The sequence below is a fragment of the Achromobacter sp. FW305-C-13 genome (assembly GCF_058783475.1).
The window spans coordinates 793,620-849,503 of sequence record NZ_JBYSYN010000003.1; the positions used below are offsets into that span (position 1 = coordinate 793,620).

The 55,884-nt window shown below is 64.9% G+C and carries 54 protein-coding genes and 2 tRNA genes (2 of these 56 running past the window's edge); 41 read left to right on the plus strand and 15 right to left on the minus strand.

Annotation, left to right across the window (positions count from 1 at the left end; translation table 11 throughout):
- From rfaE1 to cysM, 4 genes are all read left to right on the plus strand, one after another.
- Positions 1-739, plus strand: the 3' portion of a protein-coding gene (gene rfaE1, locus AC3WMU_RS22525) for a D-glycero-beta-D-manno-heptose-7-phosphate kinase (RefSeq protein ID WP_006225141.1). It extends 203 nt beyond the left edge of the window; 739 of the gene's 942 nt are visible here — the last part of the coding sequence; its start codon lies beyond the left edge, outside the window; it ends in the stop codon at positions 737-739.
- On the plus strand, positions 736-1,725 hold the full coding sequence (rfaD, locus tag AC3WMU_RS22530) for an ADP-glyceromanno-heptose 6-epimerase (RefSeq protein WP_006225140.1): 990 nt from the start codon (positions 736-738) through the stop codon (positions 1,723-1,725). Before rfaE1 ends, rfaD begins: the two co-directional genes overlap by 4 nt.
- A 193-nt stretch (positions 1,726-1,918) precedes the next feature.
- On the plus strand, positions 1,919-2,482 hold the full coding sequence (locus AC3WMU_RS22535) for a ComEA family DNA-binding protein (RefSeq protein WP_492283000.1): 564 nt from the start codon (positions 1,919-1,921) through the stop codon (positions 2,480-2,482).
- A gap of 81 nt (positions 2,483-2,563) precedes the next feature.
- Complete coding sequence (gene cysM / locus AC3WMU_RS22540; protein WP_006225138.1) at positions 2,564-3,472, plus strand: cysteine synthase CysM; 909 nt, start codon at positions 2,564-2,566, stop codon at positions 3,470-3,472.
- An 84-nt stretch (positions 3,473-3,556) separates the two neighbouring features.
- Here the strand turns inward: cysM and mltB are convergent, their stop codons facing one another.
- Positions 3,557-4,711 carry a lytic murein transglycosylase B gene (gene mltB, locus AC3WMU_RS22545; RefSeq protein WP_088590172.1) on the minus strand — a complete coding sequence of 385 codons (1,155 nt, stop codon included), beginning with the start codon at positions 4,709-4,711 and terminating at the stop codon, positions 3,557-3,559.
- A 10-nt stretch (positions 4,712-4,721) separates the two neighbouring features.
- Here mltB and AC3WMU_RS22550 point away from each other — a divergent pair, with 10 nt between their 5' ends.
- The 17 genes from AC3WMU_RS22550 (at position 4,722) to AC3WMU_RS22630 (ending at position 25,020) form a co-directional block, all read left to right on the plus strand.
- On the plus strand, positions 4,722-5,645 hold the full coding sequence (locus tag AC3WMU_RS22550) for a histone deacetylase family protein (protein ID WP_492283049.1): 924 nt from the start codon (positions 4,722-4,724) through the stop codon (positions 5,643-5,645).
- Positions 5,646-5,715: 70 nt separating this feature from the next.
- A complete protein-coding gene (locus tag AC3WMU_RS22555) occupies positions 5,716-6,465 on the plus strand; it encodes an electron transfer flavoprotein subunit beta/FixA family protein (protein WP_006225135.1) in 750 nt (249 codons plus the stop codon).
- 2 nt (positions 6,466-6,467) lie between these two features.
- Positions 6,468-7,397, plus strand: coding sequence for an electron transfer flavoprotein subunit alpha/FixB family protein (locus tag AC3WMU_RS22560; RefSeq protein ID WP_492283001.1), 930 nt, complete (start codon positions 6,468-6,470; stop codon positions 7,395-7,397).
- A gap of 195 nt (positions 7,398-7,592) precedes the next feature.
- Entirely contained in the window at positions 7,593-9,284 is a 1,692-nt protein-coding gene (aspT, locus tag AC3WMU_RS22565) for an aspartate-alanine antiporter (protein ID WP_006225133.1), read from the plus strand.
- A 113-nt stretch (positions 9,285-9,397) separates the two neighbouring features.
- Positions 9,398-11,224 (plus strand): bifunctional aspartate transaminase/aspartate 4-decarboxylase, encoded by a 1,827-nt coding sequence (locus AC3WMU_RS22570; RefSeq protein WP_454676360.1) that lies wholly within the window; start codon positions 9,398-9,400, stop codon positions 11,222-11,224.
- Positions 11,225-11,246: 22 nt separating this feature from the next.
- Positions 11,247-12,947, plus strand: coding sequence for an aspartate-alanine antiporter (aspT, locus tag AC3WMU_RS22575; RefSeq protein WP_006225131.1), 1,701 nt, complete (start codon positions 11,247-11,249; stop codon positions 12,945-12,947).
- Positions 12,948-13,080: 133 nt separating this feature from the next.
- Entirely contained in the window at positions 13,081-14,907 is a 1,827-nt protein-coding gene (locus AC3WMU_RS22580; protein ID WP_492283002.1) for an acyl-CoA dehydrogenase family protein, read from the plus strand.
- A gap of 150 nt (positions 14,908-15,057) precedes the next feature.
- Positions 15,058-15,699, plus strand: coding sequence for a peroxiredoxin (locus tag AC3WMU_RS22585; protein ID WP_006225129.1), 642 nt, complete (start codon positions 15,058-15,060; stop codon positions 15,697-15,699).
- Between the two features lie 211 nt (positions 15,700-15,910).
- Positions 15,911-16,939: a sulfate ABC transporter substrate-binding protein gene (locus AC3WMU_RS22590; RefSeq protein WP_006225128.1), complete on the plus strand. Its 1,029-nt coding sequence runs from the start codon at positions 15,911-15,913 to the stop codon at positions 16,937-16,939.
- 24 nt (positions 16,940-16,963) lie between these two features.
- Positions 16,964-17,854, plus strand: a complete 891-nt coding sequence (gene cysT, locus AC3WMU_RS22595) for a sulfate ABC transporter permease subunit CysT (protein ID WP_035213273.1) — start codon at positions 16,964-16,966, stop codon at positions 17,852-17,854.
- Positions 17,851-18,753: a sulfate ABC transporter permease subunit CysW gene (cysW, locus tag AC3WMU_RS22600; RefSeq protein WP_006225126.1), complete on the plus strand. Its 903-nt coding sequence runs from the start codon at positions 17,851-17,853 to the stop codon at positions 18,751-18,753. The genes cysT and cysW overlap by 4 nt, the downstream gene beginning before the upstream one ends.
- A gap of 26 nt (positions 18,754-18,779) precedes the next feature.
- Positions 18,780-19,844 carry a sulfate/molybdate ABC transporter ATP-binding protein gene (locus AC3WMU_RS22605; RefSeq protein ID WP_492283003.1) on the plus strand — a complete coding sequence of 355 codons (1,065 nt, stop codon included), beginning with the start codon at positions 18,780-18,782 and terminating at the stop codon, positions 19,842-19,844.
- A complete protein-coding gene (locus AC3WMU_RS22610; protein ID WP_006225124.1) occupies positions 19,841-20,599 on the plus strand; it encodes a phosphoadenylyl-sulfate reductase in 759 nt (252 codons plus the stop codon). Before AC3WMU_RS22605 ends, AC3WMU_RS22610 begins: the two co-directional genes overlap by 4 nt.
- 40 nt (positions 20,600-20,639) lie before the next feature.
- Complete coding sequence (gene cysD, locus AC3WMU_RS22615) at positions 20,640-21,548, plus strand: sulfate adenylyltransferase subunit CysD (RefSeq protein WP_492283004.1); 909 nt, start codon at positions 20,640-20,642, stop codon at positions 21,546-21,548.
- Between the two features lie 42 nt (positions 21,549-21,590).
- Positions 21,591-22,889: a sulfate adenylyltransferase subunit 1 gene (locus tag AC3WMU_RS22620; RefSeq protein WP_006225122.1), complete on the plus strand. Its 1,299-nt coding sequence runs from the start codon at positions 21,591-21,593 to the stop codon at positions 22,887-22,889.
- Between the two features lie 212 nt (positions 22,890-23,101).
- The gene (locus AC3WMU_RS22625; RefSeq protein ID WP_454676363.1) at positions 23,102-24,493 is read left to right on the plus strand and encodes a PA0069 family radical SAM protein; all 1,392 of its coding nucleotides are present in this window, start codon (positions 23,102-23,104) and stop codon (positions 24,491-24,493) included.
- A 59-nt stretch (positions 24,494-24,552) separates the two neighbouring features.
- Positions 24,553-25,020, plus strand: coding sequence for a hypothetical protein (locus AC3WMU_RS22630; protein WP_280025393.1), 468 nt, complete (start codon positions 24,553-24,555; stop codon positions 25,018-25,020).
- 34 nt (positions 25,021-25,054) lie between these two features.
- Here AC3WMU_RS22630 and AC3WMU_RS22635 read toward each other — a convergent pair whose 3' ends face one another.
- Positions 25,055-25,927: an EamA family transporter gene (locus AC3WMU_RS22635; protein WP_006225119.1), complete on the minus strand. Its 873-nt coding sequence runs from the start codon at positions 25,925-25,927 to the stop codon at positions 25,055-25,057.
- 304 nt (positions 25,928-26,231) lie between these two features.
- Here AC3WMU_RS22635 and rplS point away from each other — a divergent pair, with 304 nt between their 5' ends.
- Positions 26,232-26,612 carry a 50S ribosomal protein L19 gene (rplS, locus tag AC3WMU_RS22640; RefSeq protein WP_006218237.1) on the plus strand — a complete coding sequence of 127 codons (381 nt, stop codon included), beginning with the start codon at positions 26,232-26,234 and terminating at the stop codon, positions 26,610-26,612.
- A gap of 123 nt (positions 26,613-26,735) precedes the next feature.
- A complete protein-coding gene (locus AC3WMU_RS22645; protein ID WP_035213221.1) occupies positions 26,736-27,467 on the plus strand; it encodes a CoA pyrophosphatase in 732 nt (243 codons plus the stop codon).
- 90 nt (positions 27,468-27,557) lie between these two features.
- On the opposite strand, the gene rsgA is transcribed toward AC3WMU_RS22645, so the two are convergent.
- Complete coding sequence (rsgA, locus tag AC3WMU_RS22650; RefSeq protein WP_492283005.1) at positions 27,558-28,523, minus strand: ribosome small subunit-dependent GTPase A; 966 nt, start codon at positions 28,521-28,523, stop codon at positions 27,558-27,560.
- On the minus strand, positions 28,520-29,770 hold the full coding sequence (locus AC3WMU_RS22655) for a M48 family metallopeptidase (RefSeq protein WP_280025389.1): 1,251 nt from the start codon (positions 29,768-29,770) through the stop codon (positions 28,520-28,522). The genes rsgA and AC3WMU_RS22655 overlap by 4 nt, the downstream gene beginning before the upstream one ends.
- Positions 29,771-29,831: 61 nt before the next feature.
- Between AC3WMU_RS22655 and orn the strand changes: the two genes are divergently transcribed.
- A complete protein-coding gene (orn, locus tag AC3WMU_RS22660) occupies positions 29,832-30,377 on the plus strand; it encodes an oligoribonuclease (protein ID WP_006225115.1) in 546 nt (181 codons plus the stop codon).
- Positions 30,378-30,433: 56 nt separating this feature from the next.
- Positions 30,434-31,057: an NAD(P)H-hydrate epimerase gene (locus AC3WMU_RS22665; RefSeq protein WP_492283006.1), complete on the plus strand. Its 624-nt coding sequence runs from the start codon at positions 30,434-30,436 to the stop codon at positions 31,055-31,057.
- A 7-nt stretch (positions 31,058-31,064) separates the two neighbouring features.
- Here AC3WMU_RS22665 and paaX read toward each other — a convergent pair whose 3' ends face one another.
- A complete protein-coding gene (gene paaX, locus AC3WMU_RS22670) occupies positions 31,065-31,994 on the minus strand; it encodes a phenylacetic acid degradation operon negative regulatory protein PaaX (RefSeq protein ID WP_006225113.1) in 930 nt (309 codons plus the stop codon).
- 172 nt (positions 31,995-32,166) lie between these two features.
- Between paaX and paaA the strand changes: the two genes are divergently transcribed.
- From paaA to paaK, 9 genes are all read left to right on the plus strand, one after another.
- On the plus strand, positions 32,167-33,156 hold the full coding sequence (paaA, locus tag AC3WMU_RS22675) for a 1,2-phenylacetyl-CoA epoxidase subunit PaaA (protein WP_006225112.1): 990 nt from the start codon (positions 32,167-32,169) through the stop codon (positions 33,154-33,156).
- Positions 33,157-33,333: 177 nt separating this feature from the next.
- Positions 33,334-33,618, plus strand: coding sequence for a 1,2-phenylacetyl-CoA epoxidase subunit PaaB (gene paaB / locus AC3WMU_RS22680; RefSeq protein WP_006225111.1), 285 nt, complete (start codon positions 33,334-33,336; stop codon positions 33,616-33,618).
- 15 nt (positions 33,619-33,633) lie between these two features.
- Positions 33,634-34,398: a 1,2-phenylacetyl-CoA epoxidase subunit PaaC gene (gene paaC, locus AC3WMU_RS22685; protein WP_006225110.1), complete on the plus strand. Its 765-nt coding sequence runs from the start codon at positions 33,634-33,636 to the stop codon at positions 34,396-34,398.
- On the plus strand, positions 34,395-34,901 hold the full coding sequence (gene paaD / locus AC3WMU_RS22690; RefSeq protein WP_006225109.1) for a 1,2-phenylacetyl-CoA epoxidase subunit PaaD: 507 nt from the start codon (positions 34,395-34,397) through the stop codon (positions 34,899-34,901). The genes paaC and paaD overlap by 4 nt, the downstream gene beginning before the upstream one ends.
- 13 nt (positions 34,902-34,914) lie before the next feature.
- Positions 34,915-36,003 carry a 1,2-phenylacetyl-CoA epoxidase subunit PaaE gene (paaE, locus tag AC3WMU_RS22695; RefSeq protein ID WP_006225108.1) on the plus strand — a complete coding sequence of 363 codons (1,089 nt, stop codon included), beginning with the start codon at positions 34,915-34,917 and terminating at the stop codon, positions 36,001-36,003.
- A gap of 46 nt (positions 36,004-36,049) precedes the next feature.
- Positions 36,050-37,714 (plus strand): phenylacetic acid degradation protein PaaN, encoded by a 1,665-nt coding sequence (gene paaN, locus AC3WMU_RS22700; protein ID WP_492283007.1) that lies wholly within the window; start codon positions 36,050-36,052, stop codon positions 37,712-37,714.
- Positions 37,715-37,848: 134 nt separating this feature from the next.
- Positions 37,849-38,637, plus strand: a complete 789-nt coding sequence (gene paaG / locus AC3WMU_RS22705; protein ID WP_492283008.1) for a 2-(1,2-epoxy-1,2-dihydrophenyl)acetyl-CoA isomerase PaaG — start codon at positions 37,849-37,851, stop codon at positions 38,635-38,637.
- Positions 38,637-39,107: a hydroxyphenylacetyl-CoA thioesterase PaaI gene (gene paaI / locus AC3WMU_RS22710; protein ID WP_006225105.1), complete on the plus strand. Its 471-nt coding sequence runs from the start codon at positions 38,637-38,639 to the stop codon at positions 39,105-39,107. Before paaG ends, paaI begins: the two co-directional genes overlap by 1 nt.
- Before the next feature lie 105 nt (positions 39,108-39,212).
- On the plus strand, positions 39,213-40,532 hold the full coding sequence (gene paaK, locus AC3WMU_RS22715) for a phenylacetate--CoA ligase PaaK (protein WP_280025375.1): 1,320 nt from the start codon (positions 39,213-39,215) through the stop codon (positions 40,530-40,532).
- Positions 40,533-40,595: 63 nt separating this feature from the next.
- Here paaK and AC3WMU_RS22720 read toward each other — a convergent pair whose 3' ends face one another.
- From AC3WMU_RS22720 to radC, 6 genes are all read right to left on the minus strand, one after another.
- Positions 40,596-41,999: an MATE family efflux transporter gene (locus tag AC3WMU_RS22720; protein ID WP_492283009.1), complete on the minus strand. Its 1,404-nt coding sequence runs from the start codon at positions 41,997-41,999 to the stop codon at positions 40,596-40,598.
- Positions 41,996-43,726 carry an ArnT family glycosyltransferase gene (locus AC3WMU_RS22725; RefSeq protein WP_006225102.1) on the minus strand — a complete coding sequence of 577 codons (1,731 nt, stop codon included), beginning with the start codon at positions 43,724-43,726 and terminating at the stop codon, positions 41,996-41,998. Before AC3WMU_RS22725 ends, AC3WMU_RS22720 begins: the two co-directional genes overlap by 4 nt.
- A gap of 124 nt (positions 43,727-43,850) precedes the next feature.
- Positions 43,851-44,117, minus strand: a complete 267-nt coding sequence (locus AC3WMU_RS22730) for a type B 50S ribosomal protein L31 (RefSeq protein WP_006225101.1) — start codon at positions 44,115-44,117, stop codon at positions 43,851-43,853.
- 214 nt (positions 44,118-44,331) lie between these two features.
- Positions 44,332-45,180: a tryptophan 2,3-dioxygenase gene (kynA, locus tag AC3WMU_RS22735; protein WP_006225100.1), complete on the minus strand. Its 849-nt coding sequence runs from the start codon at positions 45,178-45,180 to the stop codon at positions 44,332-44,334.
- A 153-nt stretch (positions 45,181-45,333) separates the two neighbouring features.
- Complete coding sequence (kynB, locus tag AC3WMU_RS22740) at positions 45,334-45,960, minus strand: arylformamidase (RefSeq protein ID WP_006225099.1); 627 nt, start codon at positions 45,958-45,960, stop codon at positions 45,334-45,336.
- A gap of 93 nt (positions 45,961-46,053) precedes the next feature.
- Complete coding sequence (radC, locus tag AC3WMU_RS22745) at positions 46,054-46,731, minus strand: RadC family protein (protein WP_006225098.1); 678 nt, start codon at positions 46,729-46,731, stop codon at positions 46,054-46,056.
- Between the two features lie 49 nt (positions 46,732-46,780).
- Here radC and AC3WMU_RS22750 point away from each other — a divergent pair, with 49 nt between their 5' ends.
- The 3 genes from AC3WMU_RS22750 to maiA all read left to right on the plus strand — a co-directional run bounded on the left by AC3WMU_RS22750 (position 46,781) and on the right by maiA (position 48,953).
- A complete protein-coding gene (locus AC3WMU_RS22750; RefSeq protein WP_492283010.1) occupies positions 46,781-47,257 on the plus strand; it encodes an FKBP-type peptidyl-prolyl cis-trans isomerase in 477 nt (158 codons plus the stop codon).
- Positions 47,257-48,234, plus strand: a complete 978-nt coding sequence (gene ispH, locus AC3WMU_RS22755) for a 4-hydroxy-3-methylbut-2-enyl diphosphate reductase (RefSeq protein WP_006225096.1) — start codon at positions 47,257-47,259, stop codon at positions 48,232-48,234. Before AC3WMU_RS22750 ends, ispH begins: the two co-directional genes overlap by 1 nt.
- A 74-nt stretch (positions 48,235-48,308) precedes the next feature.
- On the plus strand, positions 48,309-48,953 hold the full coding sequence (gene maiA, locus AC3WMU_RS22760; protein WP_006225095.1) for a maleylacetoacetate isomerase: 645 nt from the start codon (positions 48,309-48,311) through the stop codon (positions 48,951-48,953).
- Positions 48,954-48,968: 15 nt separating this feature from the next.
- On the opposite strand, the gene AC3WMU_RS22765 is transcribed toward maiA, so the two are convergent.
- The 4 genes from AC3WMU_RS22765 to AC3WMU_RS22780 all read right to left on the minus strand — a co-directional run bounded on the left by AC3WMU_RS22765 (position 48,969) and on the right by AC3WMU_RS22780 (position 52,698).
- Positions 48,969-50,411, minus strand: coding sequence for a DegQ family serine endoprotease (locus AC3WMU_RS22765; RefSeq protein ID WP_492283011.1), 1,443 nt, complete (start codon positions 50,409-50,411; stop codon positions 48,969-48,971).
- Positions 50,412-50,489: 78 nt separating this feature from the next.
- Positions 50,490-51,824, minus strand: a complete 1,335-nt coding sequence (locus AC3WMU_RS22770; protein ID WP_492283012.1) for an ATP-binding protein — start codon at positions 51,822-51,824, stop codon at positions 50,490-50,492.
- Positions 51,821-52,480, minus strand: a complete 660-nt coding sequence (locus AC3WMU_RS22775; RefSeq protein ID WP_088590205.1) for a response regulator — start codon at positions 52,478-52,480, stop codon at positions 51,821-51,823. Before AC3WMU_RS22775 ends, AC3WMU_RS22770 begins: the two co-directional genes overlap by 4 nt.
- Before the next feature lie 142 nt (positions 52,481-52,622).
- Positions 52,623-52,698 (minus strand) — tRNA-Thr (locus AC3WMU_RS22780).
- A 233-nt stretch (positions 52,699-52,931) separates the two neighbouring features.
- Between AC3WMU_RS22780 and AC3WMU_RS22785 the strand changes: the two genes are divergently transcribed.
- The 4 genes from AC3WMU_RS22785 to AC3WMU_RS22800 all read left to right on the plus strand — a co-directional run.
- Positions 52,932-53,007: transfer RNA gene (locus AC3WMU_RS22785), tRNA-Asn, on the plus strand.
- A 288-nt stretch (positions 53,008-53,295) separates the two neighbouring features.
- Positions 53,296-54,534, plus strand: coding sequence for a zinc metallochaperone GTPase ZigA (gene zigA / locus AC3WMU_RS22790; protein WP_492283013.1), 1,239 nt, complete (start codon positions 53,296-53,298; stop codon positions 54,532-54,534).
- A gap of 20 nt (positions 54,535-54,554) precedes the next feature.
- Positions 54,555-55,556 carry a CobW family GTP-binding protein gene (locus tag AC3WMU_RS22795; RefSeq protein ID WP_280025359.1) on the plus strand — a complete coding sequence of 334 codons (1,002 nt, stop codon included), beginning with the start codon at positions 54,555-54,557 and terminating at the stop codon, positions 55,554-55,556.
- Between the two features lie 117 nt (positions 55,557-55,673).
- A protein-coding gene (locus AC3WMU_RS22800; protein WP_492283014.1) for a LysR family transcriptional regulator crosses the window boundary here: on the plus strand, positions 55,674-55,884 show its start. The gene runs 725 nt beyond the window's last position; 211 of the gene's 936 nt are visible here — the first part of the coding sequence; its start codon is at positions 55,674-55,676; its stop codon lies off the right edge, out of view.

Consider the following 55,884-nt stretch of genomic DNA (forward strand, 5'->3'; position numbering starts at 1 on the left):
GACGCTGGTGGGCGTGCTGGGTGCGGACGAGGCTGGCGACAGCATCCGCCGCCTGTCGGCCGAAGCCGGCATCCATGCCGACCTGATCGCCGACCCCTCCCTGCACACCACGCTGAAAATGCGCGTGCTGGGCCGCCAGCAGCAGCTGCTGCGCGTGGATTTCGAACAGCATCCCGAGCAGGCCGCGCTGGACAGCGTGGATGCCGCGTTGGCCCGCCATCTGGCCAACCACGACATCGTGGTGCTGTCGGACTATGCCAAGGGCGTGCTGACCCGCGTCGAATCGCTGCTGGCCATGGCGCGCCATGCGGGCATCCCGGTGCTGGTGGACCCCAAGGGCGACGACTACGCGCGTTATCGCGGCGCCACGCTGGTCACGCCGAACCGCTCGGAAATGCAGCAGGCCGTGGGACGCTGGAATTCCGAGGCCGAATTGACCGATCGGGCGCAACGCTTGCGCGCCGACCTGGACCTGGAAGCCTTGCTTGTGACGCGTTCCGAGCAGGGCATGACGTTGTTTACCGATACGGGGCGCGACCACATCGATGCGCAGGCGCACGAAGTGTTCGATGTGTCCGGCGCAGGCGATACCGTGCTGGCCACGCTGGCGGTGTCGCGCGCTATCGGCTTGCCGTGGGCCGAGGCCATGGGCTGGGCCAACAAGGCCGGCGGCATCGCCGTGGGCAAGCTGGGCACCTCCGTCGTCACCGCAGCCGAATTGGCAGGAGAATCCTCATGATCGTCGTAACCGGAGCCGCAGGCTTCATTGGCAGCAATCTGGTGCGCGGGCTGAACCGCCGCGGCATCCAGGACATCATCGCGGTGGACGATCTGACCGAAGGCGACAAGTTCGTCAACCTGGTCGATTGCCAGATCGCCGAGTACATGGACAAGGACGATTTCCGCCGCCGGGTCGCCGACGGCAGCCTGCCCGCGGTGCGCGCCGTGCTGCATCAGGGCGCGTGCTCGGACACGACCGAGCGCAATGGCCGCTACATGATGGACAACAACTACCGCGTCACGCTGGAGCTGTTCGAATTCTGCCAGGCGCGGCGCATTCCGTTCCTGTATGCCTCGTCGGCCGCAGTGTATGGTGGGTCGTCGATCTACGTCGAGCATCCCGATAACGAAGGCCCGCTGAACGTCTACGGCTATTCCAAGCTGCTGTTCGACCAGGTCCTGCGCAAGCGCATGGACAGCCTGACGGCACAGGTCGTGGGGCTGCGCTACTTCAACGTCTACGGACCGCACGAACAGCACAAGGGCCGCATGGCCTCGGTGGCGTTTCACAACATGAACCAGTTCCTGGAGCATGGCCATGTGCGCCTGTTTGCGGGCTGGGACGGTTATGTGGATGGCGGGCAGAGCCGCGACTTCATTTCGGTCGAAGACGTGGTGGCCGTGAACCTGCACTTCCTGGACCATCCGCAACAGTCGGGCATCTTCAATTGCGGCACGGGCCGGGCGCAGCCGTTCAACGACGTGGCGGCGGCGGTGGTCAATACCCTGCGCGCCGAGCGTGGCGAGGCCGAATTGACGCTGGCTCAGCTGGTGGAGCTGGATCTCATCCGCTACATTCCGTTCCCGGATGACTTGAAGGGGCGCTATCAGAGCTATACGCAGGCGGATGTCACGCAACTGCGCACCGCCGGGTTCTACGCGCCCATGCGCGACGTGCAGACCGGTGTGGCCGAGTACGTGCGCTATTGGCGCGCGCGCCGTTAAGCGCGGACATCGCCTGGCATTGCGCTGCGTTGCCAGGCCTTGAAGAGAAACCACCGGTCCGGTGGTTTTTTTTCGCCCGTGTATTTGCCGAGGTGGATGTTTTCGTTCACCGTGCCGCCCGCAGCCAGGCGTGATCGTCATGATTCAAGGGTGGCGCGACAGCCGTCGCGTCCCGTCCGTTCTGGAGACCTTCATGAAACCATTGTTCGAATCCAATGCTGCCCAATTGGGCGCTTGCCCGGCGGGGGGGGCAACGCTTCGGCCGAGCGCCGCGCGGGGCGGCCCGCGCAGGCTGCGACAGGTGCTGGGCGCGTTGTTGGTGACGGCAGGGCTGGGCGTGGCGGCGCCGCCGGCTAATGCGCTGGACGTCAATCAGGCCAGCGCCCAGCAACTGGAAGGCATTCGGGGCATCGGCCCGCGCACCGCCGAGATCATCGTGGGCGAGCGCGAGCGCGGAGGCAGATTCGACTCGTTCGAAGATCTGGCCGAGCGCGTGCGCGGCATCGGGCTGAAAAAGGCGCAGGCGCTGGAATCCGCCGGCTTGCAGGTGGGGCCGGGCGGGGCAGCCTCCGCAGGCGCAGGGGCGGTCGCGCGTGCTTCCTCGGGGGCCAACAACGCCAAGCCTGCCGACGCCAAGCCTGATATTGCCAAACCTGCCGCGAAGACGGCGGCCGTCCAGTCAGCCAAGCCGGCCAAACCGGCCGCAACCGGTGCCAAGCCGGCCGCGTTGAAGGCGCAGGCGTCGTCCCGGCCCTGACCGGCGCTGCCCAGCGGGAACCCCTGGCGGGAGCGCGGCTTTTGGCCGCGTCCGCCGCCGGGCGGAGTTATGATCGTCCGCATGACTACCTCCTACCCCACTATCGAGCAGACCGTCGGCAACACGCCGCTGGTGCGATTGCAGCGCATTCCCGGTGCCGCGGGTGACGCGCGTGGCAACGTCATCCTGGCCAAGCTGGAAGGCAACAACCCCGCCGGTTCCGTGAAGGACCGCCCGGCCTTGTCCATGATCAAGCACGCGGAAGCGCGCGGCGACATCAAGCCGGGCGATACCCTCATCGAAGCCACCAGCGGCAACACCGGCATCGCGCTGGCCATGGCGGCGGCGATGAAGGGCTACCGCATGATCCTGATCATGCCGGACAACCTGTCGGTGGAGCGTCGGGCCGCCATGGCAGCCTATGGCGCCGAACTGATCCTGACGCCGGCCGACAAAGGCGGCATGGAATACGCCCGCGACCTGGCCACCGAGATGCAGGCGGACGGCAGGGGCGTGGTGCTGGACCAGTTCGCCAACCCCGACAACCCGCGCGCGCACGTTGAGACCACCGGCCCCGAACTCTGGGACCAGACCGAGGGCCGCATCACGCACTTCGTCAGCGCCATGGGCACGACGGGCACCATCATGGGCGTGTCGACCTATCTGAAATCGCGCAATCCAGCGGTGCAGGTGGTGGGTGCGCAGCCGGCCGAAGGCTCGCAGATTCCGGGCATCCGGAAATGGCCCGAGGCCTATCTGCCGAAGATTTTCGACCGCAGCCGCGTGGACGCCTACGAATCCATCGAGCAATCGGAAGCCGAAGTCATGGCGCGCCGACTGGCTGCGGAAGAGGGCATCTTCGGCGGTATTTCGTCCGCCGGCGCCCTGGTTGCCGCCTTGCGTGTGGCCGAGCGCGTCAATGACGCGACCATCGTCTTCATCGTGTGCGATCGCGGCGACCGTTATCTGTCCACCGGCGTTTTCAACTGATTTCCCGAAGATGCGGGGGCAAAGCCTCCCCACGATGAGAAGCGCCCCGTTCAACGGGGCGTTTTTCTGTCTGCGGACGCCCGACTAGCGCGCGACGCGGGCTTCGATCTCGCTGGCCAGATCTGCCACCGACGTCGCGTAAAAATAGCTACGGTTGTATTTCGTCAGCGCGAAAAAGTTGGGCGTGCCGACCCGGTACTGCGCGGTGCCCCGGGCTTCTTCGACCAGGTCGACGACGCCCAGGGGCTGGCTGCCCCAGCCCGTCGTCGACGCGCCCGGTTGCAGGCGCGCGCCGGCGGCGCTGAGCGTGGCCCAGCTCTGCTTGGGCTCCAGCCCGCCATCGACCAGCGCGGTGGGATCCGCGGGCAGGGCCACCGGGGCGAACACGGGCAGGCCGCGTTGCCAGCCGTGTTGCGCCAGGAAGCTGCCCACCGACATGATGGCGTCCTGGGTATTGTTGGTCAGGTCGATATGGCCGTTGTCGTCGCCGTCGACCGCGTAATGCATGATGCTGGTGGGCATGAATTGCGGCATGCCGATGGCGCCGGCGTACGAGCCTTGCGTCTCCAGGTCCAGCTTGTCTTTCATGACCAGCGTCAGGAAGTCTGCCAGTTGGCCCCGGAACATCGTGGCGCGCTCGGGCTTGTTAGGGTCGGGATAGTCGAAGGCCAGCGTGGCCAGCGCGTCCAGCACCCGGAAATTACCCATATTGCGGCCATACAGTGTTTCGACGCCGATGATCGACGCGATGATGGGCGCCGGCACGCCGAAGCGCTGCGAGGCCTGGTTGAGCAGGTCGCGGTTCTCGTTGTAGAAGTCCACGCCCCAGCCGATGCGCTTGGGTTCGACGAAGCGCGAACGGTACGTCAGCCAACTGCGCCAGATCTTCTTGCCCGGCGGGGCCGGCGCGATCAGGCGCGACACCGTGGCGTTGTAGCGCGAGCTCTCCAGCGCCTTGACCATGGGGTTCAGCGGCAGTTGGCGTTCGGCGGCAAGTTCTTCCACGAAGCTGCGCACTTCCGGACGCAGGGCGCCGGTGGCGGTCAGAGTGGCCGGGGCGTCGTCCGGGAGTTCGGAGCCTGGTGTCGGCGTACTAGGCCCGATGCGGATGGCGGTGTTGGCAGTGGCGGCCGCGGGTTGCGCGGCGAGTGAATTTGGAGCGGTGGGAGCGGTGGTGGAGCAGCCCGCCAGCAGGGCGGAGAGCGTTCCGAGTTGCAGTAATCGCCGACAGATGAACATAATCTTCCTTATGGAGACCATGTATCTTACTCACCCGGCATGCCGCTTGCATGAAATGGGCAGTTGGCATCCCGAAAGCCCGCAGAGGCTGGATGCCATTTCCGACCAATTGTTGGCAAGCGGATTGATGCCTTATCTGGATGACCGGCAGGCGCCTCAAGCATCGCGCCATGACCTGCTGCGCGTGCACACTGTCCAGTATCTGGACAGTTTGCGCGAACATACGCCGGACCAAGGGTATTACCCGATAGATCCCGACACGCTGATGAATCCCCACACCTACGAGGCCGCCCTGCATGCGGCCGGCGCAGGGGTGGCGGCCGTGGATGCGGTGATGGGCGGCGAGGCCCGCACGGCCTTCTGCGCGGTGCGTCCTCCCGGTCACCATGCCTGCCGATCGCAGGCGATGGGATTCTGCTTCTTGAACAACGTGGCCATTGCGGCGCGTCATGCGCTGGAGTTCCACGGCCTGTCGCGCGTGGCCATCGTGGACTTCGACGTCCACCACGGCAATGGCACCGAAGACGTCTTCGCCGGGGACGAGCGCGTGCTGATGTGCAGCTTTTTCCAGCATCCGTTCTTCCCCAACAGCGGCACGGAGCACCCGGCCCCCAACATGCTGAATGTGCCTGTGGCCGCCTACACCACGGGCGCCGCGGTCAAGGCCATCGTCACCGACACCTGGCTGCCCAGGCTTGAGGCCCACCGTCCGGAACTGATCCTGGTGTCGGCGGGCTTCGATGCCCACCGCGAGGACGACATGGGCCAGATGGGTCTGGTCGAGGCCGACTACGCCTGGATCACCGAGCAGCTCGTGGAGGTGGCTGAACGCCACTGCCAGGGGCGGATCGTCAGCACGCTGGAGGGCGGTTACAACTTGTCCGCCTTGGGCCGCAGTGTAGTTGCGCATATACGAGCGCTGGCGAAGCTGTAGAATCAGGAAAAAATTGTGCAATGCGATCCCGGCGCATGCCGGGTCATTATTTCCATTTGGAGGCAGCGGGATGAAGGTGTTGGTACCTGTCAAGCGCGTCGTTGACTACAACGTCAAGGTGCGCGTCAAGTCGGATCAGACTGGCGTGGATATCGCCAATGTGAAGATGTCCATGAACCCCTTTGACGAAATCGCCGTCGAAGAAGCGACCCGCCTGAAGGAAAAGGGTGCCGTCGCTGAAGTCGTGGCGGTTTCTTGCGGCGTTGCGCAATGCCAGGAGACGCTGCGCACCGCCATGGCCATCGGCGCCGACCGCGGCGTGCTGGTCCAGACCGATGCCGAGCTGCAGCCGCTGGCCGTCGCCAAGCTGTTGAAGGCGCTGGTCGACAAGGAACAGCCGCAACTGGTGATCCTGGGCAAGCAAGCCATCGACGACGACGCCAACCAGACCGGCCAGATGCTGGCCGCGCTGCTGGACTGGCCGCAAGCCACGTTCGCCAGCAAGGTCGAACTAGCCGACGGCCGCGTCACGGTCACCCGTGAAGTGGACGGCGGCCTGGAAACGCTGACGCTGAAGCTGCCGGCGATCGTCACCACCGACTTGCGCCTGAACGAGCCGCGTTATGTCACGCTGCCGAACATCATGAAGGCCAAGAAGAAGCAGTTGGACACCGTCACGCCGCAAGACCTGGGTGTTGATCCCGCGCCGCGCCTGAAGACGCTGAAGGTCAGCGAGCCGCCCGCCCGCAAGGCCGGCATCAAGGTGGCCGACGTTGCTGCCCTGGTGGACAAACTCAAGAACGAAGCGAAGGTGGTCTGAACATGACGACGCTGGTTATTGCCGAACACGATAACGCCCAGTTGAAGGGCGCAACCCTGAACGCCGTCGCCGCCGCCGCCAAGATCGGAGGCGACGTGCACGTGCTGGTCGCCGGCGCCAACGCGCGCGCCGTGGCCGACCAGGCCGCTGCCGCCGCAGGCGTGGCCAAGGTCCTGCTGGCCGACGCACCGCAATTGGCCGATGGCCTGGCGGAAAACGTCGCCGCGCAGGTGCTGGCCGTGGCTTCGAACTACAGCCATATCCTGTTCCCGGCCACCGCCTCGGGCAAGAACGTGGCGCCGCGCGTCGCGGCCAAGCTCGATGTGGCGCAGATCTCGGACATCATCGGCGTGGAATCCGCCGATACGTTCCAGCGCCCGATCTACGCGGGTAACGCCATTGCTACCGTGCAATCGGCAGACGCCGTGAAGGTCATCACCGTGCGCACGACGGGCTTTGACGCCGTCGCCGTGCAAGGGGGCTCGGCCGCCGTGGAAGAGATCGCCGCCGTGGCCGATTCGGGCCTGTCCTCGTTCGTGGGCCGCGAAGTCGCCAAGAGCGACCGTCCTGAACTGGCCGGCGCGCGCGTGGTCGTGTCGGGCGGCCGCGGTCTGGGCAGCGCCGAGAACTTCAAGATCCTGGATCCGCTGGCCGACAAGCTGGGCGCCGCACTGGGCGCTTCGCGTGCCGCGGTCGACGCCGGCTACGCGCCGAACGACTGGCAAGTTGGCCAGACGGGCAAGATCGTTGCGCCGCAGCTGTACGTGGCAGTGGGTATCTCGGGTGCCATCCAGCATTTGGCCGGCATGAAGGATTCCAAGGTCATCGTCGCCATTAATAAAGATCCCGAAGCGCCGATTTTCGGCGTGGCCGATTATGGCCTGGTGGGTGATTTGTTCCAGGTCGTGCCTGAACTGACTGGCGCGCTGTAAACCGCCTGTCTCTGCATTATGAAAGGCCCGCGGATGTCATATCCGCGGGCTTTTTTTCGCCTTCGATAATCTGCGTCCGATTGTCATGGGTGGTTTATTTCTTTTGATTTTCTGAAAGATTCTGATAATGTGTTCCGCGCGCAGCAGGATTGTTCGCGCACGTGCTCGACCTGTACAGAACGAAGGAGATTCGGGATGGAATGGTTCTTTGACACATTGCGGAAGTACCCAGAATTAGCGATCTTCCTGACCTTGGGCTTGGGGTATTGGATCGGGGCCAAGAAGATCTTCGGTTTTAATCTAGGCGCAGTAACGGGTACTTTGCTGGTGGGCGTACTGGTCGGTCAACTCGACATCACCATCGCCCCGATTCTGAAGCAGGTGTTCTTCCTGCTCTTCCTCTTCGGTCTTGGCTACGGTGTCGGACCGCAATTCTTCCGCGGCATGAAAAGCGATGGCCTCCCCCAGGTCATCTTCGCGGTCATCATTTGCGTGATTTGCTTGCTGGTCACTTGGGCCACCGCCGTGGGCTTCGGCTTTGATGCCGGCACGGGCGCTGGCCTGCTGTCAGGGGCGCAGACCATTTCGGCGGTGATGGGCGTGGCTACCGACACGATCAACGGCCTGAGCGTGGATGCGGCGACCAAGAAGCAATGGATCGACAGCATTCCGGTTGCCTATGCCGTCTGCTACATCTTCGGCACCGTGGGCAGCGCCTGGCTGCTGGCCTCGCTGGGCCCGAAGCTGATGGGCGTGGACATCGTGAAGGAGTGCAAGGAATACGAGGCCAAGATGTCTGGCGGCTCCGATTCCATGGAACTCTCCGGCTACCGCAAGTTCACGGCCCGGGCGTATCGCCTGGATCACACCGAGCACGTGGGCAAGACGGTCGGTGAACTCGAGTCGCGATTCGTCGAAGCGCGCGTCTTCGTCGAACGCATCCGGCGCGGCGATCAGATCCTGGACAACGACTCGACCACCGTCCTGCAAGCCGGCGACGTGTTGGGCGTGACGGGGCGGCACGACGCGCTGGTCTTGCAGGCTGCGGGCATCATCGGCACCGAGGTTGAAGACCGCGACTTGCTGAACCTGCCGGCCGAGATCGTCGAAGTCGTGCTGACCAACAAGAACCTGGCCGGCAAGACGGTCAAGGAAATCTCCGAACTGGAGTCGGTGCGGCAACTGGGCCGCGGCGTGTTCCTGCGCAAAGTCGTGCGCGGCGGGCATGAGATGCCGGTCAACTGGGGCCTGAAGCTGGACCGCGGCGATCGTCTCTTCATCCTGGGCGCCAAGCGCGACGTGGAGCGCGTGATCGGCAAGGTGGGCTATGTGGACCGCGCCACCGAGCAGACCGACATGGTGTTCGTGGGCTTCGGCATTTTGCTGGGCGGCCTGTTCGGCACGCTGGTGCTGACCGTTGGCGGCATCCCCATCACGTTGTCGACCTCGGGCGGCGCGTTGATCTCAGGCCTGATCTTCGGCTATCTGCGTTCGGTGCACCCGACTTTCGGCCGCGTGCCCGAACCGGTGCACTGGTTCCTGACATCCGTCGGGTTGACCGCCTTTGTGGCGGTGGTCGGCATCACGTCGGGGCCAGGCTTCGTGCAGGGCTTCCAGCAGCTTGGAGCCAAACTCTTCGTGGCCGGCATCATCGCGACGAGTGTGCCGATGATCCTGGGCGTGTACATCGCCCGCTATGTCTTCAAATTCCATCCCGCCATCGTGCTGGGCGTCTGCGCTGGCGCCCGCACCACGACGGCCGCGATCGGCCAGATCACCGAAACGGCGAAAAGCCAGGTGCCCGCCCTGGGCTATACGGTGCCTTACGCAATCGGCAATACCCTGCTCATCATCTGGGGGATTGTCATTGTCTTGCTCATGACCTAGTGGGACGCCCGCCGAGCCGCATGGCTTGCGGGCAGCATATCGGGGCGGCGGGCGTGCCCGCCCGCACCGCCCCGGCAAGCGCTTGTCAAAACGCAAATCAGGAGTACTGAATAATGGCTTCCACCACGCCTCTCACCGTCAGCCTGGCCTCGGCCCTGAAAACGACGCGGTCGCGCCAGCGCGACCTTGAGCAGCTGTCGCCCTTCGAACTGAAGGATTATCTGATCACGCTGGCCAAGGAAAACCAGCAGACCGCCGCCTTGACCATGTTGAACGCCGGCCGCGGCAACCCGAACTGGATCGCCACCGAGCCGCGTGATGCTTTCTTCCTGCTTGGCCAATTCGCCATGAAGGAAGCGCGCCGCGTGCGCGACGATGCCATCCTGGCGGGCATGCCGGCCAAGAAGGGCTGCGCCGACCGCCTGCGCAAATTCCTGTCCAAGCACAAGGGCGAAGACGGCTACGACTTCCTAGTGGGCGTGCTTGAGTACGGCGTGAAGATCAAGGGTTTCGATCCCGACGAGTGGATCCATGAACTGACCGACAGCATCATCGGCGACAACTATCCCGTGCCGCCGCGCGCGCTGGTGCATATCGAACAGATCGTGCACGACTACCTGATCAAGGAAATGTGCGATGGCCGCCCGCCCAAGGGCAAGTTCGACCTGTTCCCGGTCGAAGGCGGCACGGCCGCCATGTGCTACATCTTCGATTCGCTGATGCAGAACGGCCTGCTCAAGCAGGGCGACACCATCGCGCTATTCCTGCCGACGTTCACTCCCTATATCGAGATCGCGCACCTGGAGCGTTTCCAGTTCAAGATCGTGGCCATCAACGCCAGCAGCGTGCGCGCCGACGGCACGCACGACTGGCACTATCCGGCCTCTGAAATCGCCAAGCTTGAGAACCCGAAGATCAAGCTGGCCGTGACGGTGAACCCGAGCAATCCGCCGTCGGTCGCGTTCAGCCCGGTCGAGATGAAGCAGATCGTGCGCCTGATCCGCAAGAACCCGGACCTGGTGCTGGTGACCGACGACGTCTACGGCACCTTCGTGCCGAATTTCCGTTCGCTGATGGCCGAGGTGCCGCACAACACCATCTGCGTGTATTCCTTCTCGAAGAACTTCGGTTGCACGGGCTGGCGCCTGGGCGTGATCGCGACCCACGAGAAGAACACGATGGACCGCCGCATCGCCGAACTGCCCGCGTCGTGGAAGCAGCGCCTGAACAAGCGCTATGGCGCGATGACGATGGAGCCCGAAAAGCTCAAGTTCATCGACCGCATGGTGGCCGACAGCCGCAACGTGGCGCTGAATCACACCGCGGGCCTGTCGCTGCCGCAGCAAGTGCAGATGGGCTTCTTCGCCCTGTCGCATCTGCTGGACCTGAAGGACGCCTACAAACATCTGACGATGGAGATCGTGCGCGGCCGCCGTGATGCGCTGTGGCGCGGGCTGGGTGCGCCGCTGCCGCCTGAAGATCCGATGCGCGGCTGGTATTACGTGGAGCTGGACTTCATGGTCTGGGCCAAGAATACCTATGGCGATGCCTTCTGCAAGTACATGACGACCAACTACGAGCCGGTGGACTTCCTGTTCCGCCTCGCCGAGAAGTCGGGCGTGGTGCTGATGGACGGCGGCGGCTTCGGTGGTCCGCCGTGGTCCATCCGGATCTCGCTGGCCAACCTGGACGACGGCGACTACGCGAAGATCGGCAAGCACATGGTCGATGCGGCCACCGAGTACGTCGAAGCGTGGAAGGCCGGCGAGCTGGTGCGTTCGGGCCCGACGGCAGGCAAGGGCCAGACGGTGAAGGCGGGCGCGGCCAAGCGCGTGGCCAAGAAGGCTGCCAAGAAGGGAGCCAAGACGGCGGTGAAGAAGGCGGTCAAGCAAGCGGATACCGCCGCCCGCTCGGCCAAGAAGGCCACGGCTCGGAAGTAGGCAAACAGGGCGACATGACCTTATGACGTGCTCAGTCGGGTTTTTCAATAGCGTCCCCATCGCGGTGTTGTTCGTTACGGTGGGTTTGGGATACCTGATCGGCAAGCTGAAGGTCGGGCCGATCCAGCTGGGCGGGGTGTGCGGGACACTCATCGTCGCCCTGCTGATCGGCCAGACGGGCTGCCAGATGCGCGGCGACCTGAAAGAGGTCGCGTTCGCCCTGTTCATCTTTGCCATGGGCTACTCCGGCGGCCCGCAGTTCTTCGCCAACCTGAATCGGTCCAGCCTGCGCTACATCGTGCTGCCGATCATCGAAGCGCTGCTGGTGCTGACCATCGTGCTGTCGGCCGTGCCGCTGTTCGGGCTGGACGCCGGCACGGCGGCGGGCCTGGCGGCCGGGGCCGCCACGGAGTCGGCCGTGGTGGGCACGGCGGCCGAGGCCCTCAAGCATCTGGGGCTGCCGGATGCCGAGGTGCAGCGCATGGAGGCCAATATCGCCACGGCCTACACGCTGACCTATCTGGTGGGCCTGATCAGCATTGTGTTCTTCACCAGCCAGGTGGCGCCCGCCCTGTTGCGCATCAATTTGCGCGAGGCCTCCAAGGCCCTGGAAGAGAAGCTGGGCGTGGCGTCCGGTGACGACGATGACATCAACCTGCCCACCTTGCCGCGTCTGGTGGGGCGCGCCCATGTGGTCAAAGACGCCGACGGCATGAGCGTGGCGGACGTCGAGGCGCAGCTGGGCGGACGGACGGTGATCAGCCGCATCCTGCGCAACGGCGAAGCCGTGGACGCGACGCCGGAAGACACGTTGGCTACCGGCGACATCGTGGTCGTGCTGGGCCTGCGCCGTTTCGCGCTGCGCGCGGGGTCGGTGGTCGGGCCTGAGATCCAGTTACCCGAGGCCCATGCGGACGACCTGCAACTGAGCGAGCTGGCCGTCATCGTCAACAAAAAGACGATCAACGGGCACACGGTGGGCGAATTGGCCAAACGGCCCGGCGCCCGCCGCGCGCGCGGTGTCTTCGTTCAATCCATCATGCGTTCCGGCCATGTGCTGCCGTTGACCCCGGCCACGGTCGTGCAATACGGCGACCTGGTGACCTTGGTCGGCACGCAGCCGGAACTGGCGGAAGCCGGCGCGGCCCTGGGCAATGAACTGCGCCGCAGCGGCGTGACCGATCTGGTGTTTCTGGCGTTCGGCATTCTTGCGGGCTTGATGATCGGCGCCTTGAGCGCGCGCCTGTGGGGGATCCCGGTGTCGCTGGGCAGTGGGGGCGGTGCGCTGGTCAGCGGCCTGGTCTGCGGCTGGATCAACGCCAAGCGGCCCGCCATCGGCCATATGCCCGACCATGCCGTGCAGTTGCTGAAGGACCTGGGCCTGGCGGTTTTCGTGGCGTGCGTGGGCCTGTCGGCCGGCCCCGAAGCGATATCGCTGATCCGCGAGCATGGCGCCGTGCTGCCCCTGATCGGCCTGCTGGTGTCGCTGGGGCCTGCCTGCCTGTCGCTGTGGGTGGGGCACAAGATCCTGAAGATCGAGGGGCCGTTGCTGGTGGGGGCCATTGCGGGGCAGCACGTCAGCACGCCCGCGATCAGCGCCATCCTGGGGTCTAGCGGCAGCTCGGTGCCGCTGCTGGGTTACACCGTGACCTACGCCATCGCCAATGTGCTGCTGCCGGTACTGGGGCCGATCATCGTGTCATTGGCGTACCATCTGAGTTAGCGCCCGTCCGGCCACCCGCCGGACGACGCGGCGCCTGTCACACCCCGACGCGCGCAATCAGACGCGCGTACCAAGAAACGCATCTGGCAGCCAGGCGCTTTGCGCCTTGCTGCCCCTTGCACACGGAGACACCATGCCTTACGTAACCCCGCTGCAGGACTTTCGCTTCGCCTTGAAAGAATTGGCCGGACTGGACGATATCCTGAAGCTGCCGGGATTCGGCGACGTCACGCCCGACTTGGTGGACGCCATCCTGGAAGAGAACGGACGCTTCGTAGAGCAGGCGGTGGCTCCCTTGAATGTGCCCGGCGACACGCAGCCCCCCGTCTGGAAGGACGGACAGGTAACGACGACGCCCGGCTATGCCCAGGGTTTCAAGGACTATGCGGCAGGTGGCTGGCAGGGCTTGCAGCACCCGCAAGCCTGGGGCGGGCAGGGCCTGCCCAAGCTGGTCGCGGCCGCGCCCGGCGAGAACATCCAGGCAGCCAGCCTGGCGTTTTCCTTGTGCCCCATGCTGACCGATGGCGTGATCGAGGCGGTGTTGACCGTGGGGTCGGAGGCGCAGCGCAAGCAATATGTGCCCAACCTGATCAGCGGCAAGTGGACAGGCACCATGAACCTGACCGAGCCGCAGGCCGGTTCGGACCTGGCCCAGGTCACCACGCGCGCGGTGCGCCAGGACGACGGCAGCTTCCGCCTGTCGGGCCAGAAGATCTTCATCACCTACGGCGAGCACGACCTGGCCGAGAACATCATCCACCTGGTGCTGGCCCGCACGCCGGACGCGCCGGCGGGCGTGAAGGGCATATCGCTGTTCATCGTGCCGAAGTTCCTGGTCGAGGCCGACGGCAGCCTGGGCAAGCGCAACGACGTCTGGTGCGCCTCGCTGGAGCACAAGCTGGGCATCCACGGCAGCCCCACGGCGGTGTTGCTGTACGGCGCGGGCAAGGGCGAGGTGGGCGAGGGCGCCGTGGGCTACCAGGTCGGCGAATTGAACCGTGGCCTGGAATACATGTTCATCATGATGAACGCGGCGCGCTATTCCGTGGGGCAGCAGGGCATCGGCCTGTCCGAACGCGCCTACCAGCACGCGCTGGCGTATGCGCGCGAACGGGTGCAGGGGCGTGCGGTGGAAGGGTCGGCCGGGCCGGTGGCCATTGTGCGGCACCCCGACGTGCAGCGCATGCTGCTGACCATGAAAGCGCTGACCGAAGCGGCTCGCGCGGTGTCGTACGTGACGGCGGCGGCGCACGACAAGGGCACGCATCACCCCGATCCCGAACAGCGGTCGCGCAACCGGGCGTTCTACGAATATATGGTGCCCATCGTGAAGGGCTACTCGACCGAGACCGCAGTCGAAGTCGCCTCCCTGGGCATCCAGGTGCATGGCGGCATGGGTTTCATCGAGGAGACCGGGGCGGCGCAGTACTACCGCGACGCCCGTATCCTGCCGATCTATGAAGGCACCACCGCGATCCAGGCCAACGATCTGGTCAGCCGCAAGACGCAGCGCGACGGCGGCGCCACCGCATATGCCGCCATCGCCGCGATGCGCGAAACTTTGCGTGCCGTCGAGGCGGAGTCCACCCGCGCGGCAGCGCCGGAACGCGACGCCCTGCGGCTGTTGCGTGACAACCTGGACGGCGCGATCCAGGCGTACGAGGCCGGTGTGGGCTTCATCCTGGAGCAATCGGCCGCCAACATCCGGGCGGTCTACTCCAGCAGCGTCCCGTACCTGATGCTGGCCGGCGTGGTGCATGGCGGCTGGCAGATGGCGCGCGCGGTGCTGGCATGCCGCAAGCACATTGCCGCCGGGTCCACAGACCCGTTCCACAAATCGAAGATCGCGACGGGATTGTTCTATGCGGCTCACATCCTGCCGCGCGCCCTGGCCTTGTCTGCCGCCGTGCGCGCCGGGGTGGTTGCGGACGCCTGTGGCGCAGCTTCAGATATTGCATAAGGTTATATGGCTTGCGTATTTCCCCCGCCAAAGGTTTGATGGAAGAATCGTTTTACAGGCGGCACTTTCCGCAATGAGAAACGACTTCCTGGCTGGCAGTTGTCGCGAGCCGCCAGCCCCTTCCCACTGAATCCGCATACAGGAGACACCATGAGTCATCTACGTCTGGGCGATACCGCCCCCGATTTCGAACAGGAATCCTCGGCTGGCCCTATCCGCTTCCACGAGTATCTGGGCAACAGCTGGGGGGTGCTTTTCTCGCATCCGGCCGATTTCACCCCCGTTTGCACGACCGAACTCGGCTACACCGCCAAGCTGGCGGACGAATTCGCCAAGCGCAACGTGAAGGTGCTGGCGCTGTCGGTGGATGGCACCGATTCCCACTCGAAGTGGATCGAGGACATCAACGACACGCAGTCGACCAAGGTCAATTTCCCGATCCTGGCCGACAAGGACCGCAAGGTCTCCGAGCTTTACGACATGATCCACCCGAACGCCAATGCCACCCTGACGGTGCGCTCGGTGTTCATCGTCGACCCGAACAAGAAGGTGCGCCTGATCATCACGTACCCGGCCAGCACCGGCCGCAACTTCAACGAGATCCTGCGCGTCATCGATTCGCTGCAGCTGACCGACAGCCACAGCGTGGCCACGCCGGTCAACTGGGAAGATGGCGATGACGTGATCATCGTTCCGTCCCTGCAGGACGAGGCCGTGATCAAGCAGAAATTCCCCAAGGGCTACAAGGCCGTGCGTCCGTACCTGCGCATTACGCCTCAACCGAATAAGTAAATTCGGATTCCGGGGGTAGCCCCGGGTGTCCGCGAGCGGTTTCCGGCCGCCAGAACCGCCGCCTTCCCATAGGGGAACGCGGCGGTTTTTCATTGTTGGGACTCGGATCCTATATGTCTGGGAGCGATGAGCAATCAAAAAATGATTCGTTCCGTTCAGATTGTCCAGCCAGCACACTTGCTTGCACATTGCCAAATACAGGGAGCAAGGGATGTCTTTCAGGAAAGCTGGTTGGTTGGCCGCGCTGGCGGCGGTGACAGTTTCGCTGGCGGCGATCGCGCCGGCTCAGGCTCAGCAAAAGCAGACGCTGCTGAACGTCTCGTACGACCCGACGCGCGAGCTGTATCGCGCCATCGATGACGCCTTCGTCAAGCAATACAAGGAAAAGGCCAACGTCGACCTGACGATTCGCCAGTCGCACGGCGGCTCCGGCCGCCAGGCGCGTTCGGTCATCGACGGCCTGGAAGCCGACGTGGTGACGTTGGCACTGGCCTATGACATCGACGCCATCGCCGACCGCGGCCTGGTGCCCGAAAACTGGCAGACCCGCCTGCCGCAGAACAGCTCGCCCTATACCTCCACCATCGTATTCCTGGTGCGCAAGGGCAATCCCAAGGCCATCAAGGACTGGGATGACCTGGTGAAGGACGGCGTGCAGGTCATCACTCCGAACCCGAAGACCTCGGGCGGCGCGCGCTGGAACTACCTGGCCGCCTGGGCCTATGCGTTGGAGAAGAACGGCGGCAGCGAAGACAAGGCCCGCGCCTTCGTCGGCGACCTGCTCAAGCACGTGCCGGTGCTGGATACCGGCGCCCGCGGCGCCACCACCACGTTCGTCGAACGCGGCGTGGGCGACGTGCTGCTGGCCTGGGAAAACGAAGCCTTCCTGGCGCTTGAAGAGCTGGGTCCGGATAAGTTCGACATCGTGGTGCCGTCGCTGTCCATCCTGGCCGAACCGCCGGTGGCCATCGTGGACAAGGTCGTGGACAAGAAGGGGACGCGTGCCGCCGCGCAGGCCTACCTGGAGTTCCTGTACACGCCTGCCGCGCAGGAGATCATCGCGAAGAACTACTACCGTCCCATCGATAAGACGGTCGCCGCCAAGTACGAAAACAAGTTCCCCAAGGTCAAGCTCGTCACCATCGACGACAAGATCTTCGGCGGCTGGCGCAAGGCGCAGAAAGACCACTTCAGCGACGGTGGCACATTCGACCAGATCTATCTGCCGCAGAAGAAATAAACGCACAACGATCGGACGATGGCCATGACCACTGCCTCGAACCCGACGGCAAACGGCGCGAAAGCGCCTTTTGCCGTTCGGCGCAACAGCCCGGGCGTGCTGCCCGGATTCGGCATTTCCATGGGTTACGCGGTGCTGTACCTGAGCGTGCTCGTGCTGATTCCGCTGGCCGCCCTGCCGCTCAAGAGCGCCGAGCTGGGCTGGCAGGGGTTCTGGGACGCCGTGACGGCGCCCCGCGTGCTGGCGTCGTATCAACTGACCTTCGGCGCGTCGCTGTTGGCTGCGCTGGTGAACCTGGTGTTCGGCACGGTGGTGGCCTGGGTGCTGGTGCGCTACCGCTTTCCCGGCAAGAAGATCCTGGACGCGCTGGTCGACCTGCCGTTTGCGCTGCCCACGGCCGTGGCGGGCATCGCGCTGACCGCGCTGTATTCCGAAAAAGGCTGGCTCGGGGCGCCACTGTCCAAATGGTTTGACTTGAAAGTGGCGTTCACCCCGCTGGGCATCGTGATCGCCTTGATCTTCATCGGCGTGCCGTTCGTGGTGCGCACCGTGCAGCCCGTGCTGGAAGACGTCGAGCGCGAGATCGAGGAAGCCGCCGCCAGCCTGGGCGCCAGCCGTTGGCAGACGATCCGCCGCGTGTTGCTGCCCACCATCCTGCCGGCGCTGATGACGGGCTTTGCGCTGGCCTTCGCACGCGCGGTGGGCGAGTACGGATCGGTGGTGTTCATCGCCGGCAACATGCCCATGGTGTCCGAGATCACGCCGCTGCTGATCATTTCCAAGCTGGAGCAGTTCGACTACGCCGGCGCCGCCGCCATCGCCACGGTGATGCTGGTGCTGTCTTTCGCGCTGCTGCTCGTCATCAACCTGCTGCAAGGCTGGCAGGCGCGCCGCAACCTGGGGAGGCTCGCATGAGCGCATCGGATCGTCCGGCACATTTGACCGAGCCGCGCTGGGTGCGCGGCATTCTGCTGTTCATCGCGCTGGGATTCCTGGCGCTGTTCCTGCTGGTGCCGTTGGCGGCGGTGTTCGCCGAGGCCTTCAAGAAGGGCTGGGAGCTCTACCTGGCCGCCATCGTCGAGCCGGACGCATTGTCGGCGATCCGCCTGACGCTGCTGGTGGCCGCGATCGCCTTGCCGGTGAACCTGGTGTTCGGCGTGGCCGCCGCCTGGGCCATCACGAAGTTCCAGTTCCGCGGCAAGCAGTTCCTGATCACGCTGATCGACCTGCCGTTTTCGGTGTCGCCCGTGGTGGCCGGCCTGGTGTTCATCCTGCTGTTCGGCACGCAAGGCTGGCTGGGCGGCTGGTTGCAGGACCACGACTGGAAGATCGTCTACGCCGTGCCCGGCATCATCCTGGCCACGCTCTTCGTCACCTTTCCTTTTGTCGCGCGCGAACTGATCCCGCTGATGCAGGCGCAGGGCAGCGAAGAAGAGCAGGCCGCGTTGACGCTGGGCGCCAGTGGCTGGCAGATCTTCTGGCGCGTCACCCTGCCCAACATCAAGTGGGGCCTGTTGTACGGCGCCATCCTGTGCAATGCGCGGGCCATGGGCGAGTTCGGGGCGGTGTCGGTGGTGTCCGGGCAGATCCGGGGGCTCACCAACACGATGACCCTGCACGTAGAGATCCTCTACAACGAATACCAGTATTCCGCGGCGTTCGCGGTGGCCTCGCTGCTGGCGTTGCTGGCGCTGGTGACGCTCGTGGCCAAGAACGTGGTCGAGTGGCGCAACGCGCGCTTCCTGCGCGCCGCCGACCTGCCGGTCGAGTATCCCGGCGCGGCGACGGCAACCCTCAAGCCGGCCGTCGCCTGACGCGGCCGGTTCAGACGGAGACAAGCATGAGTATCGAAGTTCGCAATCTATCCAAGCAGTTCGGCCAGTTCCGCGCGCTGAATGACGTGTCGCTGCACATCGAAACGGGCGAGCTCGTGGCGCTGCTGGGGCCGTCCGGCTGCGGCAAGACCACGCTGCTGCGCATCATCGCGGGGCTGGAGGCGCCCGATTCCGGCAGTGTGCTGTTCGCCGGCGAAGACGCCACCGCGGTCGATGTGCGCCAGCGTCAGGTCGGCTTCGTATTCCAGCACTATGCGCTGTTCAAGCACATGACGGTGTTCGAGAACGTCGCCTTCGGCCTGCGTGTGAAGCATCGCTCGCAGCGTCCTCCCGAAGACCAGATCCGCCGCAAAGTGCACGAACTGCTGACGCTGGTGCAGCTGGACTGGCTGGCGGACCGCTATCCGGCGCAACTGTCGGGCGGCCAGCGCCAACGCATTGCGCTGGCCCGCGCGCTGGCCGTCGAGCCGCGCGTGCTGCTGCTGGACGAGCCTTTCGGTGCGTTGGACGCCAAGGTGCGCAAGGAACTGCGGCGCTGGCTCCGCCGGCTGCACGATGAACTGAACGTGGCCAGCGTGTTCGTGACGCACGACCAGGAAGAGGCGCTGGAAGTGGCCGACCGCGTGGTGCTGATGAACGCCGGCCGCATCGAGCAGGTCGGCACGCCGCGCGAGGTCTGGGAGGGGCCGGCCACGCCGTTCGTCTACGGCTTCCTGGGCGATGTGAACCAATTGCAGGGCGTGGCCACGCGTGGGGTCTGGGAAGGCGCCGGCCTGTCGTTGCCGGCGCCCGAGCTGGCGCAGGCGGACGCCCAGCGCGCCACCGCCTATGTGCGCCCGCACGAGTTCGATATCGAGCGCTATCGGGTGGGCGGGGAGGGCATCGCGGTGCGCCTGTCGCACGCATATCTGGCGGGACCCAGCGCCTATCTGGAACTGGCCCGCGAAGATTCCGACGCCATCATCGAGGCCGAGGTGCCCGAGTATCTGTATCGGGAACTGGACCTGCGCGACGGCGAGGCCTTGTTGGCCCGCCCGCGTCGCGCGCGCATCTTCGCGGTGCAGCCATGACCGTGATTTCCAACCGCTCTTCCGACATTGCTGCTGACCTGGATGCCGGGCTGGCCCAGCGCTGGCGCGAGCTGACCGAGCGCCTGGCACAAGTCCAGCGCCGCTATCCCGATGCGGCGCTCGCGTCCTCGCTGGCGGCCGAAGACATGGTGCTGACGCACGCCATCTACGACTCGGGCCTGGACCTGGAAGTGTTCACGCTGGATACGGGCCGGCTGCATGCTGAAACGCTCGGCGTGCTGGATGCGGTGCAGGCGCGCTACGGGCGCAGCGTCACCGTGTACCGGCCCGTTGCGGCCGCAGTGGATGCGCACGTGGCGGCGCACGGTGCATATGCTTTCTATGAAAGCGTCGAACTGCGTAAAGCCTGTTGCCAGATCCGCAAGGTCGAGCCGCTCAAGCGCGCGCTGGCCGGGCGTGGCGCGTGGATTACCGGCCAGCGCCGCCAGCAGTCGACGACGCGCGGCGAACTGCCGCTGGAAGAGCAGGACGCCACCTTCGGCCTCTACAAGTTCAACCCGCTGGCCGAGTGGAGCGAGGAAGAGGTGTGGGCCGTCATCCGCGCGCTGGACATCCCGTACAACCCCTTGCACGACCAGGGCTATCCGTCGATCGGGTGCGAACCCTGTACGCGCGCGATCCGTCCGGGCGAAGACCTGCGGGCGGGGCGCTGGTGGTGGGAGTCGTCGGACTCCAAGGAATGCGGCCTGCATGCGGGCAACCGAGTCATCAGTGTCGTGGCGCGCGGCGACTGAGGCCTGCCATGAATTCAAAATCTGTTTTAGGGGAATACCTATGTCTGCTGTGATCCAACGCAGCCACCTGGATTGGCTGGAATCGGAAGCGATATTCATCTTGCGCGAGGTCGCCGCCGAAAGCGAAAACCCCGTGTTGCTGTTTTCGGGCGGCAAGGACTCTGTGGTGCTGCTGCGCCTGGCCGAAAAGGCCTTCCGCCCCGGGCGCTTTCCGTTCCCGCTCATGCACATCGATACAGGGCATAACTTCGACGAAGTGATCGCCTTCCGCGACCAGCGCGCCGCCGAACTGGGCGAGAAGCTGATCGTGCGCAGCCTCGAAGACTCCATCAAGCGCGGTAGCGTGGTGCTGCGCCGCGAAACCGATTCGCGCAATGCGGCCCAGGCGGTGACGCTGCTGGAGGCCATCGAGGAATTCGGATTCGACGCCTGCATCGGCGGCGCACGGCGCGACGAGGAAAAGGCGCGCGCCAAGGAACGCATCTTTTCGTTCCGTGACGAATTTGGCCAATGGGACCCCAAGGCGCAGCGGCCGGAGCTGTGGAACCTGTTCAACACCCGGGTGCACCGCGGCGAGAACATGCGCGTATTCCCGATTTCGAACTGGACCGAGCTGGACGTCTGGCAGTACATCCAGCGTGAACAGCTGGCGCTGCCGTCGATCTATTTCAGCCATGAGCGCGAGGTGGTGCGTCGCAAGGGGCTGCTTGTGCCGGTCACGCGCCTGACGCCGCCGCAGGAAGGCGAACAGGTCGAGCGCCTGCCGGTGCGGTTCCGCACCGTGGGCGACATCTCGTGCACGTGCCCGGTGGCTTCCGACGCCGCCGACACCATCGCCATCATTGCCGAGACGGCGGTGACCGACATCACCGAGCGCGGCGCCACGCGCATGGACGACCAAACTTCCGAGGCCTCGATGGAGCGCCGCAAGAAGGAAGGTTATTTCTGAATGCAGTAACCGCCGGCTTCGGCCGGCGGCAGGGGAACGCACATGAACGCACTGAATGACTCTTTTCTTTCCGGCGCCGGCAACGGCGTGCTGCGCCTGATCACGGCGGGCTCCGTCGACGACGGCAAGTCCACGCTGATCGGCCGCCTGCTGTATGACAGCAAGGGCGTGTTCGCCGACCAGCTGGACGCGATCTCGCGCGCCAAGCACAAGCGCGTGGCGGGCGACGGGATCGATTTCTCGTTGCTGACCGACGGGCTGGAAGCCGAGCGGGAGCAGGGCATCACCATCGACGTGGCCTATCGCTACTTCTCCACGCCGACGCGCAAATTCATCATTGCCGACGCGCCAGGGCACGAGCAGTACACGCGCAACATGGTCACGGGGGCCTCGACGGCCGACGTCGCGGTCATCCTGATCGACGCCACGCGCGCGGCCGACGGCAAGTTGCTGGCCCAGACCAAGCGGCACAGCACCATCGCGCGCCTGCTGGGCATCCGGCACATCGTGGTGGCGGTCAACAAGATGGATCTGGTGGACTGGGACCGCGCCGTGTTCGAGCGCATCCGCGATGCCTATGCCGATCTGGCCGGCAAGCTGGGCTTCGCGCATTTCGATGCGCTGCCGCTGTCGGCGTTGAACGGCGACAACGTCGTCACGCTGTCGCCGAAGACACCGTGGTACGAAGGCCAGCCCCTCTTGGCGCTGCTGGAATCGCTGGACCTGGCCAGTGATGGTCGCGCGCTGCCGTTGCGCTTTCCCGTGCAATGGGTGGCGCGCCACGATGGCGACCGCAAGGATGATTTCCGTGGCTATGCGGGTCGCGTGGCCAGCGGCGTGGTGCGCCCGGGCGATGCGGTCACCGTGCAACCGTCGGGCGTGACGGCGGTGGTGCGCGAAGTACGCGTCTTCGATCGCGCGCAGGAGGAAGCGGTGGCCGGAGACTCAGTGACGCTGGTGCTGGACCGCGACGTGGACGTGTCTCGCGGCGATGTGATCGTGCACACGGCTGCGCCCGCGCAAGTGGCGCGCGAGTTCGAAGCCGAGCTGTGCTGGCTGGATGCGCAGGCGTTGAATCCAGCGCGCAAGTATCTGCTGAAGTCCGGCACGCGATTGACGTCGGCGAAGATCCGCGCGGTGCTCTCGCATCGCGACATCCACGAATTGCAGGAGGTCGAGAACACCGAAGGCACCTTGCGCATGAACGACATCGGACGCGTGACATTCACCACGCGCGAGGCGTTGGCGGTCGATCGCTATGCTGATGTGCCGGCCACGGGAGCCTTCATCCTGATCGATGAGGCCACGCATCAGACCGCGGCGGCGGGCATGTTGCGCTGAAGCTTGAACGGGCTGGAAAACAACGGATTTTCAGCCCGGATTTTGCTGTTGTTTTTCTTCCAAATCCAATGCTGGTGCGGCTCTCCGGGCCATATCGCCTGATGAAATCGATTTGTTCAGACGAGGCCCGCGTCTTGCGGTAAAGTGGGGCTGTCTTACGAAAAGGCTTTTGGTGCTTGTCAAAACCACTGTGTTTTTGTACAGTAGTTTTTATGGCACGCACCGATCATTCTTTTCCCGCCGGTTCTGGGTCCCCGGCTGCCGCCCCCGCCGCCTTGCGCGGTCGGGGTGCGGTTACTAATGTTCGGCATCGCTTTCAGCGCGATGACCGCGTGCAGGTCGATGACGGCTGGTCCGCGTCCGGTCTGCCGGCGGATTTCGTAGAGTCCGTCCCCGAATTTCCTTCCGATGCATCGTCCGCCGCACGGGTCATTCCGATCCTGCCGGATTCACGTCTTGCGCCTGCCGCTCCCAAAACCACGGTCACGGCCGAAGAAGCGCGCAAGATGCTGTCGCGCAACGATTCACCCGATATTCCGTTTGATGTGGCCGTCAACCCTTACCGGGGCTGCGAACATGGCTGCGTGTACTGCTACGCCCGGCCCACGCATTCCTACCTGGGGATGTCTCCCGGGCTGGACTTCGAAACCCGGCTGGTAGCCAAGGCCAATGCCGTGCAGGCCTTGCGGGCTGAGCTCGGCCGCCCCGGTTACAAGCCGTCGCCCATCAACATCGGTTCCGCTACGGACGCCTACCAGCCCATCGAACGCGAATGGCGGCTAACGCGCGGCTTGCTCGAACTGATGCTGGAAACCCGGCATCCCCTCACCATCGTTACAAAGAACGCGCTGGTCGCCCGCGACGTGGACTTGCTGGCCGCGCTGGCCGAACAGAAGCTCGTGGTGGTCTACATGAGCATCACGTCTCTCGACGCCGGCATGGCCCGCACGCTGGAACCCCGCGCCGCCGCGCCTTGGCGCCGACTGGAGACCGTGCGCACCCTGACCGAGGCCGGCGTGCCGGTGGGCGTGCTGGTGGCGCCGGTCATCCCGTTCATCAACGACGAATCCATGGAACACATCCTCCAGGAGTCCAAGGCGGCCGGCGCGCATTACGCCAGCTATACCGTCTTGCGCCTGCCGTGGGAGGTCAAGACCCTGTTCGAAGACTGGCTGAACGCCCATTTTCCCGACCGCGCCCAGCGCGTGCTGCACCGCATTGAAGACCTGCGCAATGGCCGCCGCAACGACCCGAATTTCGGCTCCCGCATGCGCGGCACCGGCATCTGGGCCGATCTGCTGCGCCAACGGTTCGCCGTGGCCACCCGAAAGCTCGGGCTGAACCGCCATCGGCTTGCCCTGGACTGCGACCGTTTCCAGCCGCCTCTGGCCCCGAATGCGACGCCGTCGCTGTTCGCCGCGGCCGCATCGGTGCCTTCGGGTGCGTCCGCAGCGTCCTCTTCCGATTTTCAATCCCCGGTTGGCGCGCAAGCGTCTTCAGGGGTCCCCTTTTCTGATGGGTTGCCGGCGGTCAGCGGCGCAGTGGGCCGCGGTGCGCGCCAACTGCGCGCCATGGCCGCGGGCCAGTTGTCATTGTTCGATTGATCGCCGGTCGATACCGCGGTGCTCGCCGCGGCATGGAATCGTTTCTCCAAGGAGTTCCTATGAACACCGCTGATATTTCCGTCTTGTCGGACGAGCTTGCCGTCTCGCTGAACCCGCTGCGTCGCAGCGCGCATCGCGCCCGCGCGGTTTGCGCCAAGTTGGCGGGCCTGGCCATGCCCTGGACCACGTCGTCGGCGGATGCCGAACCGCGTCACCGAGTGCGCCCGGGCTCCATGCCGGCCCGGTGGCCGTTCCCGCCGGCGCCGGTGGACGAAGGCGCCGCGGGCCAGGCGGCGGTGCTGCCGGTGTCGGCGCCGACGGTTCGCCCCGCGGCTCCGATCGCACCGGTGGTAACCAGCGTGCCTGCTGCGCCCGCTGTGCGCGAGCGCAGCCTGGGCAACGCCACGGTCGAACCCGTGACGTCCCAAGTCACCATGAAGGCCATGGTGATTGATGTGGTGATGGTGTTGGCTTGGGGCGCAATCATCCCCGGCCTGATGTGGCTGGGGGCGGCCGCGGGGTTCTGAGCGGCCGGGCAGTGCGCCGAATGGCCGGGACGGTCTAGCTGGAACCCAGCAGAATGACGCCCGCCAAAATGGACAGGCAACCGGCAAGACGGCCGGGACCCACCTTTTCGCGCAGCAGGAACATGCCGGCCAAAGTGCCCAGCATCATGGACATTTCGCGTGCAGGAGCCACCAGGCTTAGCGGCGCGCCGTTGCGCAAGGCATAGAGCACCAGGATGTATCCCAGCGGCGACAGCAGGCCCACGGCCAGCGCCAGATGCCAGTGCCCACGCATGGATTCCCAGGCCTGAGCGCGCCGGGCCGCCATGTGGGGGGTCATCATGACCGTGCGGGTCACACAGGTAAACCAGTCGAACAGCACCGGGCTGATCAGCAATACCTTGACGCCGTAGGCATCCACCACGGTATAGGCCGCGATGAACAGGCCGATCACTACGCCCCAGCGCACCCCCACCCAGGCTTGCGCCTGCTTGAAGATGGCCAGCCGCCCCTGGGTCGCGATCAGCAGCACGCCGATCACCACGCACAGCATGCCGATGATGCCGGTGCTGGTGGCAGGTTCGCCCAGCAGCAGGAAGGCACCGGTGGTGGAAAGCAGGGGCCCGGTGCCGCGGGCAATGGGGTACACCACAGACAGGTCGGCCACCTGATAACCGCGCTGCAGGCACAGGCTGTAGCCAAGATGCAACAAGCTGGACGTCAGGATTGCGGCCACCACGGGCCAGGTCCAGGTCATGCCGTCGTGCATCAACACCCAGATCACCCAGGGCGCATACAGCACCGAGGCGCACAACCCGTACGCGAAGACGAACGGGGCACCCACCATGGCCGCGCGCTTGGCAAGCAGATTCCACGTTGCGTGGGCCATCGCCGCCAGGATGACCAATAACAGGGATGTATACGACATGTGGGAACAGCGTCAGATGACGTGTTTGTTACAGAAGTGGCAAGGGTACAGCAAAGCCACCAGAAGGTCGCCATTCTACTAGACGCTCAGGCGAATTTTTGGTGTAGAATCATTGGTTTGCCAAATCTCATCCTCTGCTTGCGGTACGAGTATTGTGCGTAGACCCTTCGGGTTGCCGGCAATACATACGCGTAGTCAGCCCCGCGGTTTGCCCCAGTGGCGCGCCCCGATGGCCAGCTTCACGTGAACAACATCGAACGGCAAAAGTTTTAGTCCGCAAAGACATGATGATCTAGGAGTTCTAATGAACCTTATCGCTATCCTGGAACAGGAAGAAATTGCCCGTCTGACCGGCGGCCAAGCCAAGCCTGAATTTGCTCCTGGTGACACCGTCATCGTGAGCGTGAACGTCGTTGAAGGCACCCGCAAGCGCGTGCAGGCTTTCGAAGGCGTTGTTATCGCCAAGCGCAACCGCGGCCTGAACTCCGCGTTCACCGTGCGCAAGATTTCGTCGGGTGAAGCCGTGGAACGTACGTTCCAGCTGTACTCGCCGCAAATCGCCGGCATCGAAGTCAAGCGCCGCGGCGACGTGCGCCGCGCCAAGCTGTACTACCTGCGCAACCGCTCGGGCAAGTCGGCGCGTATCAAGGAAAAGCTGGTCAGCAAGCAAGCCTCGGCGGCTTGATCGCTTATCGGCACACGGCCCTACCAGTGTCGGACGTCCGCGCCATTCAGCGTTTCCGTCCGGCACAGGTTTCCGGGTTAAAAAGGCACCTGCGAGGGTGCCTTTTTCTTTTTGCAAAGCCGAATGTCTGATTCCTCGTATTCCGCGCGGCCCAGAAGGCCGCTCGCACGTCCCGGTTTCGACCCCGCGACGCAACCGTGGGTGGTGGCCAACGAGTCCTTGCCGGCCGTGCCCGCCAGCCTGCTGACCCCGGATTCCCTGCGGGGCACGCTCAGCCAGCCGTCCACCTGGACGCTGGAGCTTTCGCGTGACAACGACCTGCGCTATCCAGGCCGCGAAGGCACGCCCGTGCCCGCCGCCGTGTTGATTCCGCTGGTCACCCGCGACAACGGCGTGCACATCATGCTGACCCAGCGCGCCGCGCATCTGCATGACCATGCCGGCCAGATCAGCTTTCCCGGCGGACGCATCGAAACCAGCGATTCGACACCGGTGGCCGCCGCCCTGCGCGAGGCGCAGGAGGAAACGGGCCTGCCCGCCAACCATGTGGAAGTGCTGGGCAGCATGCCACCGTACCTGACGGCGACGGGTTTTTCGATCATTCCCGTGGTGTCACTTGTGCGCCCGGGTTTCGACCTGGCGCCCGATGCGTTCGAAGTGGCAGAAGTGTTCGAGGTGCCGCTGTCCTTCCTGATGGACCCCGCCAATCACCGCCTGTACGAAGCGCGGCTGGACGACGGACGGGTGCGCAATTACTACGGCATGCCGTACGGCGACCATTTCATCTGGGGCGCGACTGCCGGCATGCTGCGCAACCTCTATCACCTGGTGCGCAACGGATTGCAGCCGCGCTGACCGCGCAATTCCCATGTGCCCACCGCACGTCCAATAAGGACGGCCCCTCATCGGGGCCGTTTTTTTTGCAGGCGGATCTGGTGTTGGCGGTCAGTAACGCTGTTGCCCGGCCAGGTTCTCTTCCAGGATACGTTCGTACAGCGCGTAGCGCAGCGGATTGATCTGGCCTGCCTGTAATGCTGCCAGCACGCCGCAGCCCGGCTCCTGCCGGTGCGTGCAGTTGTAGAAGCGGCAGGCTTCGATGGGCTGCGTGAACTCCGGGAAGCCGCGGATGATGTCCTCGCGGGTCAGATGCTGCAAGCCGAATGCCTGGAATCCCGGGGAGTCGATCAGGTCGCCACCCGGCGCCGGCAGGTGATACAGCCGCGTGCTGGTCGTGGTGTGCTTGCCCATGTCGAGCGCGGTGGAGTGTTCTCGCGTGGCGGCGCCGGCGGTGGGGATCAACGCATTGAGCAGCGTGGATTTGCCCATGCCGCTTTGACCCAGCAGCAGGTTGGTGCGGCCGGCCAGGTGCGGCGCCAGCAGGGTATGGACCTTTTCGGGTTCCAGTGCGCTCAGTTCGATGACGGGCACGCCGAGCGCTGCAATGGGCGCCAGGCGTGCACGCGCGGCGGGCAATTCATCGACCAGGTCGGTCTTGTTCAGGATGATGAGCGGCGAGATGCCTGCGCTCCAGGCGCCCGCAAGCGCCCGGCCGGTGAGGTCGTCCGAGAAGGTCGGGCGCACGGCGATCACGATCAGCAACTGGTCCACGTTGGACGCGAACTGCTTGGAGCGCATGTCATCCGATCGGTACAGCAGGTTGCTGCGCGGCAGGATGGTGTCGATGGCGCCTTCATCGTTGCCCTGCGGCGTGATCTGCACGCGGTCGCCCACGGCGGCGCCGGCTTTCTTGCCGCGAGGGAAGCACTTGCGGGTCGAGCCGTCGGCCAGTTCCACGGTGTAGTGACGCCCGTGCGCCGCGATGATGCGGCCCTCGAGCCCGACCGCGTCGGCCGGGGCGCCCGCCGGCGCCTGGTTGGGAGGTTTTTTGCTGCTGTTGTTGCGGGCGTTCATGCGGCGCCCGCCATCAGGTGGCGGATGCGCTCGGCGGCGGGGGGATGGCTGTCGTAGAAGGCGGAGTGCACGGGGTCGGGGGTCAGCGTAGCGGCGTTGTCGTCGTAGAGTTTGACCAGCGCGGAGACCAGGCGTTCCGGCGAACTCTGCTCGGCCGCATAGCGGTCGGCTTCGAATTCGTCGCGGCGCGAGTACCAGCTGGCCAGCGGCGTAAACATGAAAGTGAAAACGGGAATGACCAGGAAGAACAGCAGCAACGCCATGGCATCGTTGCGTCCGCCCAATTGCGGCATGACGCCCAGGTCCACATAGAACCAGGGCTGTTGGGCGACCCATCCCAGGATGGCAAAAAAGCCCAATGCCATGGCGAAACTGAAAATGATGCGCTTGATGATGTGGCGCTTGGCGAAGTGGCCCAGTTCATGGGCCAGCACGGCTTCGATCTCGTCGCCGTTCAAGCGGGCCAGCAAGGTGTCGAAGAACACGATGCGGCGCGACCGGCCAAAGCCCGTGAAATAGGCGTTGCCGTGGGCAGAGCGGCGCGAGCCGTCCATCACGAACAGGCCATTGAGCGAAAAGCCGCAACGTTGCGCCAGGCGCTGGATGCGTCCCGCCAGGTCCGGGTCGGACAGCGGGGTGAACTTGTTGAACAGCGGCGCGATGAACATCGGATAGACGATCAGGAGCGCCAAGTTGAATACGGTCCAAAGCGCCCACGCCCAGATCCACCAGTAGGCGCCCGCGCTGCCCATCAGCCACAGCACCGCAGCGGCCAGCGGCAAGCCCAGCACGGCGGCCACCAGCAGGCCCTTGGCGGCATCGGCAATGAAGAGTTCAGGTGTCATGCGGTTGAACCCGAAGCGCGCCTCAAGCTTGAATTGCCGCCATAACGTGAACGGCAACCCCAGCACGCCCAGCAGCAACGCCACGGCGACCAGCAACAACATCTGGCGCAGGAAGTCGTTGCTGGTAAGCTGGCCTATCATCAGGTCGATGAATTGCAGTCCGCCCATCAGCGTCAGGCACACCAGCAGGATCGCGTCGTAGGTGCGTTCCAGCATCCCCAGCTTGACCCGCGCCACCGTGTAATCCGCCGCACGCTGGTGGCTGGACAGCCCGATCCGGTGGGAAAATTCCGCAGGCACCTGGTCGCGGTTGCGAACGACGTGGCGGATCTGGCGTGTCGCCAGCCACAGTCGTACGGCAATATCGGTCAGCAGGAAAGCAACGAACAGCAATGTGAACATGGGCGAAGCGGTCGGCTCAAGAAGGGATGTGCGAAAATCGCGCGTTTTATAGGCAAATTATATGGCTGTGAACGAAAATCGCCTGGTTTGGCTCGACATGGAAATGACGGGCCTGGAACCTGAGAAAGAACGCATCATCGAAGTGGCCGTCGTGGTGACGGAGCCTGATCTGACGGTCGTGGCCGAAGGCCCCGTGCTGGTGATCCACCAGCCCGACAGCCTGCTTGACGCCATGGACAACTGGAACAAATCCACCCACGGCAAGAGCGGCCTGATCGACAAGGTCAAGGCATCGACGGTGTCCGAGGCGCAGGCAGAGGATACGCTGTTGGCGTTTCTTGCGCAGCATGTGCCCGCCGGTAAATCGCCGTTGTGCGGCAACACCATCAGCCAGGACCGCCGCTTCATGTTTGCTTACATGCCGCGCCTGGAACAGTTCTTCCATTACCGCAACCTGGATGTCAGCACGCTGAAGGAACTGGCGCGCCGCTGGGCGCCGGCCGTGTACAAGGGTTTCGAGAAAAAGAGCCGCCACGAAGCGCTGGCGGACATCTACGAATCCATTGACGAACTCAAGTACTACCGCGAGCACTTCCTGAAGGTGTAAGCGGCAGGCAGGGCCGCGGCGTAAACTGGGTAAGCCCCATCCGCCGCGCCTTCGCCATGCCGTCTTATCCTGTCGCCCAGATTCGCCGCGCCGAACAGCTTGCCCTGGCTTCCGGCCGGGCGCTGATGCCCCTGGCGGGCAGGGCTGCCGCCGAATTCATCGCTGCCCGCTTTCCTCCTGACCGTACCGTCCTGGCCCTGGCCGGCCCCGGCAATAACGGGGGCGATGCCCTGGAGGCGGCCACACGTCTGCTTGCCTTGGGGTATGCAGTGAAAGTGCTGTTGCCGACGGACCCGGGCCGCTTGCCTCCCGATGCCGCCCGCGCCTGGGCGGGCTGGCTTTCTGCCGGCGGACAGACGCAGACTGCGCTGACGCCCGGCGACATTCCCGACATCGTCATTGACGGCCTGTTCGGTATCGGCCTGAACCGGCCACTGGACGCGGACTGGCAAGCGCTGGTTGATACCGTCAACAGCTGGAATGTGCCGGTGCTGGCGCTGGATGTGCCCAGCGGCATCGACGCCGACACCGGCGCGGCCCTGGGGCGGCCGATCCAGGCGCACTGGACGCTGTCCTTTATCGCCGCTACAGCCGGGCTGACGCGCCCCGGCCCCGGCCAGATCGCGGCCGGCGAACGCCATGTCAACACGTTGGGAGTGACCCTGTCGCCGGACGCCTGACGGCCGTTTATGCCGGCCGTCCGCCGAAGCGCGCCGCGATGTCGCCCGCCAGCGGGGCATACCGCTCGTTGTCCTGCCCGGCCAACGCCTCCAGATGCGTTTCCGACGCGTCGAACACCTTCCAGTAGATCCGCCCGCAGAGTTCACGCGCGGCATGGCCGGGCCAGTTGTCGGGCAGCATTGGGCCGGGCAGTTGCGGATCGTGCAGGACGATCCGGCGCCAATTGTGCAGCAGCATGACGCGCACGACGAACGCTTCCGACGGCGAGGGCGGTTCTTCCAGCAGTTTTTCCAGCGGGCCGAAGTTGCGCGAGAACTGCCGGTACTGCTCAGCCACATCGTCCAGGTTCCAGCACTGCGTAGCCAGGCTGGCGATCGGCAGGCCACCTGCGCCGGCCAGGTCGCGCGCGGACAGCACCAGCGCCCGGTCCGGGATGCCGAGCTTTTCAAGGATGTCGTGCGCCGCCCGCGCCTCGGTGTGCGGATGGGCGAACAGCCCGGGGGCGATCATGCCGAAGCCTTCCCAGACCAGCTCGCGGCGCAATTCCGCCCGCTCGGCCAGGCCGTTGCCGGTACGCGGCAGCGCGACCAGCGTCCATTCCCCGTTCCAGTCTTGCGCCGCGCCCTCGTAGATGCGCTGCGAGGCGTGTGCGGTATGGCGCAGCCCTTGTTCGGAAATCAGGTAGAGGCTGCGGCGCCCATGGCGTTCGGACTGCAGCCAGTTCTGGGCGACCAGCCGGAAGACGCTGGTGCGCAGCAGCCGCTCGTTGATGCCCAGCGGCGCCAGCAGCGCGATCAGGTCGCCCAGCCATATGGCGCCGCCATGGGGGGCGAGCGCGTCCCCCAGCAAGCTGACGCACAGGGATTTGGCGCGGGGCGGATCGCTTTTCAATAAGCGGGACAGGAAGCGGTCCAGGGGCGACTGAGGGTTTGCCATAACGGGGGCCGCAAGCGGCCGATATCGGGATCCGCAATATGATACATAAATCCAATGTGATACAGATTTGAGTTTGACAATGGTTTTTTTGTATTAAATAATCCGCCTATGACATGACGGCACTGCGCAACGTTTGCTTTGCGTTTTCGCAAACCGTCTCTAGGAGACAAACATGTACGCTCAACTCGTCGAAACCGGCGTCAAGCAGGTCAAGACCGCGGACCAGCTCGAAGGCCGCGAACAGACGTTCCAGCGCCGCATTGACGACGGCGTGCGCATCGAGGCCAAGGACTGGATGCCTGACGCCTACCGCAAGACGCTGGTGCGCCAGATCTCGCAGCACGCGCATTCGGAAATCGTCGGGATGCTGCCGGAAGGCAACTGGATCACTCGCGCCCCGTCGCTCAAGCGCAAGGCCATTCTGCTGGCCAAGGTGCAGGACGAAGCGGGCCATGGGCTGTACCTGTACAGCGCTGCGGAAACGCTGGGCGTGTCGCGCGACGACCTGATCGATGACCTGCATGCCGGCCGCGCCAAGTATTCCAGCATCTTCAATTACCCCACGCTCAGCTGGGCCGACATCGGCATGATCGGCTGGCTGGTCGACGGTTCGGCCATCATCAACCAGATCCCGCTGTGCCGCTGTTCCTACGGCCCGTACGCGCGGGCCATGGTGCGCGTCTGTAAGGAAGAGTCCTTCCACCAGCGCCAGGGCTACGACCTGCTGATGCAGATGTGCCTGCACGGCACGCCTGAACAGAAGGCGATGGTGCAGGACTCGCTGAACCGCTGGTGGTGGCCGGCGCTGATGATGTTCGGCCCGTCGGACGCCGACTCGCCCAACAGCGCCCAGTCCATGGCTTGGAAGATCAAGCTCTTCTCTAATGACGAGCTGCGCCAGAAGATGGTCGACCAGACCGTGCCCCAGGCCGAATACTTGGGCCTGACCGTGCCGGATCCCGATTTGAAGTGGAACGCCGAGCGCGGCCACTATGACTTCGGCGAGATCGACTGGAGCGAGTTCTATGCGGTGCTCAAGGGCAACGGCCCGTGCAACCGGGAACGCCTGGCCGCGCGCGTCAAGGCGCACGAGGACGGCGCCTGGGTGCGCGACGCGCTCGTTGCCTACGCGGACAAGCAGGCGCAGCGCAAGGCTGCCTGATGAACTCGACCCCGAAGCGCTGCGCGCTGCCCCTTCGAAGGGGCGCCGCTGCGAACCGGCCAAGCCGGCTCCGCGCGGCCGCGCCGGCGCTTCGATAGCCGAGTTTTCAGGTTCATTCTTCCAACCATTGCAGATCAGGGCGCGCGGTGCGCGCCCCGCATTCCAAGGATATCCATCATGAGCAAAGACTGGCCTTTGTGGGAAGTGTTCATCCGCAGCCAGCACGGCCTGGCGCACAAGCACGTCGGCAGCCTGCACGCATCGGACGCCGAAATGGCGATCAACCACGCCCGTGACGTCTATACCCGCCGCAATGAAGGCCTGAGCATCTGGGTCGTGCGCGCCTCCGATATCTCGGCCAGCAGCCCCGGCGACAAGGAACCCCTGTTCGAACCGGCCAACAGCAAGGTCTACCGGCATCCCACGTTTTTCCCGATGCCCGAAGAAATCAAGCACATGTAAGGCGGCGGGGGAGACATGGACAAGACTCTGTTTGAATACCTGCTGCGCCTCGGCGATTCGTCGCTGATCCTGTCGCAGCGCCTGGGCGCCTGGACGGGCCACGGCCCCATCCTGGAAGAAGACCTCGCGCTGACCAACACCGCGCTGGACCTGCTGGGCCAGGCTCGCATGTGGCTGACGCTGGCCGGCGAAGTCGAAGGAGCCGGTCGCGACGAAGACGCGCTGGCCTACCACCGCGACGCGCACCAGTTCCACAACGTGCTGCTGGTCGAACGCGCCAACGGCAACTATGCCGACACGATGGCGCGCCAGTTCCTGTTCGACGTGTGGCACTACTTCCTCTTGCAGCGCCTGGAGCAATCCTCGGACGAACGCGTGGCCGGCATCGCCGCCAAGTCGATCAAGGAAGTGACCTATCACGTGCGCCGTTCTTCGGACATGGTGGTTCGCCTGGGCGACGGCACGGCAGAAAGCCACGCCAAGATGCAGGCCGCCATCGACGACGCCTGGCGCTTCACCGGTGAACTATTCGCCGACGACGCCGTGGATCAGGACGTGGCTGCTCGCGGCATCGGCTGTGAGCTGTCCGCCTTGCGCCAGCCTTGGCTCGCCCACGTGCGGGAAGTGCTGGAAGAAGCCACGTTGGCCGTGCCGGACGAAACCGCCGCCAACCATCTGGCCTACCGCGGTGGACGCCAGGGCAAGCACACCGAAGAACTCGGCTACGTGCTGGCGGAAATGCAGTACCTGCCGCGCGCCTATCCAGGAGCCACGTGGTGAACGCGCTGGCGCCCATTTCCGCCGACCAGGTCTATGCCTGGCTGCAAGAGGTTCCCGATCCGGAGATCCCCGTGCTGTCCGTGGTGGATCTGGGCGTGGTGCGGGACGTGTCCTGGGATGGCGAGGCCTGTGTCGTGGTCATCACGCCCACATACTCCGGCTGCCCGGCCATGCGCGAAATCACGCAGGACATCCAGCAGACGCTGGCGCGCCACGGCATCGACGAGGTCCGTGTCGAAACCCGCCTGGCGCCCGCCTGGACGACCGACTGGATGAGCGAGAAGGGGCGCGAAGCGCTCAAGGGCTACGGCATCGCCGCGCCCGCCGAGCGCGCCATCGACATCTCGGGCATCAGCCGCCGCGCCGCCGCGCCCGCCATCGCCTGCCCGCGCTGCGGTTCGCGCGATACGCGGATGGTCAGCAACTTCGGGTCCACGTCATGCAAGGCGCTGTATCGCTGCGTCGCTTGCCGCGAACCCTTCGATTATTTCAAGACTCACTGAGAGCGGTTTCGAGATGAGCCAGAACCAATTTCATTCGTTGAAGGTGGCCTCGGTGGCGCGCAATACGCGCGATGCCGTCGTCGTGACCTTCGACCTGCCCGACACGCTGACCGAGGAATTCGCTTTCCTGCCCGGCCAGTACCTGACCCTGCGCACCCAGCTGAACGGCGAAGAGCTGCGCCGCTCGTATTCGATCTGTTCGGCGCCGCACGACAAGCTGCTGCGCGTGGCGATCAAGAAAGTGGACGAAGGCACGTTCTCCAGCTGGGCCAACCAGGAACTGCAGCCTGGCCAGACGCTGGAAGTCATGGCGCCGGCGGGCAATTTCACGGTCGATTTCTCGCCCGAGAACAAGCGCCACTACGTGGCCTTTGCGGTGGGCAGCGGCATCACGCCGGTGTTCTCGCTGGTCAAGACCGCGCTGTCCATCGAACCGGGCAGCAAGTTCACGCTGTTCTTCGGCAACCGCGCTTCCTCGGCGGTGCTCTTTCGCGAAGAGATCGAAGACCTGAAGAACCTGTACATGGACCGCTTCTCGCTGGTCTACGTGATGAGCCGCGAATCCCAGGACATCGAACTGTTCAACGGCCGCCTGGACGGCGACAAGGTCGACCAGCTGATGTCGGCCTGGATGAGCCCCGAAGATATCGATTACGCTTTTGTCTGTGGCCCGCAGACCATGACCGAAAGCGTGGTCGAGCGCCTGCAGGCCCGCGGCATTCCGAAGTCGAACATCAAGTTCGAGCTGTTCGGCGCGCCCAAGGGGCCGCGTGCGCTGCGCACCGGCCACGAAGCTCGTCAGGCGCCCGGCAAGGGCCAGTGCGAAGTCACCGTGGTGCAGGACGGCCATAGCCGCAAGTTCGTCATTGAAAAGAATAAAGACAGCGTGCTGGACTCGGCGCTGGCGCAAGGGATCGAGTTGCCGTATTCGTGCAAGGGCGGGGTGTGTTCCACCTGCCGTTGCAAAGTGGTCGAGGGCGAAGTGGACATGGATGCCAACTTCGCCCTGGAAGACTACGAAGTGGCGCGCGGTTTCGTCCTGAGCTGCCAGAGCTTCCCGGTCAGCGACCGCCTGGTCATCGACTTCGACCAGGAAACCTGACCCGGCGCGCGCCAGGCAGACCTACCTAATTCATTGGAGAGACACAGTGTCCCAGAAATTCTTCGAACGCCATCAGCCCCTGCTGGAACAATCCCTGGCGGCCGCCGCGCTGCGCGGCTACTGGAGCCCGTTTGCCGAATCGCCCAGCCCCCGCAACTATGGCGAGACCGCCAACGACGACGGCCGTGCCGCCTTCGAAGTGCTCAAGGGCAAGCCGTTCCCGCTGAACCTGCATGACGCCGACGGCACCGTGGGCGGCGAGAAATCCCCCTACGGCTTCGACCTGGGCATCACGTATCCGCACGTGCCCGTCGACAAGCTGATCGCTGCCTCCAAGCGCGCCCTGGAAGACTGGCGCCGCGCGGGTCCGCAGGCGTGGGTGGGTGTGTCGCTGGAGATCCTGGCGCGCCTGAACAAGCTCAGCTTCAAGATCGCCTACGCGGTCCAGCACACCACCGGCCAGGGCTTCATGATGGCCTTCCAGGCCGGCGGCCCGCACGCGCAGGACCGCGGCTTCGAGGCCGTGACCTACGCCTGGCAGGAAATGTCGCGCATTCCTGGCGTGGCCATCTGGGAAAAGCCGCAGGGCAAGAATGACCCGATCCGCATGGAAAAGCAGTTCACCGTGGTGCCGCGCGGCGTCGCCCTGGTGATCGGCTGCTCGACCTTCCCGACCTGGAACGGCTACCCCGGCCTGTTCGCCAGCCTGGCCACCGGCAACACCGTCATCGTGAAGCCGCACCCGGGCGCGATCCTGCCGCTGGCCATCACCGTCAAGGTGGCGCGCGAAGTGCTGCAGGAAGCGGGCTTCGATCCCGACGTCGTGCTGCTGGCCGCGCACGAAGCCGGCGATGACACTGCGCAGAAGCTGGCGCTGGACCCGGCCGTCAAGATCGTCGATTTCACCGGCAGCACCGCCAACGGCGACTGGCTGGAAAACAACGCCCGCCAGGCGCTGGTCTACACCGAGAAGGCCGGCGTCAACCAGGTCATCATCGATTCCACGGCCGACCTGAAGGGCGTGGCGCGCAATCTGGCGTTCTCGCTGGCCCTGTATTCCGGCCAGATGTGCACGGCACCGCAAAACATCTACGTGCCGCGCGACGGCATCAACACGCCGGAAGGTCGCGTCAGCTTCGATGACGTCGCCGCCGCCCTGGGCGTGGCGCTTGAGAAAGTCAGCGCCGACGCCGCGCGCGCTGTTGAACTGACCGGCGCGATCCAGAACGAAGGCATCGTCGAGCGCATCGAACGCGCCCGCGCGCTCGGCCTGCCGGTCGTGGCCGACAGCAAGACGCTCGTACACCCGCAATTCGAAAACGCCCGCGTCCGCACGCCGCTGCTGCTGCGCACGGAAGCCGGCAATGCCGCCATCGCCCAGGAATGGTTCGGTCCTATCGCGTTCGTGGTGGCCACCGATTCCACCGCGCACAGTATCCAGCTGGCGCGCGACAGCGTCATCCAGCACGGGGCGCTCTCGCTGTCCGCCTACACGACCGACGCGCAGGTGGCCGAGCAGGTGCAGGACGCGGCCGAAGTGTCCGGCGTATCGCTGTCGCTCAACCTGACGGGCGCCGTGTTCGTCAATCAGACCGCGGCCTTCAGCGACTTCCACGGCACCGGCGCCAACCCGGCCGCCAATGCGGCGCTGTCCGACGCGGCTTTCGTGTCGAACCGCTTCCGCGTGGTGCAAACCCGCCGTCATGTTTGATCCCACCCCCGAAGCGCTGCGCGCTTCCCCCTCCAGGGGGCGCCGCTGCGGACCGGCAAAGCCGGCTCCGCGCGGCCCGGCTAGGGGGGGCCTGATTTTTGATGCGAGTGACGTGCCCGCTATGGATAACTGATATGGCCTATCAAGACATTCAATTCGATCTGTCGGGCGGCATTGCGCGTCTGACGCTGAACCGCCCGGACAAGCTGAACAGTTTCACCGCCAACATGCATGGCGAAGTGGCCGACGCGTTGACGCGCGTTGAAACCGAAGGCGCGCGCGTGTTGGTCCTGACCGGCGCGGGCCGCGGCTTTTGTGCGGGGCAGGACCTGAGCGAGCGCAAGCCCGCCGAAGACGGCACGCCGCCTGACCTGGGCGAAACCGTCGACAAGTTCTACGGTCCGCTGGTGCGCCGCCTGAACGCCTTGCCCATGCCTGTCGTGGTGGGCGTGAACGGCGTGGCGGCCGGCGCGGGCGCCAACCTGGCGTTCGCCGGCGATATCGTCATTGCCAAGGCTTCAGCCAACTTCATCCAGTCGTTCTGCCGCCTGGGGCTGATTCCGGACACGGGCGGCACCTTCGCACTGCCGCGCCTGGTCGGCCGCGCGCGCGCCATGGGCCTGGCGATGCTGGGCGACAAGCTCAGCGCCAAGCAGGCCGAAGAGTGGGGCCTGATCTGGCAATGCGTGGCGGACGAGGAATTTGACGCCACCCTGGATCGTCTGGCCAAGCATTTCTCCACGGCGCCCACCAAGGGTCTGGCGTTCACCAAGCGTGCCATGCAGGCCAGCCTGAGCAACGATCTGTCCACGCAGCTGAACCTGGAACGCGACATGATGCGCGAACTGGGCCGCAGCGCGGATTACGCCGAAGGCGTGGCCGCCTTCCTTGGCAAGCGCGAACCGCAATTCAAGGGGCAATGATGAACGCGCATGTTCCCGCTGTTGAAGTGCCGGCTGATCCCCAGGAACTGGCTCAGGCCGTCGGCACTGTGATGTACGCAGGTGACGCGGCCTCGCAAGGCCTGGACATGAAAGTCGAGGAAATGGCGCCGGGCTACGCACGTCTGACGATGCGCGTGCGCGCCGACATGCTGAACGGGCACAAGACCTGCCACGGCGGTTTCATTTTCGCCTTGGCCGACAGTGCCTTCGCGTTTTCGTGCAATTCGCGCAATGTCAGCACGGTGGCCTCCGGCTGCACCATCGACTACTTGGCGCCGGGTTTCGAAGGCGATCTGCTGACTGCGGTGGCCCAGGAGCGTTCCCTGGCTGGCCGCACGGGCGTGTACGACGTCACGGTGACCAACCAGGATGGCCGTAATGTCGCACTGTTCCGCGGGCGCTCTTATCGCATCAAAGGTCAGATCGTCGGCGTTCCCGCCGACGCGTAAGGCAACCTACCAAAGACAAGGCCGCTGGCAGGGCGGCGCGTGCGGGGTTCAGGCCCCCGACGTTGCCCCGACCGGCGTAGAGAGAATTTCAGGAGAGAGATAACCATGTCCAACACCATGAGCAAGCCGGGGCTGGACCCCATCGAGCATGCCAGCGAGGATGAGCTTCGCGCGCTGCAGCTGCAGCGTCTGAAGTGGACGCTCAAGCATGCCTACGAGAACGTCGCGCACTACAAGAAGGCGTTTGATGATGCGGGCGTGCATCCGGACGATCTGAAGCAGCTGTCCGATATTTCGAAGTTCCCCTTCACGACGAAGAAGGAACTGCGCGAGAACTATCCCTTCGGCATGTTCGCCGTTCCGCGTGAACGGATCTCGCGTATCCACGCCTCCAGCGGCACCACGGGCAAGCCGACGGTGGTAGGCTACACCAAGGGCGATCTGGACAACTGGGCCAATCTGGTCGCGCGTTCGATCCGTGCGGCCGGCGGCAAACCCGGCGACACGGTGCACGTGGCCTACGGCTACGGCTTGTTCACGGGCGGCTTGGGTGCGCATTACGGCGCCGAACGCCTGGGTTGCACCGTCATCCCGATGTCGGGTGGGCAGACCGAAAAGCAGGTGCAGCTGATCAGCGATTTCCGTCCGGACATCATCATGGTCACGCCCTCCTATTTCTGCAATATTCTGGAAGAACAGCGTCGCCAGGGCATTGATCCGCGTCAAAGTTCGCTGCGCATCGGCATCTTCGGCGCCGAGCCGTGGACGGGGCAGATGCGCGCCGATATCGAAACCGAAGCCGGCATCGACGCGGTGGACATCTACGGCCTGTCCGAAGTGATGGGGCCGGGCGTGGCCAGCGAATGCGTCGAGACCAAGGATGGTCCCGTGGTCTGGGAAGACCATTTCTACGCCGAAATCATCAACCCGGATACGGGCGAGCCCGTGGCCGATGGTGAACCTGGCGAACTGGTGTTCACCTCGCTGACCAAGGAAGCGATGCCCATCATCCGCTACCGCACGCGCGACCTGACCCGCCTGTTGCCGCCGACGGCGCGCAGCATGCGCCGCATCGGCAAGATCACAGGCCGCAGCGACGACATGCTGATTGTGCGTGGCGTGAATATGTTCCCGACGCAGGTCGAAGAGCTTGTGTTGAAGATCGCCCAGTTGGCGCCGCACTATCAGCTGGTGCTGTCGCGCACGGGCAATATGGACGAGCTGGAGATCCTGACCGAAGTGCGCGCCGAGTTCTCGGGCCTGTCGGACGCCGAGCGCAACGATCTGGGCCGCCAGTTGCAGCATGCCGTGAAGACGCACATTGGCGTCAGCGCGCGCATCCAGGTGTCGGACTCCGGGCATGTGGAACGCACGCTTACCGGCAAGGCACGCCGCGTGATCGACAAGCGGCCGAAAGTGATCTGATCCCACGATCGGAGACGGGAAAGGCAGCCCTCGGGCTGCCTTTTTTTGTTCGCGTTCAGGGCGTTACGGCTGCGCCATGGTCCGCACGATCCGCCGATACCAGATGTGCAGCAGGGCGGCGGACAGGGCCAGGCCGACCATCGCCATCAGCCACATGCTGCCCGCGCCGACGGGGGAACCCAGTACGAGGACGTTGCGGATGCCATCCAGGCCGCCCTTGCCGGGGCCGAAACCGAACCACCAACCGCCCACCAGGCCCACGCCGGCCAGCGCCACCACCTGCAGCAGCAGCGGCACAACGGCCACCTTGTAGGCGCGCAGGAGGTAGGAGTTGATGCATTGCATGGAGTCGAACAGGTGGAACAGCGGCAGCACGGCCAGCAGGGTCGTGGCGACGGCCGCCACGCCGGCGTCGTCGGTGTAGGCCGCCAGGATGAGCGGCCGGCCGACCAGCAGCACGGCCGCGGTCAACAGCGCGCCGATCAAGCCCAGCGCGAGCCCGGCCATGCCCGTGCGGTGTGCATGGGCCAGGTTGCCGGCGCCGATCGCCTGCGCGGTCAGGGCGGCCGTGGCCACGCCCAACGCCATCGGCATCATGTAGCACAGCGCGGCCAGGTTCGACATGATCTGGTGCCCACCGGTCACGAACGTGCCTTCACGGGCGACCAGCAAGGCCATGAACGTGAAGGCAGACACTTCCACCAGATACGAGCCGCCCATCGGGATGCCCAGGCGCAGCAGTTCCTTCAGCGTCTTCCAGTCGGGCTTGCCGATCCGCAGCTGGAAGCGGCGGTAGAAGCGGTCATGGGTGATCACCCACAGGCCCAGCCCCAGGCTCATCCACGACACCAGCGCGGTCGCCAGGCCGGCGCCGGTGGCGCCCATGGCGGGCAGGCCCAGCTTGCCGTAGATGAACAGCCAGTTGAAGAAGGCCTTGAAGCCGATGGCCGACAGGTTGATGGCCATGACCAGCTTGGGGCGTGACACCGAAGTGCCCAGCGCATAGATGGTGCGGAACACCAGCGCGGCAGGCAGGGCAAGCGCCAGCGCCTGCAGGTAGGAGCCGATCCGCTCCCGCACGGCGGGCGCCACCTCGCCGGACATGGATAGCCAGACGTCCGGGAACAGCATCAGGATCGCGCCCACCACGGACAGGCCCAGCGCCAGCCACACGCCCTGGCCCCAGCTGCGGCCGACTTCCAGGTTGTTGCCGGCGCCATAGTGCTGGGCCAGGATGGGGATCAGGGCATGGACCACACCCATCAAGCCCACGAAAACGGTGATGTAGATCGAGGCGGACAAGGCCATCGCGGCCAGGTCGCTGGCGCTGGAGTGGCCCGTCATGGCGGTGTCCAGCACGCCGAACGAGATACCCGCCCATTGGCTGATCAGCACGGGCCAAGCCTGCTTGGCGATGCCGCGCAGGGTGGCGCCGAAGGACATCGGCGCCGCGTTCACCGCGCTCATCGGTTGGCGCCGACCCGAAGCAGGCGGAATACTTCCTGCCGATCGGCGCGGCGGCCGCCCTGCCACAGGACGTCGGCGCCGTCGCTGTACGCGGCGGTGTTGTCGCGCAGGCTCTGGTTGCTGGTCTGCTGCAGAATCAACGTGCACTTCGCGTCGAACGTGAAGGTCAGGTTATTGAAGATCAGGAACGAGGCGCGCTGGCCGCTGCCCAGGCTCAAGCCGCGGACGCATTCGCCGGGGCGCATGTGCTGCGCCAGCGCCTGGGCCAGTTGGCCCGAGACGGTGCGGTAGCTGCGGGCGTAGTCCACGGCGGGCTGCCACAGCAGCACCAGCAGGATCCACGTCACGGTCAGTCCGCCGGCCGACAGCACGGTGCCTCGCCACAGAGCTTGCGGACGAACGCGCAGGCGCCAGACCACCAGCGCGATCCAGGCTACCGTGAAGATGACTGCCAGCGTAAAGGCGGTCCACGAAATCACGGGTTCATAGCCGGTCGTCTGGCGGGCGATGTTGCGAGAAATCTGGGCCGGCCAGTTGAAATGCAGCGCCACCCAGCCCAGCCAGGCGGTGGCGGCCGTCAGCGAAAAGCACATGACGGCGAACCAGTCCAGCGTGTTGACGACGCCACGGCGCAGGGTCGGCAGCGAGAACGCGCCCAGCACGGCGCACGGCACCGCCAGCAGGACGTATTCGGAATCGGTGGCCTCTTCCAGGCCGAACAGCACCAGGGCCGAGCACGCCAATAGCATCAGCGGCAGCCAGATATGGGGGGCATAGATCCATGCGCGCCAGCGCCAGACGGCTAGCAGCGCCAGCGGCCAGGTCGGCCACAGATACCAGGGCAGGTCGCGCAGCGTGCGGCCCATATCGTGCCAGGACGGCCAGGCGAAGGACGCCAGGTTCCAGGTCTTCCAGTTGCGGATCCAGTACTGGCTGCTTTCGCTGGCCGGAATCCACCAGGCCAGGATCAGCGCCACCGTCACCAGCGTGGCCCAAGGCAGCCAGCGCTTGCGCTTCCACAATTGGCTGCGGGGGTAGAAAGCCAGCAGGGCGCCGATCATGATGGGCGTCGCGCCCACCCAGCCACGGGTCAGGAAGCTGGCCGCCAGGGCGATTCCCAACGTGGTGGTGCCGGACACCGGGCGGTCGACGCTGCGCGCCAGCGAATAGAAGGCCAGCGCCTGGCACGCCATGATGGCGGGCACGACAGTGGTCTCGTGGGTGCGTTGCAGGATGCCTACGGTGGCCAGCAGCAGCAGCAGGGCCGCGTCCGCCAGCATGCGGCCGTAGTCGCGCGGGGCGGGTTCGCCGCCGAAGGGCAGGGCCAGCGGTTGGGCTTCCGAGCGGCGGCCCAGCAGGTAAGTGCCGTACCAGACGCTCATCGCGGTGATGCCGAACCACAACAGGTTAGGCAGGCGTCCGGCGGTGATGTCGCCCACGAAGGGGCCAAACAGCCAGATGCTGGCCGCGCCCACCCAGGTGATCAGCGGGCCTTCTTCGGCGTGCGCCAGCAGTCCCACTTGCGGCAGCAACCAGGTGATGCCGCCTTCGCGGATCGCCGTGATCATGGTCGCCAATCCGACCGCATCGTCCGTTTTCCACGGGTCGCGCATGAACAGGCCGGCCACGATATAGGCCAGCGACAAGCCCAGCAGAATCAATCTGGGGAGCTTTGCGGTGGCCACGGACGTGAGCCGGGCCGGAGTGGAAAGAGAAAGTGGGGACACGGGCGTTAATGTAACCGAGTGGTCTGGTTGCGCCAGCCCCCAGCACGTAACAAGCCGGCTAGGGGGGAAAAAAAAGCAGCCCGGAGGCTGCCTTTTTGCTGTGACTCCCGCGGGAGCGACAGGATCAGGAAGCGGACTTGACCGTGCCAGCCGTACGGGCGAAGCGGGCGCGGAACTTTTCCACACGGCCGGTTTCGACGATACGCGTTTGGGCGCCCGTGTAGAACGGGTGCGATTCGGAGGTCACGTCGCACTTGAAGAGCGGGTACGTCTTGCCGTCGATTTCGACGGTTTCGCGCGTGTGCACGGTCGAACGGGTGATGAACTTGTTGCCCGTTTGCAGATCGGCGAAAACGACATCGCGGTATTCGGGGTGAATGCCTTCTTTCATGGTGCTTTCCTAGGACTCGCGAGGAGTCTTTCTCAAAGTTGTAGGGTCGCCAGCCAGACCACGAAAACCGTTCACACAGAACGTCTACGCGAGGACTCTAGCCACGTATCCAAAAAGTAACCCCAAATTCTAGCATGGGAAATTCCCGATGCGCCAGCGCCCGAAGGCGGCCGGGCGTGGCCCGCCTTCGTGACTCCATAAGGGGACAGATTCCTCAGAGCTCGGTGCGCAGCTTCCATATTTCGGGAAACAGCACCACGTCCAGCATCCTTCGCAGGTAATCGACGCCGGAGGTGCCGCCGGTGCCGCGCTTGAAGCCGATGACCCGTTCGACCGTCGTGACGTGGCGGAATCGCCACAGGCGGAACGCGTCTTCCAGGTCGGTCAGCTTTTCGCCCAGCTGGTAAAGGTCCCAATATCGGTCGGTGTCGCGGTAGACCGTCAACCACGCGGCTTCGACGCCTTCCGAGGACTCGTAGGGCTGCGTCCAGTCGCGCTCCAGGCGGTCGGCCGGCACAGCCACGCCGTGGCGGGCCAGCAGGCGCAGCGCCTCGTCATACAGCGAAGGGGCCTCGTAAGCGGTGCGTACCTGCGCCAGCAGGTCTTCGCGGTGCGCATGCGGCTTGAGCATGGCCGCGTTCTTGTTGCCCAGCAGGAATTCCACCTGGCGGTACTGGTAGCTCTGAAAGCCGCTGGAACGGGCCAGATACGGACGTAGCGCGGAATACTCGGGCGGCGTCATGGTAGCCAGCACGTCCCAGGCGTGCACCAGCTGCTCCATGATCTTGCTGACGCGCGCCAGCATCTTGAAGGCGGGCTGCAGCCGGTCGGCGGCCACATTGGCGATGGCGGCACGCAACTCGTGCAGCATCAGCTTCATCCAGAGTTCGCTGGTCTGGTGCTGGATGATGAACAGCATCTCGTTGTGCTCGGGCGACAGCGGATGCTGCGCGCCCAGCAATTCGTCCAGATGCAGGTAGTCGCCATAGGTCATGTCGCGCGCGAAATCCAGCTGCGCCTTTTCCTCGTGGACGATGTCTTCGGGGCGGTGCGGGCAGCTCATGCTTGGCCTCCGTGGCAGGGCGGGGCAGCACGGCGGGCAGATGCGGGCAACGCGCGCCAGCTGGGCGCGTAGGGAGGAACGATTCTCATGGTCGAGCCTAGTCGAAAACGGGCGGCCAGGGCAGGCCGGCCGCCCAGTGGCCAGCGGACCAGCCTACAGTTCGCGCAAGACGGCGCGAACCGGGCTGGCATCGGCCTGGACCAGCGCCAACGGCAGGGCGATCAATTCGTAATCGCCTTCGGGCACATCATCGAGCACCAGGTTTTCCAGTACCCGCATGTCATGCCGCAATATCGTGTGGTGGCTGTCCAGGGTCTTGCTGGACGCGGGGTCGATGCTGGCGGTATCCAGCCCGATCAGCATGACGCCGCGTTCAGCCAGCCATTCGATGGTCTGGGGGGCGTAGGCAGAGAAATCGTCGGTCCACCAGTGCTGCGCCGCATGCTTGGCGGTGCGCACTAGCACGCGGGGAGGCAGATTCAGGGCCGCATGGGCCAGGTGGTCGGTCGTGATCAACGGGCCGCAATCCATGGCGTGGATGACACGACAGGGGCCCAGGAACGGTTCCAGCGACACCGCGCCGATGGCGGCGGCGCCGTTCTGGTAATGCAGTGGCGCATCCGCATGCGCGCCGATATGTGGCGACAGCGTGATTTCACTGACATTGACCGGACAGCCGGGCGTAAGCGACCACTTCCATTGCTGGCGGTACGGCGTGTCGCCGGGAAAGACAGGCGAAGCCGTGGAGACGGGCGGGGAAATATCCCACAGGCGTTTCATATGGCGGGAAGCGGTCGGATGATGCTGGAATAGGTTAAAGCCTAAAGCAATTCAGGGCGGTAGTCTAACGAATTCCGGCGCGATGCGCTGCGCCTACAAGCCACCTAGTTCCGCCATGGAGACGACCGTGGCGCCAGCGACGATCAGGTGGTCCAGCAGCTTGATGTCGACCAGCGCCAGGGCTTGTTTTAGTTGCTGGGTGAAGCCCCGGTCGGCCGCGCTGGCTTCGGCCAGCCCCGATGGGTGGTTATGGGCCACGATCAGCGCCGCGGCATGGTGGCGCAGGGCTTCGCGGACCACTTCGCGCGGGTAGACCGACGCCTGGGATAGCGTGCCGCGCGCCAGTTCGCCGGTGGCGATCACGCGCAACTGGTTATCCAGATACAGGGCGATGCAGTGCTCGACCCGGCGATGCCCCAGTGCGGTCATGCAATATTGTTTCACTTGGGAGGGGTGGCGCAGGGTGTCGCTGCGGGTCAGGTCTTCCTCGATGGCCCGGCGGGCCAGTTCCAGCAGGGCGGCAAGCGTGCACGATTTGGCTACGCCCAGGCCGGAAACGGTCATCAATTCCTCGGGGGTGGCGCCCAGCAGGCCCCGCAGGCCGGAAAAACGCTCCAGCAGGCGGCTGGACAAGTCCACCACGTTCATCCCGGGAATGCCCGTGCGCAGGGCGACGGCAAGCAGTTCGGCGTCCTGGAGCGCGCCGGCCCCGTGACGCAGCAGCCGCTCCCGGGGGCGCTCGTGTTTTGACAGCCGCACAGACAATTTCATAAGAGGCTCTAAAATCAAGGTTTATCCAATATCTATACGGTGGCAGATCTTGAGCATCGCCTCTAACGAAGTGAACGTTTTTGTCCGTCAGGATTCCTACCTAACGCTGCACTACCGGATCACCCTGGCTTCCGGGCCCGGCAAGGATTCCGTGTTCGCCGACACGTTTGACGGCCGTCCCGGCACGTTGCAGATGGGCGGCGGCCAGTGGGCGCCCGGCCTGGAGGCCGCGCTGATCGGCCATGCCGAAGGTGAACGGTTCAGCTTCACGCTGCAGCCGGCCGACGCCTACGGGGAACGCAATCCCGAACTGATCCAGCGCGTCACGCGCGCCATGATTGCCGAGCACGCCGGCCCCGACGCCGGTTTCGAGCCGGGCGATCTGGTGGAATTCACGGCGCCCAATGGCGGCCGCTATTCGGGCGTCCTGAAAGAGATCAATGACGAGTCGGCACTGTTCGACTTCAACCACCCGCTCGCGGGCGTCAGCTTGCGCGTGGACGTGGCGCTGCTGGGAGTCCTCTGATGAGCAAGGCCGTTACCGCCTCCGACGCCGAAGTCCTGCTGGCGCAGCCGCGCGGCTTCTGTGCCGGCGTGGACCGCGCCATCGACATCGTCGAGCGCGCGATCGAACTGCATGGCGCGCCGATCTATGTGCGCCACGAGATCGTCCACAACCGCTATGTAGTGGAAGACCTGCGCGCCAAGGGCGCGATCTTCATCGATGAGCTGGACGACGCGCCCTCGGGTTCCATCGTCGTGTTCTCGGCGCATGGCGTGTCCAAGGCGGTGCGTGCCGAAGCGGAATCCCGCGGCTTGCAGGTATTCGACGCTACCTGCCCGCTGGTCACCAAGGTCCATATCGAAGTGGCCCGCATGCGTGCGGCCGGCCGCGAGATCATCATGATCGGCCACAAGGGCCACCCCGAGGTTGAGGGAACGCTGGGCCAGGCGCAAGGGGGCATGTATCTGGTCGAGACCGTGGAAGACGTCGCGGGGCTGGAGGTCAACGACCCGGAAAATCTGGCTTACGTGACGCAGACGACCCTGTCGGTGGACGATGCCGCGGCCGTCTCGAAGGCGCTGAAGGCGCGCTTTCCCAGCATCGTCGAGCCCAAGAAGAGCGATATCTGCTATGCCACCCAGAACCGTCAGGACGCGGTCAAGGTGATGGCGCCCGATTGCGATCTGGTGCTGGTCGTGGGCAGCCCCAACAGCTCGAATTCCAACCGGTTGCGCGAAGTGGCCGAGCGCAAGGGCGTGGCCTCCTACCTGATCGACGGCGCAGACTCCATCGATCCGGCCTGGCTGGTGGACCGCAAGCGTATCGGCGTGACGGCGGGCGCGTCTGCACCGGAAATCCTGGTGCAGCAGGTCATCGACCGCGTCAAGGAGCTGGGCGCGGTGTCGGTGCGCACGATGCCCGGCCTGGAAGAGAATGTGGCGTTTCCGCTTCCTAAGGGCTTGTCGCGCAAGGCCGCGCAGACGGAATCGCTGGAATAGCGCCGGACGGAATGCGGCGCTGAAAAAAAACAGGCGCCGCACGCGCGGCGCCATCAGCACATCGAGGAGACTTCATGCAGTTGTACAGCTATTTCCGCAGCTCGGCCGCGTACCGCGTACGCATCGCCCTGAACCTGAAGGGCCTGTCCTACGAATACCTGCCGGTGCATCTGCTGAAGGACGGCGGGCAGCAGTTGTCGGAGGGGTATCGCAATATGAACCCGACGGCGCTGGTGCCCACGCTGATCGATGGCGACGCCGTCATCGGGCAGTCGCTCGCCATCATCGAATACCTGGAAGAAACCCATCCCCAGGCGCCGCTGCTGCCGGCCGACGCCATTGGCCGCGCCCGGGTACGCGATCTGGCCTTGGGCATTGCTTGCGACACGCACCCGCTGAACAACCTGCGCGTGTTGAAGTACCTCAAGCACACGCTGGGCGTGGACGAAGCCGCCAAGAACGCCTGGTACAAGCATTGGGTGCATCAGGGGCTGGAAGCGCTGGAAGCGCAACTGGCGCGATCCAGCGCCACGGGCCGTTTCTGCCACGGCGACACGCCGACCATCGCCGACCTGTGCCTGGTGCCGCAAGTGGCCAATGCGCAGCGCTTCGAGTGCGATCTCTCTGCGATGCCCAACGTGGTGCGCATTGACGCAGCCTGCCGCGAACTGCCGGCTTTCGCGGACGCCGCGCCGGGCAAGCAGCCCGACGCGGAGTAACGCTGGCGGTCAGGTTCAGCCGATCTGCACCGGAACGAAGATCTTGTCTTCGCCGCGCTGAACCAACAGGGCAACGGTCTTGCCCGCCTTGGACAGCGCATCCTTCACTTGCCCGATGTTGTGCACGGGCACGCCATTCAAGGACAGCAGTACGTCGCCCGGTTCGATGCCCGCTTTGGCGGCCGGGCCGGCGGCGCGTTCGATCAGCAAGCCTTCGGTGCCCGAAGCCTGCTGCTCCTGCGGGCTCAGCGGGCGCAGCGCCAGGCCCAATTGGCCGCGCTGTACGTCCTGGTCGCCCGCCGACGCCTGCGTCTTGTCCTTGGGGATGCCGCCCAGCGTGGCCACCAGTTCCTTGGGGGCACCGGCGCGCCAGACATCCAGCTTGATCTTTTCACCCGGCGAGGCCAGCGTGATCAGGGACGCCAGATCGCCCGAGGATACGATGGTCTTGTCGTCGATCTTCCGGACCACGTCGCCTGGCTGCAGGCCGGCCTTGTCGGCGGCGCTGCCTTTCTCGACGCTGGAGACCAGTGCGCCTGACGGCGAGTTCAGCTTGAAGGAGTTGGCCAGGTCCTGGTTCACTTCCTGCACCGTCACGCCCAACCGTGCATGCTGCACCTTGCCGTGCTCCAGGATCTGGTCCTTGATCTTGTAGGCCACGTCGATGGGGATCGAAAACGACAGGCCCTGGAATCCGCCGGTGCGGCTGTAGATCTGGGAATTGATGCCCACCACTTCGCCGCGGTCGTTGAACAGCGGGCCGCCCGAGTTGCCGGGGTTGACGGCCACGTCCGTCTGGATGAAGGGGACCGACGTGTCGTCCGGCAGCGAGCGCCCCTTGGCGCTGACGATGCCCGCGGTGGCAGTGTTTTCCAGGCCGTACGGCGAGCCGATGGCCAGCACCCATTCGCCCACTTGCAGCTGGTTCACGTCGCCGACTTTCACGACGGGCAGGTCCTTGGCGTCGATCTTGAGCACGGCCACGTCGGTCTGCGGATCCGCGCCCAGCACCTTGGCCTTGTACTCGCGGCGGTCGGTCAGCTTGACGGTGACTTCGCGGGCGTCTTGCACGACGTGCGCATTGGTCAGGATGATGCCGTCGTTGCTGATGATGAAGCCCGAGCCTTCGCCGCGCATCGGCACTTCGCGCGAGGGCATGCGGCCGCGGGATCCGGGGATCTGGCCAAAGAACTGGGCAAAGGGGTCATCGTCGTCGGCGGACACCTTGCGGGTGCCGCTGACGCTGATGTTCACGACGGCGGGCCCGAAGTCGCGCGTGATCTGCGCGAAATTGGGCGGGCTGGAAGTATTGATCGTCTGCGGGGTGGTGGCGACGGACGGCGCGTTGGCCGCCATCGACACGCCGCCGGTCATGGCGGTTGCGCCGGCGCCGCCAATGGCGCCAGCGGCCAGCAGCGCCAGCACCAGGCGCGAGGGGGTCAGTTGCGAGGTCTTCATGTCGGCTCCTGCGTTCATGTTTGAGGACATGGCGCTATGTTCGGGCCTGACACTTAGGTGAATCTTAAATTGCCGGACTCAATGCGGGCGGTTGAACGTCACCCGGGCGCGCAGTCCCTGTCCGCCCGGTGCGTCTTCCAGGAAGATCTCCGCACCGTGGCGGTCGGCGATGGCGCGGGCGATCGACAGCCCCAGGCCGCTGCCGTGCTGCGTGTTGCCTTCGGCGCGGTAGAAGCGGTCGAATACGCGCTCGCGTTCAGCGGGCGGAATGCCCGGGCCTTCGTCATCGATCATGAACGACGCCTTGTCCGCCGTCTGCTCCAGATGCAGACGGATGCGCTTGCCTTCGGGCGTATGCTTGACGGCGTTGTCCAGCAGGTTGCGCGCCAGCAGCACCAGCGCGTCGCGATGCCCCGTTATCCAGGCTTCGGCCGCGCCGTCCATGTCGATGCCGATCGATTTGGCGTTGGCTTGGGGCAAGGTTTCCGACAACGCCTGGCGCAGCACGTCGGCCAGGTCCACGGGGGCGGCAGGCGAGGGCTCGGCGGCGCTTTCGTGGCGGGCCATGGACAGCAATTGCTCGACCAGCCGGGTGGCGCGGTCAATGCCCGCCGCCAGGCGTTGTTCGGCCAGCTGGCGGCCTTCAGGGGAGCCGGCGCGTTGCAAGGCCTGTAGTTGCAGGCGCAGCGCGGTCAATGGCGAACGCAGCTCGTGTGCCGCATCACCCACGAACTGCTTCTGCTGGGCGAAGGCGCCCCGCATGCGTTCCAGCAGCAGGTTGAGTTCCTGGATCAGCGGTTGGATCTCGTCGGGCAGGCCCTGCACGTTGACGGGGGATAGGTCCTCGGGCTGGCGCGCCGCCACCTGGGCGCGGGCGCGCTTGACGGGGCGCAGCGACCAGCTGACCACGCACCAGATGATCAGCATCAGCAGGGGAGCGGCCGCGGCGATGGGGGCGATGGTGCGCAGAGCCAGCGCGCGCGCCATGTGCTTGCGCACGTCCATGTCCTGCGCGACCTGAATCACCTGGAACGGCGTGGCCAGCGAATACACGCGGTACGTGATGCCTTCCACCCGGGCGTCGGAGAACCCCAGCACGATCTGATCGGGCAGCGGGCGGCGCGAGCGCGAATTGAAGACCCGCAGGCCGTCCGGGGTCCAGATCTGGATGATCAGGTCGTCGGCAACCGGCGAACCTGCGCCGCGGGTGTGGGTTGGGCCGGTGCTGAGCAGCCCGTCGCCGGTGCCCAGCGACAGGGCGGTGCGTTGCAGCAGTGAATCGAAGATGTCGTCGGCTTGCGCCAGCGTGCTGCGATAGGCGATTGCACCTTGCACGAGTGCGCCGACCGCGATGGCGGCCAGCAGGAAGAAAAGCAGGCGCGCTCTCAGCGAGTAGCTAAGCCGGATGCTCATGTTTTGGGAATGACATAGCCGACGCCTCTGACGTTCTGGATCAGGTCCGGACCCAGTTTCTTGCGCAGGCCATGAATATAAACCTCAACGGCATTGCTGCTGACGCTGTCTTTCCAGCTGTAGAGCTTTTCTTCCAGTTGCGCGCGCGAAAAGATCATGCCGGGGCGGGCGATCAGGGGCTCCAGCACCGCCCATTCGCGGGCGGTCAGCGCAACCGGTGTGCCGTCCACCATGGCCGCGTGCGATTGCGGGTCGATGGTAATGCCATCGTGTTCAAACACCGGTTCGGCGCGGCCGGCGCTGCGGCGGATCAACGCGCGCATGCGGGCCAGCAGTTCGTCCACGTCGTAGGGTTTGACGACGTAATCGTCTGCGCCCGCGTCCAATCCGGCGATGCGGTCGCTGACGGCGTCCCGCGCGGTGGCGATGAGCACCGGCGTGCGGTCCTTGCGCGTGCGCAAGTCGCGCAGCAAGGTCAGGCCATCGCGTTTGGGCAGGCCCAGGTCCAGCAGGATCAGGTCGTAGGTGTCGGTGCGCAAGGCCAGTTCCGCGGCGTTGCCGTCCTTGACCCAGTCGACGGCGTAGTGCTCCGCGCGCAGGCAGTCCAATACGCTTTCACCGATCATGATGTCGTCTTCGACGAGTAGGATGCGCATGGCGGTCTTCGCTTGGTGTAGAAGGAGTCCAGGAAGTTGGACGCCCGCCAGGCGAATGGAGTTCCCGTAACCGGGTAGCCTGCAAGAGAAGAGAGGGGAGCGGAAATGAAAAAAGCAGCCCGAGAGGGCTGCTTTTTGAATTTGGTGCCGGCAATAGGAGTCGAACCTACGACCTTCGCATTACGAATGCGCTGCTCTACCAACTGAGCTATGCCGGCAAGACCATTTGCTTCGATTCTTGCGTGCCGGTGTTGAATTCGGCAATGCTGGAACTGCAAGCAAAACATCTTTGTTCTTCCCAGTTCGCTGCCCTGTTTATGGGGCCTGATCTGGAAAGACCGAAATCATATCAGAGTTTTTTCGCGATGGGAAACAAACGGACCAAAAAGAATTAAAAAAATCGCGATTTGCGCGCGCCAAAAATTTAGGTCATAATTACGTTCTTGGCAGATCCCCGATAGCTCAGTCGGTAGAGCGACGGACTGTTAATCCGCAGGTCGCTGGTTCGAGCCCAGCTCGGGGAGCCAAAAGAATTCAGTACCGACACCGTTCAGCGCGCAAGCCAATGCCCAAGCGCCGAACAACAGCCAGGGTCATTCACGAAAGTGGGTGGCCCTTTTTGTTTTCCGCTCAATCCTCATTCGCGCGTCACGCAACCCCGCGCAGCGCCTGCCCTGCACGCTGGGTACCTGCTCGATCCTCCCCAACCTTGCTTGCCTGATGTCCTGTCCGCGCCGCTGGCGGGTCGCGCAATCATTGCTTGCTGTTCGCGCTTAAATTGTTATGTAATAACATTCTAATTTTGGAGCGAAGCGATGATGCGGATTGATGAAACGAACCCGTTGCGCGACGGGCGTCTGCCGGTGACGGTGCTGTCGGGGTTTCTGGGTGCGGGAAAGACGACGCTGCTCAACCACGTGTTGAACAACCGCGAGGGCCGTCGGGTCGCGGTCATCGTTAATGACATGTCGGAGGTCAACATCGACGCCCGCCTGGTGCGCGAAGGTGGTGCGGCGCTGTCACGCGCCGACGAAAAATTGGTCGAGATGAGTAATGGGTGCATCTGCTGTACGCTCCGCGAAGACCTGCTCATCGAGATCAGCCGCCTGGCGGCCGAGGGGCGTTTCGATTATCTGCTGATCGAATCGACGGGGATCTCCGAGCCCTTGCCGGTGGCCGAGACCTTCACCTTCCGCGATGAGGACGGGGCCAGCCTGGACGATATCGCCCGGCTGGACACGATGGTCACGGTGGTGGATGCTTTCAACTTCCTGCGTGACTACTCCAGCAGGGATCGCCTGGCCGAGCGGGGCGAGGCGTTGGGCGACGAGGATGCGCGCACGGTTGTCGATCTGTTGATCGAGCAGGTGGAATTCTGTGATGTCATCGTCTTGAATAAGACCGACCTGGTGGAAGCTGCGGAGTTGGCGCGCCTGGAAGCGATGTTGCACGGCCTGAATCCCCGTGCGGAAATCGTGAGGAGCGAGTTCGGCCGGGTGCCGATGGCTAGCGTGTTGGATACGGGCCGGTTCGATTTTGAAGCTGCGTCGCAGGCGCCCGGCTGGTTGAAGGAATTGCGGGGCGAGCACGTCCCGGAGAGCCAGGAATATGGCATCGGCAGTTTCGTGTTTCGCGCCCGGCGCCCGTTCCATCCGCAGCGGTTCTGGGATTGCATCCATCAGGAATGGCCTGGTGTGGTGCGGTCGAAAGGTTATTTCTGGCTGGTGACACGCCCGGGGTACGCGGCATCGTGGTCGCAGGCAGGGCCCATCATGCGCCATGGCGCGGTGGGATACTGGTGGGCGGCCTTACCGCGCGAGCAGTGGCCCGAGGATGGAGAGGCGAGGGCGGCGATCGTGTCGGAATGGGATCCGATCTACGGCGACCGGTGCCAGGAGCTGGTGTTGATCGGCATCGGCATGGACGAGGCGGCGCTGCGGGCGCGCCTGCAGGCCTGCTTGATGACGCAGGAAGAAATGACGCGGCCCGCGAGCGAGCTGGCGGCGATAACAGATCCGTTTCCGGTGTGGGAGCGGCCGCAGAATCCGGGGTAGCGCCCGTTGGGTGAGGGGACATGGACGAGGACAAGCGCATCGGCGTGACGGTGATTTCGGGATTTCTGGGCAGCGGCAAGACCACGTTGCTGAACCGTCTGCTGCACGAACCGGCCTACGCCGATGCGTTGGTCATCGTCAACGAATACGGCGACGTCGGCGTTGATCACCATCTGGTGCGCCTGGCGCCGGCCAATGTCGTGCTGATCGAGGGCGGCTGCCTGTGCTGTGTCGTCAGCGGTGCCGTGGTGGACGCCCTGCGCGATCTTTTCATGCTGGCGCTAAGCCGCCGGATCAAGCCCTTTCGGCGTGTGCTGATCGAAACCAGCGGGCTGGCGGACCCTGCGTCAACGCTGTTCATGCTCAAGCACGACCGGTTCCTGTCCGAGCGTTACGCGTACCGTGGCGCGATCGTGGTGGTGGACGTGCGCCACGGAGAGGTGCAACTGGCGACGCAGGCCGAGGCGTCGCGGCAATTGGCGCTGGCCGATACCGTCGTGCTCAGCAAATCGGACCTGGCGGACGCGGCGCAATTGCGGCGGGTGGAGCAGGCGGTCATTGCCATCAATCCTGGGGCGCAACGTTGCGTCCAGCGTCAGGACGCGCCGCTGGCGGGCATCTTGCGGGAAGGTCCCGATGTGATGGTGCGGCGCGATGGCGTGGCGCTCGCGAACTGGCTTCAGGCGTTTGCGCGGCCGGTCGGCGACCGCCACGCGCGGGTCTCCAGTTTTTCGCTGACCTTGTCCTCGCCGCTGGGGCGCGCAGCCTTCCTGGCGGGCGTGTCGCGTATCCAGGAGCGCTTCGGTCAGGGGCTGCTGCGGATGAAGGGGCTGGTTTGCTTCGAGGGCGAGGCGTTACCGTGCGAGGTCCATGGTGTACATGGTGAGCTTTATCCCCTGCGCACGCTGTCGCAATGGCCAGGCGATGACCGCGCGTCGCATCTGGTCTATATCCTGCGCGGCCTGGACGCCGCGATGGTGCGCGCCGAGGTCTGCGAGGCGCTGGGGCAGTTGCCTGCCTGAGCGCTGCCGCCCCGATTTCGCTGTCGGGCTGCCTGACGCTTTGTCGCTATTTGGGCACGGATGTTGCACGGAAATACGGTATAACCGGTACGGTCTGATGCAAGAACCGAGACAATCATGGATCGTCTGAAAGCCATGCAGGTGTTCGTGGAAGTCGCTGACCGGGGAAGCCTGTCGGCGGCGGCGGTCCATCTGGACATGTCGCGAGCGATGGTGTCGCGGTATCTGGCCGAAATGGAGCAGTGGGTGGGGGTGCGTTTGCTGCACCGCACGACCCGCCGGCTTAGCCTCACGCCCGCCGGGGCGGAAACCTTGCCGCGATGCCGGC

What these genes read in the sequence shown, in the direction of transcription:
- rfaD (WP_006225140.1), top strand. Translation starts at nt 736, where the DNA reads ATGATCGTCGTAACCGGAGCCGCAGGCTTCATTGGCAGCAATCTGGTG.
- AC3WMU_RS22535 (WP_492283000.1), top strand. Translation starts at nt 1,919, where the DNA reads ATGAAACCATTGTTCGAATCCAATGCTGCCCAATTGGGCGCTTGCCCG.
- cysM (WP_006225138.1), top strand. Translation starts at nt 2,564, where the DNA reads ATGACTACCTCCTACCCCACTATCGAGCAGACCGTCGGCAACACGCCG.
- mltB (WP_088590172.1), bottom strand. Translation starts at nt 4,711, where the DNA reads ATGTTCATCTGTCGGCGATTACTGCAACTCGGAACGCTCTCCGCCCTG.
- AC3WMU_RS22550 (WP_492283049.1), top strand. Translation starts at nt 4,722, where the DNA reads ATGGAGACCATGTATCTTACTCACCCGGCATGCCGCTTGCATGAAATG.
- AC3WMU_RS22555 (WP_006225135.1), top strand. Translation starts at nt 5,716, where the DNA reads ATGAAGGTGTTGGTACCTGTCAAGCGCGTCGTTGACTACAACGTCAAG.
- AC3WMU_RS22560 (WP_492283001.1), top strand. Translation starts at nt 6,468, where the DNA reads ATGACGACGCTGGTTATTGCCGAACACGATAACGCCCAGTTGAAGGGC.
- aspT (WP_006225133.1), top strand. Translation starts at nt 7,593, where the DNA reads ATGGAATGGTTCTTTGACACATTGCGGAAGTACCCAGAATTAGCGATC.
- AC3WMU_RS22570 (WP_454676360.1), top strand. Translation starts at nt 9,398, where the DNA reads ATGGCTTCCACCACGCCTCTCACCGTCAGCCTGGCCTCGGCCCTGAAA.
- aspT (WP_006225131.1), top strand. Translation starts at nt 11,247, where the DNA reads ATGACGTGCTCAGTCGGGTTTTTCAATAGCGTCCCCATCGCGGTGTTG.
- AC3WMU_RS22580 (WP_492283002.1), top strand. Translation starts at nt 13,081, where the DNA reads ATGCCTTACGTAACCCCGCTGCAGGACTTTCGCTTCGCCTTGAAAGAA.
- AC3WMU_RS22585 (WP_006225129.1), top strand. Translation starts at nt 15,058, where the DNA reads ATGAGTCATCTACGTCTGGGCGATACCGCCCCCGATTTCGAACAGGAA.
- AC3WMU_RS22590 (WP_006225128.1), top strand. Translation starts at nt 15,911, where the DNA reads ATGTCTTTCAGGAAAGCTGGTTGGTTGGCCGCGCTGGCGGCGGTGACA.
- cysT (WP_035213273.1), top strand. Translation starts at nt 16,964, where the DNA reads ATGACCACTGCCTCGAACCCGACGGCAAACGGCGCGAAAGCGCCTTTT.
- cysW (WP_006225126.1), top strand. Translation starts at nt 17,851, where the DNA reads ATGAGCGCATCGGATCGTCCGGCACATTTGACCGAGCCGCGCTGGGTG.
- AC3WMU_RS22605 (WP_492283003.1), top strand. Translation starts at nt 18,780, where the DNA reads ATGAGTATCGAAGTTCGCAATCTATCCAAGCAGTTCGGCCAGTTCCGC.
- AC3WMU_RS22610 (WP_006225124.1), top strand. Translation starts at nt 19,841, where the DNA reads ATGACCGTGATTTCCAACCGCTCTTCCGACATTGCTGCTGACCTGGAT.
- cysD (WP_492283004.1), top strand. Translation starts at nt 20,640, where the DNA reads ATGTCTGCTGTGATCCAACGCAGCCACCTGGATTGGCTGGAATCGGAA.
- AC3WMU_RS22620 (WP_006225122.1), top strand. Translation starts at nt 21,591, where the DNA reads ATGAACGCACTGAATGACTCTTTTCTTTCCGGCGCCGGCAACGGCGTG.
- AC3WMU_RS22625 (WP_454676363.1), top strand. Translation starts at nt 23,102, where the DNA reads ATGGCACGCACCGATCATTCTTTTCCCGCCGGTTCTGGGTCCCCGGCT.
- AC3WMU_RS22630 (WP_280025393.1), top strand. Translation starts at nt 24,553, where the DNA reads ATGAACACCGCTGATATTTCCGTCTTGTCGGACGAGCTTGCCGTCTCG.
- AC3WMU_RS22635 (WP_006225119.1), bottom strand. Translation starts at nt 25,927, where the DNA reads ATGTCGTATACATCCCTGTTATTGGTCATCCTGGCGGCGATGGCCCAC.
- rplS (WP_006218237.1), top strand. Translation starts at nt 26,232, where the DNA reads ATGAACCTTATCGCTATCCTGGAACAGGAAGAAATTGCCCGTCTGACC.
- AC3WMU_RS22645 (WP_035213221.1), top strand. Translation starts at nt 26,736, where the DNA reads ATGTCTGATTCCTCGTATTCCGCGCGGCCCAGAAGGCCGCTCGCACGT.
- rsgA (WP_492283005.1), bottom strand. Translation starts at nt 28,523, where the DNA reads ATGAACGCCCGCAACAACAGCAGCAAAAAACCTCCCAACCAGGCGCCG.
- AC3WMU_RS22655 (WP_280025389.1), bottom strand. Translation starts at nt 29,770, where the DNA reads ATGTTCACATTGCTGTTCGTTGCTTTCCTGCTGACCGATATTGCCGTA.
- orn (WP_006225115.1), top strand. Translation starts at nt 29,832, where the DNA reads ATGGCTGTGAACGAAAATCGCCTGGTTTGGCTCGACATGGAAATGACG.
- AC3WMU_RS22665 (WP_492283006.1), top strand. Translation starts at nt 30,434, where the DNA reads ATGCCGTCTTATCCTGTCGCCCAGATTCGCCGCGCCGAACAGCTTGCC.
- paaX (WP_006225113.1), bottom strand. Translation starts at nt 31,994, where the DNA reads ATGGCAAACCCTCAGTCGCCCCTGGACCGCTTCCTGTCCCGCTTATTG.
- paaA (WP_006225112.1), top strand. Translation starts at nt 32,167, where the DNA reads ATGTACGCTCAACTCGTCGAAACCGGCGTCAAGCAGGTCAAGACCGCG.
- paaB (WP_006225111.1), top strand. Translation starts at nt 33,334, where the DNA reads ATGAGCAAAGACTGGCCTTTGTGGGAAGTGTTCATCCGCAGCCAGCAC.
- paaC (WP_006225110.1), top strand. Translation starts at nt 33,634, where the DNA reads ATGGACAAGACTCTGTTTGAATACCTGCTGCGCCTCGGCGATTCGTCG.
- paaE (WP_006225108.1), top strand. Translation starts at nt 34,915, where the DNA reads ATGAGCCAGAACCAATTTCATTCGTTGAAGGTGGCCTCGGTGGCGCGC.
- paaG (WP_492283008.1), top strand. Translation starts at nt 37,849, where the DNA reads ATGGCCTATCAAGACATTCAATTCGATCTGTCGGGCGGCATTGCGCGT.
- paaI (WP_006225105.1), top strand. Translation starts at nt 38,637, where the DNA reads ATGAACGCGCATGTTCCCGCTGTTGAAGTGCCGGCTGATCCCCAGGAA.
- paaK (WP_280025375.1), top strand. Translation starts at nt 39,213, where the DNA reads ATGTCCAACACCATGAGCAAGCCGGGGCTGGACCCCATCGAGCATGCC.
- AC3WMU_RS22720 (WP_492283009.1), bottom strand. Translation starts at nt 41,999, where the DNA reads ATGAGCGCGGTGAACGCGGCGCCGATGTCCTTCGGCGCCACCCTGCGC.
- AC3WMU_RS22730 (WP_006225101.1), bottom strand. Translation starts at nt 44,117, where the DNA reads ATGAAAGAAGGCATTCACCCCGAATACCGCGATGTCGTTTTCGCCGAT.
- kynA (WP_006225100.1), bottom strand. Translation starts at nt 45,180, where the DNA reads ATGAGCTGCCCGCACCGCCCCGAAGACATCGTCCACGAGGAAAAGGCG.
- kynB (WP_006225099.1), bottom strand. Translation starts at nt 45,960, where the DNA reads ATGAAACGCCTGTGGGATATTTCCCCGCCCGTCTCCACGGCTTCGCCT.
- radC (WP_006225098.1), bottom strand. Translation starts at nt 46,731, where the DNA reads ATGAAATTGTCTGTGCGGCTGTCAAAACACGAGCGCCCCCGGGAGCGG.
- ispH (WP_006225096.1), top strand. Translation starts at nt 47,257, where the DNA reads ATGAGCAAGGCCGTTACCGCCTCCGACGCCGAAGTCCTGCTGGCGCAG.
- maiA (WP_006225095.1), top strand. Translation starts at nt 48,309, where the DNA reads ATGCAGTTGTACAGCTATTTCCGCAGCTCGGCCGCGTACCGCGTACGC.
- AC3WMU_RS22765 (WP_492283011.1), bottom strand. Translation starts at nt 50,411, where the DNA reads ATGAAGACCTCGCAACTGACCCCCTCGCGCCTGGTGCTGGCGCTGCTG.
- AC3WMU_RS22770 (WP_492283012.1), bottom strand. Translation starts at nt 51,824, where the DNA reads ATGAGCATCCGGCTTAGCTACTCGCTGAGAGCGCGCCTGCTTTTCTTC.
- AC3WMU_RS22775 (WP_088590205.1), bottom strand. Translation starts at nt 52,480, where the DNA reads ATGCGCATCCTACTCGTCGAAGACGACATCATGATCGGTGAAAGCGTA.
- zigA (WP_492283013.1), top strand. Translation starts at nt 53,296, where the DNA reads ATGATGCGGATTGATGAAACGAACCCGTTGCGCGACGGGCGTCTGCCG.
- AC3WMU_RS22795 (WP_280025359.1), top strand. Translation starts at nt 54,555, where the DNA reads ATGGACGAGGACAAGCGCATCGGCGTGACGGTGATTTCGGGATTTCTG.